This window comes from Streptomyces sp. enrichment culture, assembly GCF_964272895.1.
Taxonomy (GTDB): domain Bacteria; phylum Actinomycetota; class Actinomycetes; order Streptomycetales; family Streptomycetaceae; genus Streptomyces.
Genome location: NZ_OZ186832.1, coordinates 4,661,239 through 4,717,606 on the forward strand (window position 1 = coordinate 4,661,239; position 56,368 = coordinate 4,717,606).

Genomic DNA, 56,368 nt, shown 5'->3' on the forward strand with positions numbered 1-56,368 from the left:
TGGAGATAGCCGCGGATGGCGGCGAGCGGTGTGCGCAGCTCATGGGAGGCGTCGGCGACGAACCGGCGCAGCTGGGCCGCGCTGCGCTCCCGGGTGCGATGCGCCGACTCCACCTGCTGGAGCATGGCGTTGAGGGACAGCCGCAGCTGCTCGACCTCCTGCGTGGGATGCCGGCTGGAGGGCACCCGCGCGGTCAGGTCGCCCTCGGCGATCGCCGACGACGTCTCCACCATGTCCTCCAGCGGCCGCATCCGGCGCCGCACGCTGAACAGCGTCACACACGCCAGCACGGCCAGCAGCAGCGTGCCGAAGGCCAGATCGAGCCGCAGCGCCTTGCCCATGCCCTCGTGCAGCGCCCGGGTGGAGGTGCCGATCAGCACGACCGTGCCGTCCGACAGCCGGGCTCCCACCAGCCGGTACGGCTCGCTTCCCACCCGCACGTCCTGCGGCTCGTCCTCGGCGGCCACCGCGACCGGGTCGCCGACGGCGGCGGCCAGGGCCCGCTGCCGGGCGGTCGGGTTCAGCGCCCCGAGGTCGACCGCCCGGCCGCCCGGCCCCACGGCGACGTAGAGCACCGAGGGCGCCGGCAGCGCGTCGGCCGGGTCGTCGGCGCCGAACTTGTCCATGGCGACGGCCAGTTCGCTCAGCGACTCGACCTGCTTCAGCGTGAACCCGGACGTCTGCAGCGAGGCGCGGGAAGCCTTCAGTTCGGTGTCGACCTTGTCCAGCAGATAGAACCGCGCCGCCATCAGGCTGACCGCGGTGGCCGCGACGATCCCGAGGGACAGCAGCAGCACGTTCGCGAGGGTCAGCTGCACCCGCAGCGAACGCAGACCGTGCCTGCGCCTCCTCATGCCAGCCCGTAGCCCACGCCGCGCCGGGTGGTGATCACCGGCGCGCCCAGCACATCCAGTTTGCGCCGCAGATAACTGATGTACGTCTCCACGACCGTCGACTCCTGCGGGGCGTGCTCGTACTGCCAGACGTGCCGCAGCAGTTGCTCCTTGGACACGATCCGGCCGCCGTTGCGCACCAGGAAGCGCAGCAGCGCGTACTCGGTGGGGGTCAGCTCGACCGTACGGCCCGCCCGGTGCACCGAGTACGTCGTCTCGTCCAGCTCCAGATCGCCGTAGCGCAGCGGCGGGCGCTGGGGCAGGACGTCGGTGGGGCGGGTGCGGCGCAGCACGGCGCCCACACGGGCGACGACCACGTCGATGTCGAAGGGCTTGGTGATGTAGTCGTCACCGAACCCGAGCGCGCCGACGATCTCCGCGGGCGCGTCCCGTGCGGTGAGGAACACCAGCGCCAGCTCGGGCTGCCGGGCCCGCAGTTCACGGCCGAGCGCCCGCCCGTCGCCGTCCGGGAGCATCACGTCGAGCAGGGCCGCGTCGGGCCGGGTGCGCTCGGCGAGGGCGAGGGCCTCGCGGACGGTGCGCGCGGTCATCACCTCGAAGCGGTGGTAGCGCAGGGCGATGGCGAGGACGTCGGCGATGCTCTCCTCGTCCTCCACGACCAGCACGGTGCCGGGGACGGTCGTCATGCCCCCAGTATCGGCGCCCCGGCGGCGCCCTGGCCCGCCGTCCGCTTTGGAGTTCCTTGAGAGTCGGTCGTACCCGGTGTCCCCGCGCGCGAGGGCCGCCGATGCTGGTGCCCTGGACCTGGGGGGACCGACCGGACCGACATGGAAGGGCTTTGAACGTGACGGCATTGGCACGGTGGTGCTATCGGCACCGGCTGGTGGTCCTGCTGCTGTGGCTGGGGGCGCTGTTCGGCCTGGGGGCGGCCGGCTCGGCGGCCGGCGCGGACTACGCGAACGTCTTCTCGCTGCCGGACACCGACTCCAAGCGGGCTCTGGACCTGATGGAGAAGGCGTTCCCGGAGCGCGCGGGCGACACGGACACGGTGGTGTGGAAGACCGACGAGGGATCGGTGCGGGACGAGGAGGTACGGTCCCGGATCGAGCCCGCCCTTGAGGAGATCGCCCTGATGAAGGGCGTCGGCGAGGTGGTCGGCCCCTACGGCGGTGGCGCGGGCGCCGTGCAGATCAGCCGGGACGGGACGATCGCGTACGCGCAGATCACGTTCACCGAGCAGGCGAACGCCATCCCCAAGGAGCTGATCGAGGACGTCGTCGACACCGCGCAGGCGGCCGAGCGCGACGGGCTGCGGGTGGAGCTGGGCGGTCAGGCGATCACCCGTATCCAGGAGCCGCCGGCCGGCATCGCCGAACTCGTCGGCATCGTCGCCGCGGCGATCGTGCTCTTCCTCGCCTTCGGCTCCCTGTTCGCGATGCTGCTGCCCATCGTCGTGGCGATCTGCGGCGTCGGCATCGGCATGCTCGCCACGACGCTGCTCAGCCATGTCACCAATGTGCCCGAAGTCGCCCCGCTGCTGGGCACGTTGATCGGTCTCGGCGTCGGCATCGACTACGCGCTGTTCATCGTCACCCGGCACCGGCGCGGCATCCTGCGCGGCGACAGCCCGCAGGACTCGGTGGCCACGGCCCTGAACACCTCCGGCCGCGCGGTGCTGTTCGCGGGCGGCACGGTGTGCATCGCGCTGGCCGGCATGCTGGTGATGAACCTGCGCTTCCTGGACGGTGTGGTCATCGCGACCTCGCTGACCGTGGTGCTCAGCGTGCTGGCCGCCGTCACCCTGCTGCCGGCCCTGCTCGGCATGCTCGGCATGCGGGTCCTCAGCCGCCGCCAGCGGGCCCGGCTGGCCGCGAGCGGCCCGGAGCGGGAGGAGGCGAGCGGGCTCGCCGCGCGCTGGTCGGCCGCCGTCGAGAAGCGCCCGCGGGCGATCGCCGTGGTCGCGGTCGTCGTCATGGCGGTGCTCTCGCTGCCGGTGCTCAGCCTGCGGCTCGGCGCCACCGACCAGGGCAACCACCAGGAGTCCCAGACCACCCGGCAGGCATACGACCTGCTCGCCGAGGGCTTCGGCCCCGGCGTGAACGGGCCGCTCCAGGTCGTCGTCGAGGGCAGCGCGCCCGAGTCCCTCGTCCCGGCGATCCGCTCCACCGAGGGAGTCGCCCAGGTGGTCGCGGCGCCCGAGGCCAACGGGGTCACCGTCATCCAGGTGGTGCCGACGACCTCGCCGCAGGACGAGAAGACCGACCAGCTGATCGACCGGCTGCGCGACGACGTGATCGCGCAGTCCGGCGCCGAGGCCCATGTGGGCGGCGTGACGGCGGTGTTCAAGGACTTCGCCGAGGTGACGGGCGAGCGGCTGCCCTACTTCATCGCCACGATCATCGCGCTGGGCTTCCTGCTGCTCCTGGTCGCCTTCCGCTCGCTGGTCGTCCCGCTGACCGCCGCCGTGATGAACCTGATCGCGGCCGCCGCGTCCTTCGGTGTCCTCGTGGCCATCTTCCAGTGGGGCTGGGGCACCGAACTGCTCGGCATCGGCAAGGAGGGCCCGATCACCGCGTTCCTCCCGGTCATCATGCTGTCCCTGCTCTTCGGCCTCTCCATGGACTACCAGGTGTTCCTGGTCAGCCGGATGCACGAGGAGTGGGTGCACACCAAGGACAACGCGCGCGCGGTCCGGGTGGGTCTCGCCGAGACCAGCCGGGTCATCAACTGCGCGGCCCTGATCATGATCTGTGTCTTCGGCGCGTTCGTGCTCAGCGGCGAGATGGAGGCCGCGATGGCCGGCGTCGGCCTGGCGGCAGCGGTGGCGTTGGACGCCTTCATCCTGCGTACGGCCCTGGTCCCGGCGGCGATGCACCTGCTCGGCAAGGCCAACTGGTGGCTGCCGGCGGGGATGGAGAAGCGGCTGCCGCATCTGGCGGTGGAGCCGTCGGAGGCCCCCGCCGAGCCGGTGCCGGCCGAGGGCGGCGCCTCGGTGGTCCACGGCTTCATCCGCGGGGCGGACGGCGACCCGATCGCGGGCGCGGCGGTGACGCTGCTGACCCGTGGCGGCCGTCAGCTGGACCACGTGACCTCCCTGGCCGACGGCTCCTACGTGGTCGCCGTCCCCGGCCCCGGCACGTATCTCCTGGCGGCCACCACGGCCGACCTGGGCGCCCGCGCCCGGCACGTGGTCGTCGGCGAGGGTCCGCTGGTGTACGACGTGGAGCTGGTGGGGGAGGGGGAGGTGGACGCGGTCAACTAGCCTGCGGCTGGCCGGCCTTGATGACCTGTGCTACGTCGAGGGTGACCTCGGCGCCGATCGTGCCGGGCAGTTTGATGGTCTCGCCGGGAGCGTGGACGCGGTGGCTGTTGTACGCGTTCCCGGCCGGCTCGGTGAGCACGTGCAGGCGCTTGTGCTTGCGGTCGACGACGACATAGACGGGGACCTTGGCTTCGGCGTAGGCGCCGACCTTGGTCTTGAGGTCCTCCTCCCAGTTGCTGGAAGTGACCTCCAGGACGAGACGGAAGCAGACCGGGTCGTAGGCGTTGTTCCTGACGTGGTGGTCGTCGATGTCGGCGTCCACCACGGCGAGGTCCGGGATGGCGTAGTCCTCGGCCCCGGTGGGCAGCCAGAGGCCGACGCTCTGGAGGACTGCGGTCTCGCCGTCGTCGAGGCCGGCGGTGATGAAGGGGCGCATGAGCTTGGTCAGAGCGCGGGCGTGCGGGGCATCCGGTGAAGGGGCCACGAGGAGGAGTCCTCCGATGATCTCGACGCGGTAGCCCGGATGGCGCTCCATGATCTCGTCGGCGATGGCCGTGAGGGAGAACGGCTCCTCGTCGTCGAAGGGCTGCTCGACGGATGCAGCGGACATCGCGTGCCTCCTAGGGGCCGGTGTCGAGGCCATCATGGTAGGCAGGCCCCGCCCTCGCTGTCCCCTTCACGCCGCTTCACCCGATCGTGGATCACTCCCCCCGTCCCTTCCCGGCAGGGTCGGGCATCACCCGCGTCATCCCCGGCAGGAAGTCCGTGAACAGCTCGTGCACCTCCCGCACCAGCGGCCGCAGCACCCGGAAGCGGGCCAGGGACACGCCCCGCGCGGTGAGCCGGGCGCCCCGCTCGGCCAGGCGATAGCTCCGCTCGCGCCCCTCCGTGCGGTCGAAGATCCAGTACAGGACGAGGCCCATCTGGGAGAGCCACATCAGCTCGGGGAGGACGTCCCGCAGCTCGTCGGGGACCTTCGTCCTCGTCGCGCCCGCGAGGACCTCCCGGTGCACGCTGATCGCCTCCGCGCGGGCGTGCTCGGACTCGGGGGAGAAGGGGCTGAGCGGGCTGTCGGGGTCGGCGGCGTTCTTGAAGAACTGCACCGCGAACTCGTGGTACGGCGTGGCCACGTCCAGCCACGCCTTCAGCACACCCGCGAGCCTCGTCTCGAGGTCGCTCTCGCGGGCCAGGACCTCCCGGACCGCCGCCCGGTGCTCGGCGGCGATCCGGTCGTAGAAGCCCTGGATCAGATGCTCCTTGCCCTCGAAGTAGTAGTACGCGTTCCCGACGGAGACCCCGGCCTCCTGGGCGATGGCCCGCATGGTCGTCCTGTCGTAGCCCCGCTCCTGGAACAGCCGCATGGCCGTCTCCAGGATCAGCGCGCGGGTCTGCTCGGACTTGCTGGGCTCGGGGCTGTCGTTCTTCGAGGGCACGGAGCGAGACTAACCAGTGCGGTTCAGGAGGACTGCGCCGCCTGGTAGAGGTTCTGCGCGTCGGCGCCGAAGTACGGGCCGTACATCCGGTTGGGCAGGAAGTTGTACTTGAAGCTGTTCACCGAGGACTGCAGGCCGGTGCCGGTCGCCTCGTCGAACCGCGTGAACCAGGGCCCGCCGCTGGAGCCGCCGGTCATGTTGCAGGTCATGCCGTGGTCGTTGGAGAGCAGGAAGTCCCGGCTGGTGTTGCCGCTGCAGTAGATGAACTTCTCGCCGTTGTAGGGGGAGGCGGCCGGGAAGCCGAAGGCGTACATCGGCAGGTTGTAGCCGGTGTTGAAGGCCAGCCCCTGTCCGCCGACGACATCGGTGAGCGCGTGTCCGTCCAGCGGGGCGACGACGGCCGCGCCGACGTCGTAGTTGATGTCCTCGCTCGCCGTCCACTGGGGTGTGGACAGGGTCTTGGTGGCGGTCCAGCGGCCGTAGGGGGCCTGGCCGTCGTGGTAGCCGGGCACGAAGACCCAGTTGGTGTGCCAGGCGCCCTCCAGCTTCACGCAGTGCCCGGCGGTCAGGACCGTGCTCTTGTTGGCACTGGTGACGGCGTTGCCGGAGCAGGACGCGGTGCGGCCCTGGTAGGTGAAGAAGACCCGGCCGGCCGTGGCGACCACCTTGCCGCCGCCGGTCCAGGCGCCGCCGCTGTGCGGGAAGGCCAGCACACCGGCGTCGGGGGCGGTGGGTGCGACCGTGGCCGGGGCGCCGCGGCGCAGCTGCTTGTGGACGGCCGTGCGGTCGACGCTCAGCAGGTCCAGCGGCCGTGCCTCGCGCATCCGCTGGGGGGTCCAGAAGTCACGTGCCTTCTCCTGCGCGGCGGCCGAGACCTGCCGTACGCCCGGATCGGGCTGGGGGGCGGCGGCGCCCGCGGGGGTGGCGAGGGCGCCGGTGGCGAGCAGGGCGGCGACGCCGGCCAGGGCGCCGAGGAAGGTGCCGGAGATGCGGGGTGTGCCTCTCACGCGAACTCCTTCTGTGTGGGGGCGAGCTGCTGGGCAGGGTGCCAACCCGGCGGCGATTTTGGAAGGGTGCATGTCAAAATCGCGCGCCGGAGGTGGCCGTCCGGCCCCCGCGGGCCTCGCCCCCGCGGGCCTCGCCTCCGCGGGCCTCGCCCCCGCGCCCGACCGGGCGACGACTTCCCGCCCGGCCGAGCGGTGGCTCCTCACCCGGCCGCCCCCTGGCCGCCGGCCCTGCCGCCGCGCCCGCCGCTACCCCCTGACGCCCCGGAGCCGCGTCACGGCCTGCGGCCCAGCTCCGGACGCTTGGTGTAGTCGGTGAACCCGATGACGTTGCCCCAGGGGTCGGCGATCTCCGCCGCCCACCCCGTGGCCACCGGGAAGGGCTCGTCGAGCAGGGCGATCCCGGCGTTTCCGAGCGCCCGCGCCGCCACCCGCGCGTCCGGCACCTCCAGCCAGATCCGCGCGCTGTGCCACGGCGGCGGCCGGTGCCCCAGCAGGTCCTCCTGGCGCAGCAGGATCCCCGGCGTCTCGCCGCCGACCTTCAGCAGCGCGATCCCGGCCTCGTCGAGCCGGAACCCCACGGTGAACCCGGCCCGCTGGTAGAAGCCCACGGCCTCGCCCAGGTCGCCGACCGGAAGCAGCACGTTGTCGAACCCGAGCAGTTCGTACGACTCGTCATCTGACATGCCATCAGATTAGGTGGCGACCGGTCCGGAACCCGGCATTGTCAGTGCCGCCTCGTACTGTCGGCGGCATGGGAATCGTGACGTTCGTCGACGAGACGACCAGCGGGAGCCGCGGCGGCGGCCGGGCGCTGGAGTTCACCGAAGAGAGGGTGAGCCTCGCGGAGTTGATCCGGCGCCGGGTCTTCCAGGAGGTCGCCGACCACCACGCGCGCCCGCCCGCCGTCTTCCGGGGCCTGGTGCTGCCCGAGGAGGCGGAGCACGTGCCGGACGGCCAGCCGCTGCGCACGCCCCGGCGGATCGACCCCGAGAGACAGACCGAGCTGGCGCTGGCGGCCTTCGCCCGCAACGGCTTCCTGGTGTTCGTCGGGGACCGCCAGGTGACCGGGCTCGACGAGGAGATCGAGCTGGGGCCCGGCGTCGAGGTCACATTCCTCAAGCTCGTCCCGCTGGTGGGCGGCTGACCGGGCGGCGATGCCGGAGCCGGCGTTCGGGCCGTACGCCGAGGGCCCCGGCCCCCGGTGCCGAACCGGGAGACGGGGCCCTCGCCCACTGGTCGCGGGGATCAGTAGCGACGCGTGATCAGCGCGCGCTTGACCTCCTGGATCGCCTTGGTGACCTCGATGCCACGCGGGCAGGCGTCCGTGCAGTTGAACGTGGTGCGGCAGCGCCACACGCCGTCCTTGTCGTTGAGGATCTCCAGGCGCTGCTCGCCGGCCTCGTCACGCGAGTCGAAGATGAAGCGGTGCGCGTTGACGATGGCCGCCGGGCCGAAGTACTGCCCGTCGTTCCAGAAGACCGGGCAGGACGACGTGCACGCGGCGCACAGGATGCACTTGGTGGTGTCGTCGAAGCGCTCGCGGTCCTCGGCGGACTGCAGCCGCTCGCGGGTCGGCTCGTTGGTGTCCTTCGTGATCAGGAAGGGCATCACGTCCCGGTACGCCTGGAAGAACGGCTCCATGTCGACCACGAGGTCCTTCAGGACCGTCAGGCCCTTGATGGGCTCGACCGTGATCGGCTTCTCGGGGTTGATGTCCTTGATCAGCGTCTTGCAGGCCAGACGGTTCTTGCCGTTGATCCGCATGGCGTCGGAGCCGCAGATGCCGTGGGCGCAGGAGCGGCGGAACGTCAGCGTGCCGTCCATGTCCCACTTGATCTTGTGCAGACCGTCGAGGACACGCTCCTTGGGGTCGATCTCCAGCTGGAAGTCTTCCCAGGTCGCCTCCGCCGAGACCTCCGGGTTGAACCGGCGGATCCGGAAGGTGACCGTGATGTACGGGGACGCGGCCTGGGCGTCCGCCTCCACCTTGTCCAGAACAGGGGTAGCCATCAGTACTTACGCTCCATCGGCTGGTAGCGGGTCTGGACGACCGGCTTGTAGTCGAGACGGACGGTTTCCGACCCGTCGGCGCCGACCTCGCGGTACGCCATGGTGTGACGCATGAAGTTGACGTCGTCGCGGTTGGGGTAGTCCTCGCGGTAGTGACCGCCGCGGGACTCCTTGCGGGCCAGCGCGGAGACGGCCATGACCTCGGCCAGGTCGAGCAGGTTGCCCAGCTCGATGGCCTCCAGCAGGTCGGTGTTGAACCGCTTGCCCTTGTCCTGGATCGCCACGTTCTTGTAGCGCTCGCGCAGCTCGGCGATCTTCTCGACCGCCGTCTTGATCGTCTGCTCGGTGCGGAACACCATGACGTTGGCGTCCATGGTCTCCTGCAGCTCCTTGCGGAGCTGGGCCACCCGCTCGGTGCCGGTGGAGTTGCGCAGCCGCTCGATCTGCTCGACGACGAAGGACTCCGGGTTCTCCGGCAGTTCGACGAAGTCGGCCTTCTGCGAGTAGTCGGCGGCGGCGATGCCCGCGCGCTTGCCGAAGACGTTGATGTCCAGCAGCGAGTTGGTGCCGAGGCGGTTGGCGCCGTGCACGGAGACGCAGGCGACCTCACCGGCGGCGTACAGACCCGGCACGACGGTGGTGTTGTCCGCCAGGACCTCACCCTCGACGTTGGTCGGGATACCGCCCATCGCGTAGTGCGCGGTCGGCTGGATCGGGATCGGGTCCGTGTACGGCTCGATGCCGAGGTACGTCCGGGCGAACTCGGTGATGTCCGGGAGCTTGGCGTCCAGCTGCTCCGGCGGCAGGTGGGTCAGGTCCAGGTAGACGTGGTCGCCCTCGGGACCGCAGCCGCGGCCCTCGCGGATCTCCGTGTAGATGGAGCGGGAGACGACGTCACGCGAGGCGAGGTCCTTCATGACGGGCGCGTACTTCTCCATGAAGCGCTCGCCGTCCTTGTTGCGCAGGATGCCGCCCTCACCGCGGGCACCCTCGGTGAGCAGGATGCCCATGCGCCAGATGCCGGTCGGGTGGAACTGGAAGAACTCCATGTCCTCCAGCGGGATGCCCCGCCGGTACACGGCCGCCTGGCCGTCACCGGTCAGCGTGTGCGCGTTGGAGGTCACCTTGAAGAACTTGCCGCAGCCGCCGGAGGCGTAGATGACGGCCTTCGCCTGGAAGACGTGGATCTCACCGGTGGCCAGCTCGTAGGCGACCACACCGGCGGACTTCTTGACGCCGTCGACCTCGGTGATCAGCTGGTCCAGGACGTAGAACTCGTTGAAGAACTCCACGCCGTGCTTGACGCAGTTCTGGTACAGCGTCTGGAGGATCATGTGGCCGGTGCGGTCCGCGGCGTAGCAGGACCGGCGGACCGGGGCCTCGCCGTGGTTGCGGGAGTGACCGCCGAAGCGGCGCTGGTCGATGGTGCCGTTCGGGGTGCGGTTGAACGGCAGGCCCATCTTCTCCAGGTCGAGGACGGAGTCGATGGCCTCCTTCGCCAGGATCTCGGCGGCGTCCTGGTCGACCAGGTAGTCACCGCCCTTGACCGTGTCGAAGGTGTGCCACTCCCAGTTGTCCTCCTCCACGTTGGCCAGCGCGGCGGCCATGCCGCCCTGCGCGGCGCCCGTGTGGGAGCGGGTGGGGTAGAGCTTGGTCAGCACGGCGGTGCGGCTGCGCTTCGTCGCCTCGATGGCGGCGCGCATGCCCGCGCCGCCGGCGCCGACGATGACGGTGTCGTACTTGTGGATCTTCATGATTCTCGCAGCCCCGTGCCTAGCCGATGTTCGGGTCGAAGGTGAAGATCACCAGCGTGCCCAGCAGGATGGTGAACACCGTGGCGGTGTAGAGCAGGCCCTTGAGCCACAGCCGGGTGTTCGCGCGCTCCGCGTAGTCGTTGATGACCGTGCGCAGGCCGTTGGCGCCGTGCAGCATCGCGAGCCAGAGCATCAGCAGGTCCCAGACCTGCCAGAAGGGGCTCGCCCAGCGGCCGGCCACGAAGGCGAAGCCGATCTTGGAGACACCGCCGTCCAGCACGAGCTGGATCAGCAGGTGCGTGATGACCAGGACGACCAGCAGCACGCCGGACAGGCGCATGAACAGCCACGCGGCCATCTCGAAGTTGCCGCGGGTGGACCGGGGCGTCTTCTTGGTGCGCTTGCGGGGGGCCTCGATGTACGGCGCCGGGTTGTCGGCGCTGTAGAGGGACGCGCCCTCGACCGGGCCGATGCCGGAGGGCTTGGTTTCAGTCGTGGACATGGGCGTCAGCTCCCGAAGAGTTCACGAGCGGCGTGGCCGAGGACCGGGTAGACGGCACCGGCCATCAGGACGACCCAGAGGCCCACGACGGTCCAGAGCATCTGCTTCTGGTAGCGCGGGCCCTTCGACCAGAAGTCGACGGCGATGACGCGCAGACCGTTGAGCGCGTGGAAGAGGATGGCGGCGACGAGGCCGTATTCCAGCAGCGCGACGATCGGCGTCTTGTACGTGGCTACGACCTCGTCGTATGCCTCGGGGGAGACACGCACGAGAGCGGTGTCGAGGACGTGTACGAACAGGAAGAAGAAGATGAGGACGCCGGTGACTCGGTGAGCCACCCAGGACCACATTCCTTCCCGGCCGCGGTACAGCGTTCCAGCCGGCACGGAAGAACCCTCCGGGAGCGGGGACTAGGGCCGCGCCGGCTTCTCTGTCGGTCGGGCCCGGCCGGGTACGGTCCACCGGCCCCCAGCATGGTAGCCATGCGCTGCCGCTCGGCTGAGCCGGGGTCTTGCGGTGTGATCAATGTGGCACGCGGATGGGTGAGTGTTTCGGGATTTGTGGGGGGTTCTTCTGTTATTTGCCGGATGCGGGCTGTTTGTGGTTTATCGCACGGTTTCCCGCGCCTCTCAGGGCGTTGCTCAGCCGTTCTCCCGCCAGTCGGCGGAGTTCTTCCGCTGCCACCTGGCGTTCGTCCTCCGGGTCGTTCGCCAGTCGTGACCGGATGGCTTCCAGGGTGCGGTCAAGGGTCTCCGGCGGGGGTGTGTCACCCAGATAGATGACGAAAGCGTGTCCGAATTTCGCCTCGTAGGCCGCGTGGGCCGCGCTCAGGGCCATGTGGGCCGCGCCGTACGTGTCCTCGGGGAGGGCCGGCAGGGTCTCGGCCGCCAGGGCCTCGGCCAGATCGGTCGGGGTCAGGTCGTAGGCCGCCTCGTCCGCCGCCGCCAGGAGGGAGTCCAGGTCGGGGTAGGGGCGGTGGGCGGTGATGCGGTCCGCCCAGCGCAGGCTGCGTAGACAGGCCAGGAGGGTGCGGCGGGCCTCGGGGGCGGGGGTCGTGTTGAAGCGCTGCAGCGGGGACGGGGCGGCGCGCGTCTGCTCGGGAAGGAGGCGAGTCACGTTTCGGCAGGGGAAGGTGTGAGAGATGTGCGGCCACGTTATAAGAGCGTGCTCATGTCGTGTCGGCGGATGGTCGAAATTCACCCGGACGGGAGAGTTTCGGAACGTCTGGTGGACGAAGGTCGGGCCGGACGGTCGTAGGTTGGCGATGTGAGCCAGCACAGGCGCCCGCCGTCGCGACGGTCAGGGCGAGTGGAGCGGAACCTGCGGCGGCGTGCGCTGATGATCGGCGCGGCGGTCGTCGCCCTCGGTGTGATCCTCGGGCTGTGGGCGTCCGGGAACGACGGCGGCGGATCCACCGCGGCCTCCCCGGGCACCGGCTCGCGGACCGGCGCGCGGCCGAGCCCTAGCCCGACGCCGAGTCCCAGCCGTACGTATCCGCTGTCCGAGGCACCGCTCACCATCCCCGCCGTACGGGCGCACACCCCGGCGCGCGGGCCGGGCTGGAGCCCACGGCAGGCGTACCGGGTGGTGGTCAGCGACGGGGACCTCGCCGACGAGGGGCGGCTGCTCGCCGGTGAGCTCGGGATGACGTACGGCGGGCAGAAGGCGGACGTGCGCGCCGGGGACGTACGGCTGGCGCTCAACGACGACGAGGGCGCGGACCCGGAGTCGTACACCATGACCGTGCGCGGCGGGCGGGTCGCCATCAGCGGGCCGGCCGAGGCGGGCGTCTTCTACGGGACGCGGACGCTGAAGCAGGCGGTCCGCGGCGGGCGGGCGGCGCCGGAGGGCGTGGTGCGGGACGAGCCGGCCAAGCCGGTGCGCGGGTTCATGCTGGACATCGCCCGCAAGCACTTCACGGCCGGCTGGATCGAGGACCGGGTGCGCGAGCTGGGCGACCTGAAGTTCAACCAGCTCCAGCTGCACTTCTCCGACGACCAGGCCTTCCGCATCGCGTCGGACACCCACCCGGAGGTCGTCTCCGAGCCGCATCTGACCAAGGCGCAGGTCCGGCGGATCGTCTCCCTCGCCGCGAGCCGGCACATCACCGTCGTCCCCGAGATCGACTCGCCCGGCCATCTGGGCGCGGTCCTCGCCGCCCACCCCGGACTGCAGCTGCGCAACGCGCGGGGCGAGGCACCGCAGGGCACGATCGACATCTCCGAGCCGGACGCCGGCGAACTGATCGACGACCTGCTCACCGAGTACGCGGAGCTGTTCCCCGGCGACGACTGGCACCTGGGCGGCGACGAGTACCGGGCCCTGATGGCGTCCGACCCCGAGGCGTCCTACCCGCAGCTGGCCGCCGCCGCGCGCGAGGCGTACGGCTCCGGGGCGAACGTCGCCGACCTCGCCACGGGGTGGCTCAACGACCGCGCCGACACCGTACGGGCCCTGGGCCGCACCCCGCGCGCCTGGAACGACGGCTTCTACCGCGACGCGTCCGTGAAGGCCGACGCCGACATCCAGGTCGCCTACTGGACCGGCAAGGAGATCGGCGCCCGCCCGCCCCTCGACTATCTGAGCGCCGGCCGCCAGGTGATCAACTACAACGACGAGTTCCTGTACTACGTCCTCGGCCAGCCGCAGACCTTCGTCTACCCGACCGGTGAGCGCATCTACGAGCAGTGGACCCCGCGCGTGCTGCGCGGCACCGAGGCCGTCCCGGCCCGCTACGACGGGCAGATCCGCGGCGGCGTCTTCGCCGTCTGGTGCGACCTGGCCGACTCCCAGACCCAGGACCAGGTCGCGGCCGGCATCCGGATGCCGCTGCGGGCCACCGTCCAGAAACTATGGAACCCGGGCAAACCATCCCTCACCTGGACGGAGTTCCGCGAACTGGCCGGACGGCTCGGCTGACACCGCGGATCGGCCGCTCCACCGGGTTGGCCGAAAACCTCTTCCGCCGGCCGCTCGACCTGCCGCTCGTGGTGCCCCTGTGACACAACCGGGCCGTTACGCGCAGAAAGGGGAAGTGCGGGCTCCGTAACGGATGGCGCCCCGTCGAGGGAGGCGTGGGATGAGTCTGGTGGAACTGATCGCGCAGGCCGATGAGCGCGGACTGGCCGCCAGCGGGCTGGCTTGTTTGGATCGGTGCGTGCCCCTGCTGGGCGGCGACGACGAACTGCTGCGGCCGCTGTGGGCGAACCTCGCCGACGGCGCCGACCCGGCCGACTGGGGAGCCCTGCTGGAACAGGCGCGGGGCAAGCTGGACGCCCCGGACCCCGCCGACGCCGACGAGGCCGCGGTCCTCGCCCGGCGGATGCTGGACGCCGCGCCCGCGGAGCGCTCGGCCGCCGACGTGCGCGTGTGGGCGGACGCCTGCTCGGTCGCCGCGCTCCAGATACACCGGCTGCTGGACCCCGCGGAGGACACCACCGAGGTCGACTCCCGCCGGGCCGACCGCACCGAGGGCATGCCGCCGCTGGTCGCGGCCGAACTGCGCCGCCAGGTCATGGTGCTGCAACTGCTCGCCCACCACGGTCCGGCAGGACTGCGCCGCGCCCTGGACGTCTCCACGGTCGGCCGCCGGATCCTGCGGGCGGTCGTGTCGCGCCGCACCCGGCAGCAGGGCTGAAACCTCTTGCGGGGGACAGATCCTGTGACCGTGCTGCGAGGGAGCCGGGGCGGTCCTGCGACCGTTGCGGGAACGGGCCGCGAAGCAGTGACAAAAGCGCGCCCGGCCCCGCTTCTGCCTATGTGACGACGACACATCAGGAGACCAGGCCCCAGGCCGCCGCGAAACCCGTCCGCTGGGCGGCGGACGCGGTGGCGACGATGCGGGAGGGCGCGCGACTGCGCCTGGACTACTCGGCGCAGAGCCTGTGGCGCGTCGACCGGATGATCGAGGACCTGCGGCGCGAGAACCCGCCGTACGCCGCCGTGCAGAACGTGCTGCGCGGGCTCGGGGCGTACGCCGGTGAGGTGATCGTCCGCCAGACCGGCGCCGAGTGGTGGGCGACCGGCGGCGACCACTGGGTGCGCACCCCGGACGGCCGCCTCTGGGACCCCATCGAGGAGGCCGGCCGCTGCTTCACCGGCCAGGGGTCACTGCGGCTGCTGTGCCGGGACGCGACGACGGGCACGCGGGTCCCGTAGGGCTGCTCGGGGCCGGGGCCGTCCAGCGCCCCCTCTGAGGGGGGCGCGGGGGACTGCGCGAGGAACGCAGTCCACCCGCACCCCCTGCGGCGCTACGGCGTCAACGTCCGCCCCAGCCCCGCATCGGTCGGCGTCCCCAGCGTCGACTTGCTGTAGATGACGGAGTCGGCCCAGCCGAGGCCCGTGCTGTTGCTCGGCACATGCAGCAGCACCCCGTCCCCGCCGTCCTCGCCGGCCGCACCGAACGTCAGGTCCGCGCGCCCGTAGCCGGACAGGTCGGTCAGCGACACCGCCGTGCCCAGCTGGTCGCCGGTCTCCGGGGCGCCGGGGATCGAGGCGTTGCTGTCCTGGTGGACGAGCACCGCACCGGTACCCGTCAGCCCGGCCGAGGAGCCCCTGATCAGCAGCGCCGCGCCGGCGTTGGCCTGGTTCACGCCCGAGCGGGCGAGGTCCTCGCCGGGGGCGCCGGCCAGGACGTCCGGGTAGCCGTCGGCGTCGTAGTCGCCGATCGCGACCGAGGCGCCGAGCAGGTCACCGGACTCGTTGGTCTCCGGCACGCCCGAGGTGTCCTGGTGGACGACCTTCATCCCGGTGGTGGTGAACCCGGTCGAGGTGCCGTACAGCATGGTGACCTGACCGCCCGAGACCGCCCCCGACTCACCGGCCGACGGCTGGCCGATGACGATGTCGTCGTAGCCGTTGGCGTTGATGTCGCCCGCGGCGATCGCCCGGCCGCCCTTGACCGAGATCACCCCGGCCTTGGTCAGCCCGTTCGCCGAGCCCGCGAACCGCGCCACGCGGCCGACGCCGGAGGAGTCGCGGTAGTTGACGGCGACATCGGCGTAGCCGTCCCGGTTGAAGTCGCCGGTCGCGGCGTCGAGGTACGCCACGGAGGACGTGGACGCGACGAGCGTGCCGTACGTGGTCGTCCTCCCGGTCAGCCGGACGTTGAAGTAGCCGCCCCGGCCGGTGCCCGCGGAGAACACGTCCGCCTTGCCGTCGGCGTCGAAGTCGCCGACCGTGACGGCCGTGCCGAGCTTCACCCCGGAGGCCGTGGTGCCGACGGTGGTGTAGGAGTAGCCGGAGCCCAGGCCGGGCCCGTACAGGACGGTGACCTGGCCGCGGTCGGCGTTGCCGCTGGTGTCGTCCTCGCCGGGGGAGCCGATCGCCAGGTCGGCGTGGCCGTCGCCGTTGACGTCGCCCCAGGCGCTCGCCGCGCCGAAGTTGTCGCCGGTCTCGGTGGTGCCGGGGACGCTCGCGCTGTTCTGGGTGATCGCCAGCTTCTGCGCGGTCACGGGTCCGTCGGTGCCGCCCGGCACGACCGTGACGTGGTTGGCGACCGGCGTACCGGCGACCAGGTCGGTGACGCCGTCGCGGTTGTAGTCGGAGGTGGGCAGGGCGTGCGAGACGCCCGGCGTGCGGGCGAGGGAGCGGATCAGGCCCAGCTTCGGGTAGAGGTTGGCGCCCGGACAGGCGGTGGCGTTGGTGTCCTTGTGCCCGAACACCCGCGGCAGCTCGATGGTCTGCCCCTCCGGCACGTTGTTGCCGCTGTAGCCCTTCGGGGCCTTCGAGGTCAGCGTGACCTTGCCGGCCGGGTCGATGCCGTACATGCCGAACTTCCAGGCGACGACCCGCGCGATGGCGTCCAGCGCGGCCCGGCTGGGCCTGGCCGTCTCGAAGTTGCCGATGTACGAGATGCCGAGCGTGTCGGTGTTGAAGCCCGCGTCGTGCGCGCCGATGACCGGCAGGTCCATGCCGCCGCTGCGGCCCTCGAAGATCTGGCCGCACCGGTCGACGACGAAGTTGTAGCCGATGTCGAACCAGCCCTGCTGGAGGTGCCCCTGCTGGATGGTGCGCATCCGGGCGCGGGACTCGGCGCAGGACAGCTTGTTGTCGGAGTCCACGCCGGTGTGGTGGAGCACGGCCGCCTTGATGTCCTCGCCGTAGCTCGGGGTGCCGTTGTACGCGGTCGACGCACCCCACTGCGCCTGGGTGATGACCGGGGGCTTCACGACCGTGGAGGGCCGCGGCGCGGGCACGGAGGGGGAGGGGGTGCTCGGCGGGGTGGTGGTCGCCGGGGGGCTCGTGGTCGCCGGAGGAGTGGTGCTGGGGGACTCGGTGGCCGACGAGGACGACGGCGAGGACGAGGACGAGGAGGACGGGTCCGGTGACGGGGACTCCGTCGCCGCGGAATCGGTCGTCGTGGAATCGGTCGCCGCCGGGGTCGTGGTCTCCGCGGCGAACGCGGCCGGCTCCAGAGCGGCCGTCGGGGAGCCCTCGGGGTCGGTGCCCGGGTCGAGGAGGCGGACGTCCAGGCCCGCGGGCTGGCCGGCGGCCTCGGTGCCGTCCGGGTTCACCAGGCGGACCTCGATGCCGTCGGAGTCGCCGGTCCACACCGACTCGGTGCCCCCGCGCACGGCGGAGCGCGCGCCCTCGGCGCCGTCGGCCTGGGTCGGCTCCTCGGTGACCTTCAGCCACGCCGACCACTCGCCGGTCTCGGCGTCCCGCGTGCGTATCTCGGGCGTGCCGCGGGTCTGGCGGTCGGGGTCGTCCCAGGTCAGCACGACCGCGCTGAACCGCTCCGTGCCGCGCCGCGCCAGGCCCTTGCGGCCGCCGCCCTTGTCGGCGAGCTTCAGCGTGTGGACGGCCGCCCGGCGGCTGTGGCCCTTGCCGTCGGCCGGTGCGGGCTGTTCCGCGACCGCGTAGGTCACGGCACCCGCACCGCCGAGGACCACGGCACCGATGGTCAGCCATGCTCTCCGCTTCAGACTCAGCGGTCGGTACGCATGGCTCTTGCGAGGACTCAATGTCCCACCCCTAGAGGAAGAGATCGGAAGCAGCCAGGAGAACTCACTGGCATCACCTGTCACACAGGCACCACTCCTCCAGCGCGACGGCCCCCCGAGACGTCACTCGCGCGATGATCTCGGCTCTGGCCGACGGACCGCCCAGGGCGCCGCTGTGACACTTCTGTGCGTCACGGCGCTGTTGAGACAGGGGAGCCAGGACCGCCCAGGCGTGTCCCACGGAGCGAACCCGCAGGCAACCCGGTGCGAACGAGGACGGACTTGGGCCAGGGAGGGGAACCCCGGCGCGTGCATGCGTACGACGGGGAGCTGGGCGCGGCGGTCGCGCGGGCCCAGGAGGGCGACGAGGCCGCCTTCGCGGTCGCCTACCGGCTGGTTCAGCCGGGTCTGCTCGGATACCTGCGCGGTCTCGTCGGCGACGACGCCGAGGACGTGGCGTCCGACGCCTGGCTGGAGATCGCCCGGGACCTCGGGCGCTTCAAGGGCGACGGGGCGGGGTTCCGGGGCTGGACGGCCACCATCGCCCGGCACCGGGCGCTGGACCATCTGCGCCGGCTGCGGGTACGGCCCCGGGGCAGCGCCCTGGAGCAGGACGTGCTGGAGCTGCCCGGACCGCACAGCACCCATGAGCAGGCGCTGGAGACGCTCTCCACGGAGCGGGCTCTGGAACTGGTCCGCTCGCTGCCGCGCGACCAGGCCGAGGCCGTCCTGCTGCGCGTCGTGGTGGGCCTCGACGGGCCCGCGGCCGCGCGGGTCCTCGGCAAACGGCCGGGCGCGGTGCGCACCGCGGCGCACCGGGGGCTGAAACGGCTGGCCCGGCAGCTGGGTGTGACGGATGGGACTCCCCGGACGCTGGGGGAGTCGACATGAACGACGACGGCGGCAGACCGGCGGACAGACTGACAGACCCGACGGACCCGGTGGACCGGGCAGGCGGGACGGAAACGGATGCGGACATGGGCGAGCGGCTGAACGGCGACGCGACCCCTGACCACGCCCGCGCGGACGCCCGCACCGGGCCGCGCACGGACGCCTGCGCCGATGCCCGCGCCGACGCCCGCGCGGACCGGACCGGCCTCAAGGACAGCCGGCCGGGCAGCGCCCTCGGCCGGCAGGCACCCGACGACGCCCCGGCCGCGGCCGGGCCGCGCGCTCTCGGGGCTCCACAGGCACTCGAGGACGCCGGGACCGCGGCGCTGGAGGACTTTCTCGCCGTCGCCCTGTGCCGTACCGCCCCCGGCTCCGAGGGGGAGCGGCGGGCGCTGGACGCCTACCGGGCGGCTCGGGACGCCGGGACGCACCGGGCTCGGACGCGGCGCAGGGACGACTGGCGGCCCCGTCGGGCACGGGCCGGGAAGTCGCTGCGGACCACGCTGGCGGTGCTGTTCGGCGGCCTCGCCCTGGGCGGCGTCGCCTTCGCCGCCGTCGGCGGCACGGACTTTGGGTCCCGCGGCGAGGGCAGGGAGCCCGCCGCCCCCACGGCCGGCGCCACCGACCGGCCCGGCACCCCCGGTGATGCCCGCCCCGGCGACGCCACGCCCGGCGACCCCGCCTCCGGCGGCGCCCCGTCCGCCGGACCCGACGCACGCCCGTCCGCCGCGCAGGACACCGAGGCCCAGTGCCGGGCCTACGCCGAGGTCGAGAACCGGGGCCGTGCCCTGGACTCCGCCGCCTGGCAGCGCCTGGTGCGCGCGGCCGGCGGCGAGGACCGCGTCGAGGCGTACTGCGCCGATCGCACCGCCGCCGCGGACGCGCCGGGTGCCTCGGACCGCACCGCCCGCCCCCAGGACCCGGCCGCGGGCGCGGCGGCAGGCGCCGGCGGCGAGGCCGCCGAGGACCGGGTCCCGGAGCAGGCGGAGCAACCGGAGCAGCCGGATCAGCCCGAACAGCCGGACCGGGCCCCGCAGCCCGAGCAACCGGACCAGGCGGAGCAGCCGCGGGATCCGGCCCGGCCCGAGCCGTCGGGACAGGCGGATCCGCGCGACCCGTAGACAGCGCCCGGTGGCCGGGACGGGCAGAGATTCCGGTGGCCCGGACGGACAGAGATTCCGGTGGCCCGGACGGGACAGAGGTGCCATCGGCCCGGACGGGCAGAGGCGATATCGGAACGCGTGCAGCGAACGGCCCCGGCGTCTCGTCAGGGGCCGTTCGTCGTACCCAGGGCGACCTCGCCCTCGGACGTCGGCGACGCGGAACCAAGGCAACGGCCGGGGCCGCCACCCCCCACAGGAGAGGCCCCGGCCGTCGCGCGGACGGGCCGCGCGGCGGCCCGTACTTCCTTCAGCGCCGCGGTCGCGATTTCTGTCACACCCCGCAGCCGATCGGAGCGTCACGAGTTAGTTGCATCTTCCACCGTCCCCCGGCGCGCATGGACGGGGAGCGGTTTCACGCCGTAACGTGCCTTTCGCGCCGGACTGCCAGGACCACGGAGCTCCTGTCACGGCGTACGACCGGATCGGTGCGCAAGAGGGGCGCGGTGCTGGGGGACGACGCGGAGCTGACGGCCGCCGTGCTTGCGGCACAGGACGGGGACGAGACCGCGTTCCGTACTGTGTACCGCGCGGTGCACCCGCGGCTGCTCGGATACGTCCGCACACTGGTCGGCGAGCCCGACGCCGAGGACGTGGCGTCCGAGGCGTGGCTGCAGATAGCCCGCGATCTCGAACGGTTCAGCGGCGACGCCGACCGCTTCCGCGGCTGGGCCGCCCGCATCGCCCGCAACCGCGCCCTGGACCACATACGCATGCGCGGCCGCCGCCCCGCCGTCGGCGGCGACGAGACCGAGCTGACCGGGAAGCCCGCCGAGTCCGACACCGCGGGCGAGGCCATCGAGGCCCTGACCACCGATCGCACCCTCTCCCTGATCGCCCGGCTCCCGCAGGACCAGGCCGAGGCCGTCGTGCTGCGCGTCGTCGTCGGCCTCGACGCCAAGACCGCCGCCGAGACGCTCGGCAAGCGCGCGGGCGCCGTCCGCACGGCCGCGCACCGCGGACTGAAACGGCTCGCCGAACTCCTCGGCGACGATCCGGAATCCGCGGGCGTGCTCGACGCGCTGCCCGCCCAGCGAGAACCGCGCGCCCGGCCCGTGACGTCCGCGAGTGTGACGCATACGCGAGCGCGGACGCAGAAGGACATGTGATGGCCGACGAGCAGTACAGCTGGCTGAACCGCGAAACGGCGGAGCGATTGCTGCGCGGAGAGTCACTGGACGCTGTCGACGCCGACGCCCGCGAGCAGGCCGAACGGCTCGCCGAGGCCCTGGGCGCGCTGTCCGCGACACCCGCTCCGACCAGCGACGAACTCCCCGGAGAGGCCGCCGCGCTGGCCGCCTTCCGCAGCGCCCGCGCCGAGCGCCCCGCGCTGCGCGGTGCCGCCGCCCGCACCGGCTCCTCCGACGCCGGGCTGGTCCGGCTGAGCGGTGCCGCGGGCGCCGCGCGCCACCCGCGCTGGGCCCGTCCGCTGCGCTACGGCCTCGCCGCCGCGCTGGCCGCCGGCATGGTCGGCGGGGTCGCCGTCGCCGCCGGAACCGGAGTCCTGCCGACCCCGTTCGACGACGCCGAACCCGCCCCCGCCGCCTCGGTCTCCGCGGTCGCGACCCCCCGCCACCCGCTCACCACGCCCTCGCCCGACGCCACCGGCGGCGCGCCCTCGCCCGACGGGTTCGTCGGCACGGGAGACGCCGGACGCGACATCGCCGGCGGCAGCGCGGGCAGCCGCGGGAGCGGCGGCAGCGGAACCCTGCGCCGCGACGGCTCCACGCCCCGCCCGGACACCGGCCGGGACACCGGCCCCACCCGGAGCGAGACCACCGCCTCCTGCCGGCTCCTGCGCGACGGCCGCACCCTCGACGCCGACCGCAAGCGCGCCCTGGAGGGTGCGGCGGGCGGCTCCGCGCGCGTGTGGACGTACTGCAAGGGCCTGCTCGCCGAGGCCGACTCCCGCGGCCGGGGCGACGGCGTGCTGGACACCCTGCCCGACACCGGCGGACTCGGCGAGGGCGGCAGCGGCCAGGACGACAAGGGCGACACCGACGACAAGGACGAGCCCGGCGACGGCGGCAACGGGGGCGGTGACGGCGGCGGCTCCGGCACGGGCCGGGACAACCGCGACCGAGACCGCGACCGGGTGGGCGGCGGACAGGGCGGCCGCGACCGGGACGGCGGCGACACCCACCGGCGGCGCGAGCGCACCGCGGGCCTGCCCCCGGTCTTCTCCCCGGCCCTGCCGGCCCAGCCCTCCGCCCCTGCTCCCGAGCAGTCCGGCGAGCCCTCCCGGCCGTCCCCCGACCCCTCCCGGCCGTCCCCCAGCCCCGCGGATTCAGCCCTCTGACCTGCGGCTTCGTGGAAACCTGAAGTTTTTTCCGCGGAGGTGTGACGTTTTCCGAGGCTCCGGCGCAGTAGTAGGTGAGCCGACTGGTCATCGGCCCTCGCACAGAGCCGGGGTTCCCCCCGTACCCGTGGCTCGTGCATCGGCGCGGGTGGGACACGTTCCCCCGGTCCCACCCGCGCCCCACTCCTCACGCCGGTGCCGTCCCCTGGGATCACCAGTGGACGACGACCTTGTCGCCGGTCTCGACCTGGGCGAAGAGATCCGCGATCGCCGCCTCGTCCCGCACGTTCACACAGCCGTGCGAGGCCCCCGCGTAGCCGCGGGCCGCGAAGTCGGCCGAGTAGTGCACCGCTTGACCGCCGCTGAAGAACATCGCGTACGGCATCGGAGTGTCGTAGAGCGTGGACACATGGTCGCGTGACTTCCAGTAGACCTGGAACACACCCTCGCGGGTGGGGGTGTACTGCGAGCCGAAGCGCACCGGGACCGTCAGCAGCGTCCGCCCGTCGACCATCCAGCGCAGTGTCCGGCTCTCCTTGCTGACGCACAGCACCCGGCCGGTCAGACAGCGCGCGTCCGGGGCGTCGGCGGGCTGGCCGCCCATCAGATACAGCTCCCAGCGCCCCGGTTCCCGGGTCATGCCCAGCAGCCGCCGCCAGGTGACGGTGTCCAGCCTCCCGGTGCGCGGCAGCCCGCGCCTGCCCTGGAAGCCCTTCACCGCCTCCTCGGTCGTCGCGTCGTACGTCCCGGTCGGACCGTCGAAGAGCCAGGCGACCTGCCGCAGCCGCGCCTGGAGCTCGCGTACGTCCCGGCCCTCGTCGCCGCGCGACCACAACACGCGCGGCGGACTCGGCGGCTGCGTCCGCCGTGTCCGCTCCGGCCTCTCGGGGCTCCGCGGCTCGTGCGCCGGTGCGGCCGGCCGGTCGTCCGTGCCGCCCGCCGGCGGCGGGGCCGGCGCCGTCCGGGTGGCCTCCACGGGCCCCGGCGACCGGCCCGCACCCTGGTCGACCGCCTGCGCGGTGCAGCCGCTCAGCGCCACCAGAGCCGCCGTCACCGCGACCGCCCGCCCCCTGCCCCTACCGCGCATCCCGCACCCCCGTCGTCCGCCGGCCGACACCCGTGTCCCCTGAGATGTCTCCCCGTACGTGACTGGTTGCGAACGGCACGGCATCGTGGGGGACAAGGTTGCGCATGACGAGGCCACGTGGAGGCACACCATGGCACGCGAGTCGGAGTCCGGACTGCCCATCGAGCCCGTGTACGGGCCGGACGCGCTCCAGGGCTGGGACCCGGCCGGGAAACTGGGTGAGCCGGGCGCCTACCCGTTCACGCGCGGTGTCTACCCGTCCATGTACACGGGCCGCCCCTGGACGATGCGCCAGTACGCCGGTTTCGGCACGGCCACGGAGTCCAACGCCCGGTACCGGCAGCTGATCGCCCACGGCACGACCGGACTGTCCGTGGCCTTCGACCTGCCGACCCAGATGGGCCACGACTCCGACGCCCCGATCGCGCACGGCGAGGTCGGCAAGGTCGGCGTGGCCGTCGACTCGATCGACGACATGCGGGTGCTGTTCGACGGGATCCCGCTGGACCAGGTCTCGACGTCGATGACGATCAACGCCCCCGCCGCGCTGCTGCTCCTGCTGTACCAACTGGTCGCCGAGGAGCAGGGGGTGAGCGCGGACCGGCTGACCGGCACCATCCAGAACGACGTGCTGAAGGAGTACATCGCGCGCGGGACGTACATCTTCCCGCCCAAGCCGTCCCTCCGCCTGACCGCGGACATCTTCCAGTACTGCAAGGCCGAGATCCCCCGGTGGAACACCATCTCGATCTCCGGCTACCACATGGCCGAGGCCGGCGCCTCCCCCGCGCAGGAGATCGCCTTCACCCTCGCCGACGGCATCGAGTACGTCCGCACCGCCGTCGCCGCGGGCATGGACGTCGACGACTTCGCCCCGCGCCTGTCCTTCTTCTTCGTCGCCCGTACGACGATCCTGGAGGAGGTCGCCAAGTTCCGTGCCGCGCGCCGCATCTGGGCCCGGGTGATGAGGGACGAGTTCGGCGCGCGCAACCCGAAGTCGATGATGCTGCGGTTCCACACCCAGACCGCGGGCGTGCAGCTGACCGCGCAGCAGCCCGAGGTGAACCTGGTCCGGGTCGCCGTCCAGGGCCTGGCCGCGGTGCTCGGCGGCACCCAGTCGCTGCACACCAACTCCTTCGACGAGGCGATCGCCCTGCCGACGGACAAGTCGGCCCGGCTCGCCCTGCGCACCCAGCAGGTGCTGGCCCACGAGACGGACGTGACCGCGACCGTGGACCCCTTCGCGGGCTCCTACGCCGTGGAGCGGATGACCGACGACATCGAGGCGGCGGTCCTGGACCTGATGCGCAAGGTCGAGGACCTCGGCGGCGCGGTCGCCGCCATCGAACGCGGCTTCCAGAAGAACGAGATCGAGCGCAACGCCTACCGCATCGCCCAGGAGACCGACTCCGGCGAGCGGGTCGTGGTCGGCGTCAACCGCTTCCAGCTCGACGAGGAGGAGCCCTACGAGCCGCTGCGTGTCGACCCCGCCATCGAGGCCCAGCAGGCCGAACGCCTCGCCAGGCTGCGCGCCGAACGCGACGGGCGGGCCGTCGACTCCGCCCTCGCCGCGCTGCGGAAGGCCGCCGAGGGCGAGGACAACGTCCTGCCCCCGATGAAGGACGCCCTGCGCGCCCGCGCCACCGTCGGCGAGGTCTGCGACGCGCTGCGCGAGGTGTGGGGCACCTACGTCCCGTCGGACGCGTTCTGAGCGGTCGTCTCGCGTTCCGGAATGCGGAAGGGAGTGTCGTACCGTCGTGCGACACTCCCTTTCATGTTCGGCGTCACCGATCTCCCCACCTATCTGGCCGGCCTGGTCCTGATCGTCCTCCTGCCCGGCCCCAACTCGCTGTACGTGCTCTCGGTCGCCGCCCGCAAGGGTGTGCGCACCGGCTACGCGGCCGCGGCCGGTGTGTTCACCGGCGACGCCGTCCTGATGACGCTGGCGGCCCTCGGCGCGGCCTCGGTGCTGACCACGACCCCGCTGCTGTTCCTGATCGTGAAGTACGCAGGCGCCGCGTATCTGGCCTGGATGGCCTACGGGATGCTGCGCTCGGCGTGGGCCATGTGGAAGGGGAAGGGGCACGGCGAGCGGTCCGACGCGCGGGCGGCCGAGGCCGCCGAGCCCGTCGGGGAGCGGGAGCGCCCCTACCGGCGGGCGCTGGTGGTCTCGCTGCTCAACCCCAAGGCGATCCTGTTCCTGATCTCCTTCTTCGTGCAGTTCGTCGACCCGGACTACGCCTACCCCGCCCTGTCCTTCGTCGTCCTGGGGGCCCTGCTCCAGACCGCCAGCTTCCTCTACCTGTCGCTGCTGATATTCGGCGGCACCCGCCTCGCCGACGCCTTCCGGCGCCGCAGGCGGCTGGCGGCGGGGGCCACCTCGGCGGCCGGGACGCTGTTCCTGGGCTTCGCCGTGAAGCTGTCCCTGGCGAGCGCGTAGCCCGAGGGGCCTGACGAGCGCGTAGCCCAGGGTCCCCGGCGAGCGCCGGCTCAGGTCCGAGGCGGGTCGGTCAGGGCCCGCCGCAGCAGCGGTGCGGCCCGGCGCTCCACGTACCGGTGCAGCAGCCAGGCCAGGGTCAGCATCAGCGCGACCGTGGCCGCGAAGGTGAGCGCGGACGGCAGGCCGAGGCCCTGGTGCAGGCCCTCGATCGCCACCCAGCCCAGGTGCTCGTGGAGCAGGTAGAAGGGGTAGGTCAGGGCCCCGGCCGTCGTCAGCCAGCGCCAGTCGGCCCGGCGCAGCCAGCCCAGGGCGACGGCCAGCACGGCGAGGAAGCCCAGGGTGACGACGGCGATGATGACGGAGGCCGAGCGGTAGGAGAACTGGCCCGGCGTGGCGGGGTGCCACAGGTCGGCCACCGCGTAGTGCTGTCCGGTCAGCCAGCTCACCGCCACGATGCCCCAGGCGGTGACGTCCCGCCGGTCGCGGTGCAGGAGGTAGATGCCGATGCCGCCGATGAAGTAGGGCGCGTACTCGGGCATCAGGACCAGGTCGAGCAGCGGCTCGTCGGCCGCGTCCGCGACGGCCGCCGCCAGCGTCCACACCGCGCAGAACAGCACCACCCGGCGTCTGCTCGCACCGGGCAGTACCACGCACAGGGCGAACAGCGCGTAGAAGCGGACCTCCACCCACAGCGTCCAGCACACCCCGAGCACCCGGTCGGCGCCCAGCGGCTGCTGGAGCAGCGTCATGTTCACCAGCGCGTCGCTCGGCGAGACCGCCTCGAACGCCACCACCGGCAGCGCGAACACGGCCGTGGTGAGGACGACGGCCACCCAGTAGGCGGGCATCAGCCGCGACACACGGGAGGCGAAGAAGGAACGCAGCGGCCGCCCCCATCCGCTCATACAGATGACGAACCCGCTGATCACGAAGAAGATCTCGACGCCGAGGCAGCCGTAGGCGAACCAGGAGTGCAGGGTCGGGAACTGGGTCTTCGGCGAGGAGCCCCACGCCTCGGCGACCTCGCCGCCCCGGCCGCCGTAGTGGTACGCCGCCACCATCAGCGCGGCCACCAGCCGCAGCCCGTCCAGGGCCCGCAGCCGGCCCCCGCCGGCCCCGCCCTTGCCCGGTGCCGGGCGCTCCGGCACCGGGGGCTGCTCGGGCAGGGCGTTCAGCCGCGTGTCCGTGCCGGACCGCTCCGTCGTCGTGCTCACGGCCGCTGCGGCCAACACGCTGTCCTTCATCGCGGATGTCAGGCGGCGCGCAGGAACGCCGAGTGGGATGCCTTGCCCAGATAGGTGAAGCGCGTCTCACCGGCCAGGTGCTTGTCCAGCGCCTCCTTGATCCCCGGCCACTTGGGGTCGCCGAAGTCGTCCAGGACGATCACGGCGCCGGGCGCGGCGATCTCCTCGCACCACTCCAGGTCGGCGAGGACACCCTCGGCCGAGTGGTCGCCGTCGACCACGATCACGCCGTAGGAGCGGTCGGAGACGGCCGCGCGGGTCTGCGGGTCCTCGGAGTAGCCGCGCTGGATGCGGGCGGCGGCGCCCGCCGGGCCGGCCAGCGCGAGGTTGGTGCGCACGGCCCGCTCGTCGACCGGGGCGCCGGTGGGGTCGGGGCGCTGCGGGGTGCCGGGCTGGAGCTGCACACCGGCGAACGGGTCGACGATGGTCACGCTCGGGGCGCGCCCGTCCCGCTCCATCATCCGCACCAGACCGGCGGAGAACATGCCGTACAGGGTGCCGATCTCCAGGATCTCGTCCTGGTCCTTCGGCGCGAGCAGCGGGATGCAGGCGAGCTTGCCGCAGATGTTCATGGTGCCGCCGGCGATCCGGCCGACCCCGAGCGACTCCAGCGCGACCAGCAGCCGGTAGGCGGTGGCGACGTTGCGGACGGCGGCGTCCTTGTCGCCGGTCACCTCCGCCACCTCGGTGTGCAGCCGGTTCAGCGGGCCGTGGCTCAGGATCCGCGACAGACCGCGGGCCCGGGAGCCGAGCAGCAGGTCGAGGGTGAGCTGGTGCTGCTTCATCAGCTCCACCGCGTCCCGCAGCTGTTCCTTCTCGGCCGCGCTCCGGGCCGCGGTCTCCGCCTGGCTCTTCTGCGTGGCCGTGCGGATCCGGCGATCGATGCGCTGGTCGATCAGCTCCGCGACGGGGCGCAGCAGGCGCCGGGAGGCCGAACTGGTGAGCAGGGAGCGGCTGTTCATGGATCCGTAAACCTCAATCGTCGTCGGTCGAGTCGGGTTCTGCGGCTCGCGGACTGGACAGGCTAGGCGCGCCCCACCGTGGTGAAGGGGCAGCGAGTTGAGCGGGCTGTGAACAAGTGACGAACTCGGCATGGCCGTATCGGGCGCCGGGATCCGGCGGGCGGTCAGCCGAGCAGCCGCCGCAGGTTGAGCCTCCCCCACAGCAGACTGGCGGTGAACGACAGCGTCAGCACCGTGGCCAGCAGCGCGACCAGCAGACCGGCCGCCGCCGGAGCGCTCAGGTCCGGCGACACCAGGGGCCGCACGATCTCCTCGACGAACAGCACATGCACCATGTACGCGCCGAGCGCGGCCCCGGCCAGCCGCTTCAGCCGCGGCCGCCACCGCTCCGGCACCCGGACCCTGCTGACCAGCAGCAGCACGCACACGCTCATCACGGCGACGAACAGATGCGCGTTGGGCATCACATAGTGGATCTGCGTGTTGTACCAGAGGCTTCCGGCCCAGGTCAGCGGCAGCAGCACCATCAGCAGCCCGCGCCACCGCACGGGCGTGCGCGGCAGGGCGAACAGCAGCGCGCCGCCGACCGCGTACACCAGCGAATACGTGCCGAATCCCCAGGCCACGTCCGGCATCTCGCGATCGGTGACCTCGGCGGCGGTGTCCATCACGCTCGGCAGCACGGCGATGCCGGAACAGCACCGCGCCCAGCCGCCACGGCCGCTGCCCCGCCCTGATCAGCATCGCGAACGCCAGCAGCACGATGAGCGGGATGTAGGTGTACATGAACCACAGGTGGTACGCGGGCTGCACGGAGGCGAAGAGGGAGTCCGTCGCCAGTTCCGTCATCGGTTCGTCGTTGCGGTCCCGCAGCCAGGCCCAGACCAGGTAGATCGCCGTCCACGCGAACATCGGAACGATGTTGCGCACGATCCGCTTCCACATCCTGCCGCTGTGGCTCGGCGGCGCCCCGACCAGCACGGCCCAGCCGGCGATCGCGAAGTACATCGGGACGGCGAACGGGTTCACCGCCTCGGCCGCGTGGCCGACCCAGTACGAACCCGACCCGTTGTCCGGGTCGTTGCCGGTCGCCACGATGAACTGGGCGCCGGTGTGGCCCAGCATCACGGTGGCGGAGCACAGCAGGCGCATCAGGTCGACGTCGAAGCGGTGCTCGCGCTTCCCGGCGGACTGCTCGGAGGGACCGTGCTCGACCGGGCTCTGTCTCGGATGCGGCAGGGGTACGGCTGTCGTGTTCGGCACCGCGCGCCTTTCGGGGTGGGAGAGCGGAGAGGAGTGGGGCCCGCGCGGGCGGGTCATTTCCGGCGCACGACCTTGCGCACGGCCCGCCTGGCGTAGCGGACCTTGACCTTGGCGCGCACCTGCGGGCTGCTGCCGGGCAGGCCGAGCTCGGCCAGCCGCAGCTCGGGGAAGTAGTGGCCCGGAGTGCTCGCCAGGTGCCGCTCCAGCCAGGCGACCGTCGGCTCCCGCAGCTGCGGGTACCGCTCGGGCTGCATGCAGAAGCCGACCGCCCGCACCAGCGGCGACAGCGACGCGGGCGCCGCGCCGAGCACGGCCGGCGTCTCGCCGCGCTCCAGGTCGGGCACCAGATGGTCGACGACGGCCAGCGGCACCCGGTTGCTGTTGGCGTACGGCGTGAGCCGCTCCATCACCAGGGCGGTGCCCACCCGGCCGACCGGTACGTCGTAGTAGGCGCAGGCGGTCACCAGGGCCGTGGAGAAGCAGCCCACGACCAGCTCGGGAGCGGCGTGCCGGTACAGCGTCTCGGCCAGCAGCGGGGCGTCCAGCACGGTCAGCCGTACGCCCGCGTCCGCCGCCGCCTTGCTCAGCGCCGACGAATAGCTCGCGGGGGCCGTGGGGTGCGGCTTGAACACCACCGACCGGTGCCCGGCCCGCGCGGCCGCGGTGAGCATACGGATGTGGAGGTCCTGCTCCTCCTCGTCGCTGAGGATGTTGATCGCGGCCAGGTACTGGCCGAGCAGCACCGCCGTCGGCTTCTCCCGCAGCACGGGCGCGAGACGCGGATCGCCCGCGGAGTCCTCGGCGATCTCGTCGAGCACCCGGCGGAACGCCTCGTCCGGGACGACCTCGGACTCCACGCCGTACTCGGACAGCAGCATCGGCTTCAGACCGGGGATCAGATCGAGGTGGAGCAGCCGCCGGATGCGGACCGCCATGGTCAGCGGCAGCCGGTCGCGGGTCGGCCCGTAGCTCATCAGGCCGTCGGCGTACACATGGACGGCGGCCTCGGAGAAGATCGCCGCCAGCGCGCGGCCGGGGCTGACCTGGATCGACTCGACGGCGAGGTCGACGGCGTCCCGCTCGCCGATGCCCCAGGCGAGGCGGAACGCCTTCTGCCAGATCACCGTGTCGTTGGCGCGCGGCCCCCAACTGCTGGGATGGTACGGGCGGATCGTCTCGTTCCAGCTGACGACCGAGTCGAAGCGGGCGGCGATGCGCCGGTAGCCGTGCATCTCGTCCAGGCGCAGCGCGGTCTCGGGGACGGCGGCGTTGTTGGAGACCAGCAGGATCCGCCGGACCCCGGCGCGGGGCCCGAACCGGCCCGCGTCGAGCGCCGCCGCGAGCGTGGCCGCCCCGTACAGCGTCGAAACCTGGAATATCTGGGTCTTGTGCGGCATGGGTCAGGCAGCCTTCCGCCCGTCACGCAGGCGTCTGAGGAGCCTGCCGCGCGTGGTGTCGATGGTCCGGAGGGTCTCGTCGAGCGCGGCCTCGGGCATGCGCCGCAGCGCGCCGGTCGCCTCCGTCCGCAGCCGCTTGGCGGCCGAGGGCTCGTAGTCGTTCATCTTGCCGATGTGGAAGGCGATCATGGCGCAGTAGGTGCGCACGGCCTTCAGCAGGAAGCGGTCGGACTCCGGGTCCGCCAGCACGTCCCGCAGCAGGGCGTCGTAGGCCGGGATGAAGTCCAGCTGGCGGGAGTCCTTGACCTGGGTGAGGGAGGTGGCGACACCGCGCCGGTAGTAGACGCCGTGCAGGCCGAGGGACGCGTACGTCCTCGCCGTCAGGTGCAGGCGCCAGATCCACAGCCGGTCCTCGGCCGTGCGCAGATGCGTCTCGAAGCGCATCCGGCCGTCGTCGAAGAGGTGGCGGCGGTAGATACCGGCCCAGACGAAGGGGTAGTCGACCATCGTCTCCACGTCGGCGGGCGCTATCCCGTCGCGCGGATCCATCACGGCGTTGCGCACCCGGGCCGGGGGCCGCTTGACGACCCGGTCCCTGCCGGTGACCCGGACGTGGTCGGTGCGGGCGAAGTCGCAGTCCAACTCCTCCATCGCCGCCAGCAGTTCCGCGAGGTGTCCGGGGCCGTACCAGTCGTCGCCGTCGAGAAAGGTGAGGAACTCACCGCGGGCGGCGTCGATTCCGCTGTTGCGGGCCTGGGCGATGCCCATGTTCCGCTCGTGCCGAATCAGCCGGGCATTCGGCAGTTTCTCCGCCCAGCGGTCGACGATCTCCGAAGTGGAGTCCGTCGAACAGTCGTCGACGAGCAGGAACTCGATATCGCCGGCCGCGTTGTTGGCGAGACTCCGCAGCGTGCTCTCGGCGAAAGGCGCCACATTGTGCATGGGCACGACAACGGACAGCTTCGGCACAGAGCCCTCTCATGTTTGAAGGATTGTTGGAAATCAGGCTAACTGCGGTGCCGAGGGGACTGGTGTCGCCCGAGGCGCGGAGAGGTGAATTCCGCCCTTGGTAAACGTGAATTCTCGGTGTCCCGTGGCTGGCTGAAGTCTCCGGCGGCCTCCGGGAGTTCGACTCGGTGTCGCGACGAGTCCACCGCGACGAGCCCGTCCCGGTGGCTCGGCGGGGTGGACCCGTCGCGGTGGCGCCGAAGGACGGCGGTGGCCCGACGGCGTACGGCTCGACGGAGTACGGCGCCGTATGCCCCGACGGTGCACGGCTCGACGTAGGGATCGACGGCGCACGCCCCCACCCTCAGCGGCGTGACGGCCACCCTCGGCGGCGTGACGGCCGTCCTCAGCGGCGCACGGCCCGCAGAAGCACCTTCCCGCGCCGCGCCACCCGGCGGGCGGCGGAGTTGCGCGGCAGGAACGCCAGCCGCTGCGGCAGCCCGCCCGGCAGGCCCAGCGCGGTCAGCCGGCGGCGCTTGAAGTACGGCTCCACCCGCGGACCCCAGTGCGCGGCCAGGAACCTCTCCGCCGCGGGCCGCAATCCGGGATGGATCTTGGGCTGCATGGCGAAACCCAGCGCGGTGACCAGCCCGCCGAGCAGCTCGGCCGGCAGCGCGGGGGCCTGCCGGCCGGCGTCCTCCAGATCCGGCAGCAGCGCGTGCGCGAGGGCGACCGGCACGCGGTTGCTGTTCTGGAACGGGGCCAGCCGGTCCAGCAGCAGGTCGGTCCCGATCCGGGCCACCGGCAGGTCGTAGAACGCGGACGCCGTGAACAGCGCCGTGGAGAAGCAGCCGACCACCAGCGCGGGCCGCGCCTGCTCGTAGAGCACCTCGGCGAGCACCGGCGTGTCCACGACCACCAGGTCCACCCCGAGCCGCGCGGCCTCCTTCCGCAGCGCCACGCCGTACCCGGCGGGGGCGGTGGGGTGCGGCTTGAACACCACGTGGCGGTGCCCGCGCGCCACGGCTCCGCGCACCATCCGCACATGCAGCTCCTCCTCCTCGGCGGGAGTGAGGATGTCCAGCGCGGACAGGTACTGGCCGAGCAGCAGCGCCGCCCCGTCGGCGAGTCCGGGCAGCCCGCAGACCGCGCCGGTCAGTCCGCCCAGCACCTTCAGGAACCGCTCGGCGGGCACCACCTCGGCCGGCACGTCGAACTCGGTCAGCAGCAGCGGCGCCAGACCGGGGACGAGGTCCAGGTGCAGCAGCCGCCGCACCCGCGTGCCGACCAGCGGATCGAGCTTGTTGCGGGTGGGCCCGTAGCTCATCAGGCCGTCGGCGTAGACATGGATCGGGGCGTCCGTGAAGATCTGCGCCAGCCCGAGCGCCGGGTCCACCTGAAGGGACTCCAGGACCAGCTCCACCCGGTCCTCGCCCAGCCCCCACAGCTGCCGCAGATACCGCTCGAACAGCGGCAGATCCTCGCCGCGCGGACGCCAGGCGCCGGGGTGGAAGGGCCGGATCGCCTCGTTGTACGACAGTACGTCGTCGAAGTGGCCGCGCAGCGTCTCGAAGCCCGGCATCTCGTCGACGGACGGGGTGGTCTCGGGGTTCGCGGCGTTGTTGAACACCAGCAGCACCCGCCGGTCCGGCTCCTCGAAGTAGCCGGAGTCCAGCGCGGCGGCGAGGGTGGCCGCCCCGTACAGCGTGGACGCGCAGAAGATCTGGGTACGAGGCATCAGGCGGCCGCCTTCGCGGTGGGGACCCGGCGCCGCAGCCGCCGCAGCCTGGTCGAGCGTGTGACGTCCATGGAGTCGAGGACCTCCTCCAGCGCGTCCTGCGGCATCCTCCGCAGCGCCGCCGCGCTCATCACCCGCAGCTGCCGGGCCACGGGCGGCTCGAACTTCTCGATCTCCGACAGATGGTGGGCGATGATCGCGCAGTAGGTGCGCACCGCCTTCGGCAGCAGCCGGCCGGCCTCGGGGTCCGCGGCGGTCTCCGCCACCACCTGGTCGAAGGCGCGGATGAAGTCCAGCTGGCGCACATCGCCGATCTGGGTGAGCGAGCCGGCCACCCCGCGCCGGTAGAAGACGCCCAGCAGGCTCACCACGGCGAAGGACTCCGCCTCCCGGTGCAGCCGCCAGATCCACGGCCGGTCCTCGGCGGTGCGCAGCCCGTCGGTGAAGTGCAGCAGCCCCCGGTCCAGCAGCCGCCGGTGGAAGGCCCCGGCCCATGCGTAGGGGTAGTCCACCGACGTGGTCCGGTCGGCCGGCAGGATCGCCTCGCGCGGGTCCAGCACCTCCCAGCGCCGCCCGACCGGCACCCGGTGCACCGAGCGGGCCCGCGCCGTCGCCTTCACATGGTCGGTGCGCACGAAATCGCAGCCCAGCTTCTCGATGGCCGCGACCAGCTCGCCCAGATAGCCCGGGGCGAGCCAGTCGTCACCGTCCAGGAAGACGAGATACTCCCCTCTCGCCTCGTCGAGCCCCGTGTTGCGCGCGGTGGCGAGCCCCCCGTTCTCCTCGCGGGCCAGAAAACGCACCTGAGCGACCTTCGAGAGGTCCTCGGCCGCCCGCTGGAGGATGTTCGGCGTCTCGTCCTTCGACTTGTCGTCGACCAGGATGAACTCGAAGTCCTCCCGCGCATTCGCGCGAAGACTTCTGAGGATGTCCTGCGCATATTGCTGAACGTTGTAGAACGGCACGATCACAGAAAGCTTTGGCACCTGCGAAAGCCTAGAAGGCGGCCCGGCTGCGGAACTTTCCGGTGAGCAGACCTACGGTGAACTGAATGTGGCGGAACGGTGCACCCCCTGTACTTCGCACCGCCCCACGGGCCAGTTCGGCTTCAGGTGGACTGCTGTTAACTCTTTGTTGATTCGCGGTTGGGCCACAACTAGGAATTGATTCCTAGCTTCTTGGGCGTGCCACCAAGTACAACGAACCCCACGCGGATCGCCGTGCTCGCGGATTCGGACACCCGATGGAAATGGGGTGCGCTGACCGCGCACCGCATCGCTCCGGGCGCCCCCGTCCTCGACGGCTTCCTGCTGCGCGGCCGTGCCACACCCACGGCCCGCCAGCTGGCCGAGGTGGGCGTGCGCGCCGACTCCCTGACGGAGGTCACGGCCGTCGAGTTCCTGCACACCATGGCACGGGAGCCCTACGACGTCCTCGTGCTCTCCCTCGTCGGCGGCGGGGTGCAGGCCATGCTGCACGGCCTCAAGCGCGTGTGGGAGGACCTCCCCCACAAGGGGCACCGCCAGCAGCGGCCGGTCGTCGTCACCGGCTATGTCGGCGTCGTCTACGAGAAGCTCACCGACGGCCTGCTGCTGCGGCACGGCGCGGACCTCGTCCTCGCCAACTCCCGCCAGGACGCCGAGCGGTTCCGCGCGGTGTACGACGGGGTCGGCGCCGACTCCGGATCGGTGACCGAGGTGGCGCTGCCGTTCCTCGGCGGCGACCCGTACCAGGGCGAACACGACCCCTACACGGTCGTGTTCGCCGCCCAGCCGTCCGTCCCGGACAGCCGCAAGGACCGTACGTACCTGCTGGAGCGCCTGGTCCGGCACGCACGGCTGCACCCCGAGCGCGAGGTGCTGCTCAAGCTGCGCTCCAAGCCCGGCGAGCACACCACCCACCTGGAGGAACTGCCCTACCAGAAGCTCGCCCAGCGGCTCGACCTCCCGGCCAACCTCCGCCTGGTCTACGGCAACATGGGCGAGGTACTCGACCGCACCGACCTGCTGGTCACCGTCAGCTCGACGGCCGCACTGGAGTCCCTGCACCGCCGGATCCCCACCGTCGTCCTGACCGACCTCGGCGTACGGGAGCCGCTCGGCAACCACCACTTCGTCGGCTCCGGCTGCCTCGCCTCCTGGGACCAGCTCGACGCGGGGTACCTGCCGGTGGCGGACGAGGCGTGGGTGGCGCGGCAGGGCGTCGCCGTCGAGGGCGCCTTCGACGCCGCGCGGGAGCGGATCGCCCGGCTGCTCGCCGGTGCGCTGCCGCCGCTCACGCCGTACTACACGCCGGCCACGGCGCCCGGGTACCTGCCCGGCATCCTCGCCCGCCATCACCTGGGGCCTGACGGAACACCGCTGCCCGGTGCCCCGGCCCATGACAAGGAGCCCGGACCTGTCCGGCAGATCGTGCGGCGTGCCGCGCGCGGTGCCTACCGGCACGGGGTGCAGCGGGTCGCTCCGGTCATCCGGCGGATGGGGGAGCTGTGAGGTCCTCGTCCGCCGCGCCGTCGTGGCTGGTCGCGCCCCGCGGCCGAACCGCAGATCGACACAGCCCCGCGCCCCCGGAGGGCGCTGCCATCACCCGAGGAGTCCCCTCCATGTCCGACTCGCCGGCCGACACGGGCGCCTCGGTGCGCCGCGTACTCGCCGTCATCCCCGCTCGCGGTGGCTCCAAGGGCGTACCCGCCAAGAACCTCGCCCCCGTCGGCGGCGTCCCGCTGGTCGCCCGCGCGGTACGGGAGTGCCTGGGGGCGAGGCGCGTCACCGACGTGGTCGTCTCCACCGACGACCAGGCCATCGCCGCCGCCGCCCGCGAGGCCGGCGCCGAGGTCGTGCTGCGGCCCGCCGCCATCGCCGGGGACACCGCCACCTCCGAGGCCGCCGTGCTGCACGCCATGGAGACCCATGAGGCGCTGCACGGCTCGCCGGTCGACGTGGTGCTGCTCGTGCAGTGCACCAGCCCCTTCGTGGTCCGCGAGGACATCGACGGGGTCGCCGCGGCGGTCGCCGAGAACGGCGCCGACACCGCGGTCACCGTCGCCCCCTTCCACGGCTTCGTCTGGCGCGACGCCGAGGAGGAGACCGAGGGCGGCGTGGGCGTCAACCACGACAAGGCGTACCGCCCGCGCCGCCAGGACCGCCCCCAGGACTACCTGGAGACCGGCGCCGCCTACGCCATGGACGCCGCCGGCTTCCGGCAGCACGGCCACCGCTTCTTCGGCCGCACCGAACTCGTGCGCACCGACCCGGCCCGCGTGCTGGAGATCGACGACCCGCACGACCTCGCGCGGGCCCGCGCCCTGGCCGGCCTCTTCGACGCGGACCGCGCCGGCTCCCTTCCCTCCTCCGACGACATCGACGCCGTCGTCCTCGACTTCGACGGCACCCAGACCGACGACCGGGTGCTGATCGACTCCGAGGGACGGGAGTTCGTCTCCGTGCACCGCGGCGACGGACTCGGCATCGCGGCCCTGCGCAGGAGCGGGCTGAAGATGCTGATCCTGTCCACGGAACAGAACCCTGTGGTCGCCGCCCGCGCCCGGAAGCTGAAGCTCCCGGTGCTGCACGGCATCGACCGCAAGGACCTCGCGCTGAAGCAGTGGTGCGAGGAGCAGGGCATCGCGCCGGAGCGCGTGCTCTACGTCGGCAACGACGTCAACGACCTCCCGTGCTTCGCCCTCGTCGGCTGGCCCGTGGCGGTCGCGAGCGCCCACGACGTCGTACGCGGCGCCGCACGCGCGGTCACCACCGTCCCCGGCGGTGACGGCGCGATCCGAGAGATCGCCAGCTGGATCCTCGGCCCCTCTCTCGATTCCCTCCCCGAGTAAGGACACCCCCAGTCATGAGCACCAACTCCCGTCTGCGCACGTTCGGTTCGCGCGAGGTCGGCCCCGGCCGCCCCGTCTACATCTGCGGCGAGATCGGCATCAACCACAACGGTGAGCTGGAGAACGCCTTCAAGCTCATCGACGTGGCCGCCGAGGCCGGCTGCGACGCGGTCAAGTTCCAGAAGCGCACCCCCGAGATCTGCACCCCGCGCGACCAGTGGGACATCGAGCGCGACACCCCCTGGGGCCGCATGACCTACATCGACTACCGCCACCGCGTGGAGTTCGGCGAGGACGAGTACCGCCAGATCGACGAGTACTGCAAGGAGAAGGGAATCGACTGGTTCGCCTCCCCGTGGGACACCGAGGCCGTCGCCTTCCTGGAGAAGTTCGACCTGCCCGCCCACAAGGTCGCGAGCGCGTCCCTGACCGACGACGAGCTCCTGCGCGCCCTGCGCGGCACGGGCCGTACGGTCATCCTCTCCACCGGCATGTCCACGCCCAAGCAGATCCGCCACGCGGTCGAGGTCCTCGGCTCGGACAACATCCTCATGTGCCACGCCACCTCGACCTACCCGGCCAAGGCCGAGGAGCTGAACCTCCGCGTGATCAACACGCTGGAGAAGGAGTACCCGAACGTCCCGATCGGCTACTCCGGCCACGAGACCGGCCTGCAGACCACCCTCGCCGCGGTCGCGCTGGGCGCGGTGTTCGTCGAGCGCCACATCACCCTCGACCGCGCCATGTGGGGCTCCGACCAGGCCGCCTCGGTGGAGCCCCAGGGCCTCACCCGCCTCGTCCGCGACATCCGCACCATCGAGGCGTCCCTCGGCGACGGAGTGAAGAAGGTCTACGAGTCCGAGCTCGGCCCCATGAAGAAGCTGCGCCGCGTCACCGGTGTCGTCGCCGAGGCGGAGATCGCGGCCGCCGCGGGCGAGCCGGTCGCCGTCTGAGCAGCGGCTCGAACCCACCGGATCAGGAACCTCCTACGACGGGACGGTCGTACCGCCGATGAGCCCCCGCGCCGGGAATGCCGGCCCCCGCACTCTCGCCTTCGTCGAGAGTCCGGTACAGCTGCTGAACGTACTGGAGTGGGCGCACGCGCATGCGCCCGGCGCGGGGCTCACGCTCGTGGTCCTCTCGCCCGTCGACCCGATGACCCGCGGCCAGCTCCGCCGGATGGCCGAGCTCGCCCGTGAGGAGGGCTACGAGGTCCGCTGGGAGGAGGCGCGGGGCGGCACCACGGCCCCGTTCCGGACCATCGGCGGGCTGGCGGGCCCGCTGCGCCGGGCCGAGCGGATCGTCATGGGCGATCCGTTCTCCCGCTATGTGCAGTTGCTGCTCACCATCACCCGCGCGGCCGAACTGGTCGTCGTCGACGACGGCACGGCCACCATGGAGTTCGTCGGCCAGCTCGCCCGCGGCGAGCGCCTGGTCCGCTGGCACCGCAAGGGCAGCCGCCCCGGCCCCCGCGACCTGCTCTTCGCCCCGGTGTCGTCCGCGGCCCGGCGCCGTCTGACGCCGGTCGAGGGCCGGCGGGTGTCGGTCTTCTCCTCCATGCCGATCGAGGAGGCCCCGCAAGGGGTGACGGTGACCGCGAACGCCTTCGCCTGGACCCGCGCGCGCTTCGGCCCGCCCCGCATCACCCGCGGTGCCGACATGGTGGGCACCTCGCTGGTCGAGACGGGGGTCGTGGACGGGGACCGGTACGTGGAGGCGGTGTCGGGCCTGGCCAGGGCGCACGGCGCCGCCCGTTACTTCGCCCACCGCCGTGAGAGCGCCGAGAAGCTGCACCGGCTCGCGGTGGAGACCGGTCTGGAGGTCGTGCGTCCGGAACTGCCGCTGGAGCTCATCGCCCGCCGTGGTCCGATCGGCCGTACGATCCTGAGTTTTCCCTCGACGGTCGTGCACACCCTGCCGCTGGCCCTGGCGGGTACGGAGGTGAAGGTCGCCGTCTGCGACATCGACCCGCGCTGGCTGACGGAGAACGCCTCGCCCCGGGCGCAGGGGTTTCTGTCGGGGGTCACGGGGTCGGCACGGGATGTGCACCGGCTGGCGGCGATCGCGGCGGTCTGACCGTACTCACCCGCTCTTGTCCCGATAGATGAACAGTCCCGTGGCGCTCTAGCGATGCGTGGTATCCGTGGAAGGAGTGGGGTCGCTCGCCGCGGGTTTCATGATCGAGAGAGGTGGAGTCGGGCGAGTTTACCCATCTGAAACGACGGCTATGCCTCGGGCGGTCAGATTTTCTTCCCCTAACGGGCTGAACTTTTGTTGATCGCGGGTCAGTTGACTGTCCGGGCGTCCTACCCTTCAGAGGGTGAAGCAACCGATGTTCGTAGAGTCCGAGGTCGACCTTCCGGGGGAAGCGATGCTTCCCGGCACGCTGTCCGACGCGCTGCGTGCCGAGCTCGTCGCGTTCCGTCGCGACCTGCACATGCACCCGGAGCTGGGCAACCAGGAGTTCCGTACCACCGCCGCGATCAAGGAGCGGCTGGAGAAGGCGGGGCTGAAGCCGCGGGTGCTCGCCGTGGGGACCGGGCTCGTGTGCGACATCGGTGTGGAGGGCGGTGTCTGGAGCGGCGGGCCGCGGATGCTGGCGCTGCGGGCCGACATCGACGCGCTGCCGATTCCGGACGCGAAGACGGAGTGCGCGTACCGGTCGACGGTGCCTGACCGGGCGCACGCCTGCGGGCATGACGTGCACACCGCCGTCGTGCTGGGGGCCGGGCTGGTGCTCGCCGAGCTGCATGAGCGGGGGCTGCTCGCGCGGCCGGTGCGGCTGATCTTCCAGCCGGCGGAGGAGGTGCTGCCCGGGGGTGCGGCCGACGCCATCGAGTGCGGGGCGCTGGACGGGGTCGAGCGGATTCTCGCCGTGCACTGCGACCCTCGGGTGGACGCGGGGCGCATCGGGCTGCGGCACGGGGCGATCACGTCGGCGTGCGACCGGCTGGAGATCTCGCTGGACGGGCCCGGTGGGCACACGGCGCGTCCGCATCTGACGACCGACCTGGTCACCGCCGCGGCGCGGGTCGTCACCGACGTCCCCGCCCTCGTCGGCCGCCGGGTCGACACGCGTGCCGGTCTTGCCGTGACCTGGGGGCGGATCGAGACCGGGCACGCGCCGAATGTGATTCCGCAGCATGCCGAGCTGTCCGGGACCGTGCGGTGCCTGGACATCGACGCGTGGCGGCAGGCGCCGGACATCGTGGTCGCCGCGATCGACGAGGTGGCGAATCTGCATCGGGCGAAGTCCGAGATCACGTATGTGCGGGGGGTGCCGCCGGTCGTGAACGACCCGGTGGTCACCGAGCTGCTGCGGGACGCGATGGTCGCTCGGCGGGGGGTGGACTCCGTCGAGGACACCGAGCAGAGCCTCGGGGGTGAGGACTTCTCCTGGTACCTGGAGCATGTGCCGGGCGCGATGGCGCGGCTGGGGGTGCGGCCGCCGGGGGAGCGGGTGGTGCGGGATCTGCATCAGGGGGACTTCGATGTGGACGAGTCCGCGATCACGGTGGGGGTCGAGCTGTTCACGGCGGCTGCGTTGATGTAGCGGCCGGGCTTCGTGTCCGGGTGCGGGCTTCGTGTTCGGGTGCGGGTGGGTGGGGGGGATGCCTGCGGCGGCCTGCTGGTGTCCGGTGGGGGCGTGCGTAGCGCTGCCGGGTGGTGGGTGGGTCGGGGCCGCGCCGGGGGGTGTCCGTCCTCGGTCCGGCGGTTCTGTCGGGACTTAGGGTGACTGGAGATGGACGCCGGCCGCTGCGGGCGGACACCCCCCGCCACGTCCCCTTCCCGCCGTCGGCGGCTGACCGACGCCCACCGTGCTTGGCAGCTTCTCGCCGTGGGCGGCTGACCGGCGCCCGTGGTCGTGGGTGGGGGCGGCGGGGTCTTCCTGGGGCCGGGCGGCTGTACGTAGCTGAGGGGCGCGGGGAACTGCGCGACCGGCCCGCGACGGGCCGCAGCCGCCTACGTGCCCCATCCGCCCCGCTCCGGTTGCGACCCTCTCTCCGCCGAGGAAACGTGGGCCATGAATGCGGGCGGCCTGCGTGCTCTCGTCCCTTTCGAACCAGTCGTTTACGGCGGCGTAACGGCCATCGGCACGAATGGATAACGGCCGCGCGGTACCCCGTTCCCAGGAGTGTCTACGCGCGTTAATCTGCGCCGAACCCAGCGCCCACTGCGGGGCTTGGAGAATGGGGAACTTCAGATGCGACGGATATCCAAACTGACTCGCGTCGCGGTGGGGGTCGCGTCGATCGCGCTCGCCGCCACGGCCTGCGGTGGCACCAGCGACAGTGGCGACGGCGGGGACAAGGAGAACCTCGGTCTCGCCATCGCCTACGACATCGGTGGCAAGGGTGACCAGTCCTTCAACGACGCCGCCTTCGCGGGTCTGAGCAAGGCGAAGGACGAGTTCGGCTACAAGACCGCCGACGTCGAGCCGACCGAGGGTGAGACGGACGCGGACAAGGAGCAGCGTCTGGCGTCGCTGGCCCGCCAGGGCTACAACCCGGTGATCGGTGTCGGCTTCGCCTACGGCCCCGCGATGCAGGCCGTGGCCAAGGACTTCCCGGACACCACCTTCGGCATCGTCGACTCGGTGGTCGAGGGCAAGAACGTGGCGTCGCTGGTGTTCGCCGAGGAGCAGGCGTCGTACCTGGCCGGTGTGGCCGCGGCCAAGGCGACCAAGAGCAATGTGGTCGGTTTCGTGGGCGGTGTGGACATCCCGCTGATCCACAAGTTCGAGGCCGGTTACAAGCAGGGCGTCCAGGACACCAACCCGAAGGTCCGGGTCATCTCGCAGTACCTGACCCAGACCGCGGAGGAGGGCGGCTTCTCCAGCCCGGACAAGGGCAAGGCCGCCGCCGAGGGTCAGATCGAGAAGAAGGCCGACGTGGTGTACCAGGCCGCCGGTCTGTCCGGGCAGGGCGTCATCGAGGCGGCCGCCAAGGCGAAGGTCTGGGCGATCGGTGTCGACTCGGACCAGTACAAGCAGGAGGCCCTGGCCTCGTACAAGAACTACATCCTCACCTCCGCGCTGAAGGACGTCGGCGGCGCCGTGTACGCGCTGGCGAAGTCGGTGGAGGACGGCAAGCCGCTGAGCGGCGTGCAGACCTTCGACCTGAAGGTGAACGGCGTGGGGCTGTCGGAGTCCAACCCGGAGTTCGCCAAGATCGCGGGCCTGACCGACGCCGTGAACAAGGCGAAGGAAGGCATCATCGGCGGTTCCATCAAGGTCAAGACGGAGTAGTCCTCCTCGATCGGACCAACGGTCGGCGGGACGCGGGAGCGGGCGGGTGCCAGAGGGCGCCCGCCCGCTCCGCCGTTTCCGGTACGTCACTCACCGCCACCCTCCCTTTGCGTTCGGCAAGCCCCCGGCGGACCGTGGAGTTACCTTGGCCACGGGCGCATAACAAGGTGGACAGAAGGGGTTTTCAGGTAGGTCTACGCGCGTTAATCTGCGGCGAAGCCAGCGCCGAAGCTGAACCGTCCTCCGGCGCTTGTACGACAGGAGCACCAAGACATGCGCCGGATTTCCCGGATCACGGTCGCAGGCGCAGCGACCGCCTCCCTGGCCCTCGCGCTCTCCGCTTGCGGCGGGACCTCGACGTCCAGCTCGAAGGAGTCGGGCGAGGACAAGGGCCTGGCCATCGCGTACGACGTCGGCGGCAAGGGCGACCAGTCCTTCAACGACGCCGCCTACGCGGGCCTGGAGCAGGCGAAGAAGGAGTTCGGCTACGAGACGGCCGACATCGAGCCCACCGAGGGCGAGACCGACGCCGACAAGCAGCAGCGCCTGGAGTCGCTGGCCAAGCAGGGCTACAACCCGGTGATCGGCGTCGGCTACGCCTACGCGTCGGCCGTCAAGGGTGCCGCCGAGCGCTTCCCGGACACCACCTTCGGCATCGTGGACGACTCCACGGTCGAGGCGAAGAACGTGGCCGACCTGGTCTTCTCCGAGGAGGAGGCGTCCTACCTCGCCGGTGTCGCGGCCGCCAAGGCCACGAAGAGCGACGTGGTGGGCTTCGTGGGCGGTGTGGACATCCCGCTGATCCACAAGTTCCAGGCCGGCTTCGAGCAGGGCGTCAAGGACACCGACCCGAAGGTGAAGGTGCTCTCGCAGTACCTGACCCAGACGGCCGAGGAGGGCGGCTTCTCGAGCCCCGACAAGGGCAAGTCGGCCGCCGAGGGCCAGATCGAGAAGAAGGCCGACGTCGTCTACGCGGCCGCCGGTCTCTCCGGCCAGGGTGTCATCGAGGCCGCCGCCGCCAACAAGGTGTGGGCGATCGGTGTCGACTCCGACCAGTACAAGCAGGCGGCCCTGGCGAAGTACAAGGACGCGATCCTGACCTCCGCCATGAAGGACGTCGCCAAGGCGGTCTACAACCTGGCGAAGTCGGTCGAGGCAGGCAAGCCCGAGACCGGTATCGTTCGTGGCGATCTGAAGAGCGGCGAGGTCTCCCTGTCGAACTCCAACCCGAAGTTCGCGGGCGACGCCGAGATCCAGAAGGCTGTCAAGACTGCCAAGGAGAAGATCATCAGCGGCGAGATCAAGGTCAAGTCCAGCTGAGGAACCACACCCTGAGCAGTGTGTAACCGAGGGGTTACGTCCGCTCACCGGGGTAAGGGGAGTCGCTCCCCTCACCCCGGTGGCAGCGGTGCGTCACCCCCTTGTATGCCGTAGGGGCGCTACGCGCGTAGACGACCCCCGTCCCCAGGAGAGTGCGCCATCAACGCGTCCAGCAGCCCTCCGGCCGGAGCGGCGGTCAACGAATCGGTGACCGCCGTCGAGCTCGCCGGGATCACGAAGCGATTCCCGGGTGTCGTGGCCAACCACGACATCCACCTCACGGTCCGCAAGGGCACCGTTCACGCCCTCGTCGGCGAGAACGGCGCCGGCAAGTCGACCCTGATGAAGATCCTCTACGGCATGCAGAAGCCGGACGAGGGGACGATCGCGATCGACGGCGAGCAGGTCTCCTTCTCGTCCCCGGCCGACGCCATCGCCCGTGGCATCGGCATGGTGCACCAGCACTTCATGCTCGCCGACAATCTGACGGTCCTGGAGAACGTCGTCCTCGGCAGCGAGAAGCTCTACGGCATCGGCGCCAAGGCCCGCCGCAAGATCAAGGAGATCTCCGAGCGCTACGGCCTCGGCGTCGAGCCCGACCGGCTGGTCGAGGAGCTCGGTGTCGCCGCCCGCCAGCGCGTGGAGATCCTCAAGGTCCTCTACCGCGGCGCCACCACGCTCATCCTCGACGAGCCGACGGCCGTGCTCGTGCCGCAGGAGGTCGACGCGCTCTTCGACAACCTGCGCGAGCTGAAGTCCGAGGGCCTGTCGGTCATCTTCATCTCCCACAAGCTGGGCGAGGTGCTGTCCGTCGCCGACGACATCACCGTCATCCGCCGCGGCACGACCGTCGGTACGGCTGTGCCCTCCGAGACCACGCCGCGTCAGCTCGCCGAGATGATGGTCGGCAGCGAGCTGCCCACGCCGGAGACCGCGGAGTCCACGGTCACCGACCGTCCCGTCATCACGGTGGACAAGCTGCGCATGGCCGCCCCGGGCGGCAAGGCGCTGCTGGACGACATCAGCTTCACCATCCACGCCGGCGAGGTCCTGGGCATCGCCGGTGTCGAGGGCAACGGCCAGACCGAGCTCGTCGACGCGCTCATCGGTCTGCGCCACGCCGACTCCGGCACGATCACCCTCGCCGACGAGGAGATCACCGGCTGGGCCACCCGCAAGCGCCGCGAGCAGGGCATCGGCTACATCCCCGAGGACCGCCACCGCCACGGCCTGCTCCTGGAGGCCCCCCTCTGGGAGAACCGCATCCTCGGCCACGTCACCGAGAAGCCCAACGCCAAGGGTGTCTGGCTGGACCCCAAGGCCGCGCAGGAGGACACGCGCCGGATCGTGACGGAGTACGACGTCCGCACCCCGGGCATCGACGTCACCGCGGCCTCCCTGTCCGGCGGCAACCAGCAGAAGCTGATCGTCGGCCGCGAGATGAGCCACAAGCCGCGCTTCCTGATCGCCGCCCACCCCACCCGCGGTGTGGACGTCGGCGCGCAGGCCGCGATCTGGGACCACATCCGTGAGGCCCGCCGCGAGGGCCTGGCCGTGCTGCTGATCTCCGCCGACCTGGACGAGCTGATCGGCCTGTCCGACACGCTCCGGGTGATCTACAACGGCAAGCTGGTCGCGGACGCCGACCCGGCCACCATCACCCCCGAGGAGCTCGGTTCGGCCATGACCGGTGCCGCCACCGGACACCTTGAGCACGAAGAGACGCCGGAAGCCCCCGAAGACGAGGCCCGCTGATGAAGAAGTTCGACAAGGAGCGCGTGCTCCTCGCGGTGGCCGGACCGGTCATCGCGCTCGCCGTGGCCTTCGCGCTGAGTGCGATCGTGCTGATCGCCTCGGGCAAGAACCCGATCGAACCGTTCACGATCATGTTCGAGCAGGCCGGTTTCTCCGACGTCCAGGTCCGCATCATCAACCAGGCATCGATGTACTACATCGCCGCCCTGGCGGTCGCCGTCGGCTTCCGGATGAACCTGTTCAACATCGGTGTCGACGGCCAGTACCAGCTCGGCGCCATGCTCGCCGCGATCGTGGGCGCGCACGCCAACCTGCCGGCCGCGCTCCAGATCCCGCTGCTGCTGCTGACCGCCATGTTCACCGGCGCCTTCTGGGCCGGCGTCGCCGGTGTCCTGAAGGTCACCCGCGGGGTCAGCGAGGTCGTCGCGACGATCATGCTCAACGCGATCGCCACCTCCGTCATCGCCTACCTGTGGCTGCCCGACGTCTTCGGTGTGAAGGTCGGCAACAACAACACCACCGGTGAGATGCACGAGTCCGGCTGGGTGCCCGGCATCGACCTCGGCGAGTCCGGCGAGATCTACGGCCTCGTGATCCTCGCCGCCCTGCTCGGCGTCGGCTACTGGGTCGTCCTCAACCGCACCCGCTTCGGCTTCGACCTGCGCGCTTCCGGCGCCTCCGAGTCGGCCGCCGCGGCCAGCGGTGTCGACCCCAAGCGGATGACGCTGACCGCGATGCTGATCTCCGGTGCCGTCGCCGGTCTCGCGGGCCTGCCGATCCTCATGGGCGACGCCCACACCTACAACCTGAACTTCCCCACCGGCATCGGCTTCCTCGGCATCGGCATCGCCCTGCTCGGCCGCAACAGCCCGGTCGGCATCGCCTTCGCCGCCCTGCTGTGGGCCTGGCTCGACAAGGCATCCCCGGAGCTGGACTTCCACGGCTACGACAAGGAGATCGCGGTCATCATGCAGGGCATCATCGTCCTCGCGGTGGTCGTCTCCTACGAGGCCGTCCGCGAGTGGGGCCTGCGCCGCCAGCAGCGCCGCGTGGGCGCCGAGCTCGCCGCCGGTCATGTCCTCGGGGCCACCAACAACGTGAACAAGGAGGTGGCTGGCCGATGACCACCGCGACCGATGTCAACCAGCCCACGCTGCAGCCCGCGGCGCCGGCCGGCCGCCGCATGTCGCTGCCGATGCTGATGCTCGTCATCGCCGGCGGCCTGGCGCTGACCTCGCTCGTCCGCCTGATCACCGGCGCGGACGGCATCACCAACGTCAGCCAGATGTCCACCGCCCTCCAGCTCGCCGTGCCCATCGGCCTCGCCGGTCTCGGCGGTCTGTGGGCCGAGCGCGCGGGCGTCGTCAACATCGGCCTCGAAGGCATGATGATCCTCGGCACCTGGTTCGGTGCCTGGGCCGGCTTCCAGTGGGGGCCGTGGACCGGTGTCCTCGTCGGCATCATCGGCGGCTGCCTCGGCGGTCTGCTGCACGCCTTCGTCACCGTGACGTTCAACGTCAACCACATCGTCTCCGGTGTGGCGATCAACATCCTCGCCCTCGGCGCCACCCGCTACCTGGCCCCCCTCGCCTTCGAGGGCCACCAGGGCGGCTCGGCCAAGCAGTCCCCGCCGGTGGAGTCCCTGGGCCACTTCACGGTGCCCGGGCTGTCCGACTGGCTCCGGGAACTCAACCAGGACGGCCTGCTGAAGAACCAGGACGGCTGGGTCCACGACCTGGGCACGTTCTTCGTCTCCGACGTCGCCGGTCTGCTCGGCGGCCTGGTCACCAACGTGTCCTGGCTGACCCTGGTCGCCGTCGCCCTGATCCCCGCCACCTGGTGGATCCTGTGGCGCACCGCGTTCGGCCTGCGCCTGCGCTCCTGCGGCGAGAACCCGGTCGCGGCCGAGTCCCTCGGCGTGAACGTCTACAAGTACAAGTACCTCGCCGTGATCATCTCCGGCGGCCTCGCCGGTCTCGGCGGCGCCTTCCTGTCGATCGTGGCCAACCCCTTCTACCTGGAGGGCCAGGTCTCCGGCCGCGGCTTCATCGGCCTCGCCGCCATGATCTTCGGCAACTGGATGCCGGGCGGCCTCGCCCTCGGCGCCGGCCTCTTCGGCTACACCGACAGCCTCAACCTGCGCGGCGGCTCGGAGAACGTCCACGCCCTGCTGCTGCTCGGCGCGCTGCTGCTGATCATCGGGGCGATCTGGATGGCCGTCCGCAAGAAGTGGATCCCGGCCGTGATCACGCTGGTCGTCGGCGGCCTGGTCTTCGCCTGGTACGCGGGCACCAACGAGGTCCCGAACCAGGTCGTCTCCGCCACGCCGTACGTCATCACCCTGGTCGTCCTGGCCCTGTCCGCCCAGCGTCTGCGGATGCCCAAGGCGGACGGCATGCCGTACCGGAAGGGACAGGGCAAGTGACCTTCGACTGGGACGCCCTGCGGGCGGTGGCGCGGGAGGCCATGTCCCACGCCTACGCGCCCTACTCGGGCTACCCGGTCGGGGTCGCGGCCCGCGTGGACGACGGCCGCACCGTCTCCGGCTGCAACGTCGAGAACGCCTCCTACGGGCTCGGCCTGTGCGCCGAGTGCGGGCTGGTCTCGGAGCTCCAGCGCACCGGGGGCGGCCGGCTGACCCACTTCACCTGCGTGGACGGCAAGGGCGAGATCCTCGTCCCGTGCGGCCGCTGCCGGCAGCTGCTGTACGAGTTCGGCGGGCCGGACCTCCTGCTGGAGACACCGGCGGGGATCCTGCCGCTGTCTCAGATGCTGCCCCAGGCGTTCGGCCCGGACCATCTCACCAAGTAAGTCCCCGCGGCCCCTCTGAGAACCCCTGCTCAGAGGGGCCGCCCCTTTCTCCGGAGATTCCTCGTATCCAGAGATCTCTCGGGAACTTTCTTCAGTACGTCGGAAGGAAAGCCATGGCCATGGACGCCATCTCCGTCATCCGCACCAAGCGGGACCGCGGCGAGCTCAGCGACGAGCAGATCGACTGGGTCATCGACGCGTACACCCGCGGCGAGGTCGCCGACGAGCAGATGTCCTCGCTCGCCATGGCGATCCTGCTCAACGGCATGAACCGGCGCGAGATCGCCCGCTGGACCGCCGCGATGATCGCGTCCGGCGAGCGCATGGACTTCTCGTCCCTGTCCCGCCCGACCGCCGACAAGCACTCCACCGGCGGCGTCGGCGACAAGATCACCCTCCCGCTGGCCCCGCTGGTCGCCGCCTGCGGCGCGGCCGTCCCGCAGCTGTCGGGCCGCGGCCTCGGCCACACCGGTGGCACGCTGGACAAGCTGGAGTCGATCCCCGGCTGGCGCGCGCTGCTGTCGAACGAGGAGATGCTGAACGTCCTCGACACCACCGGTGCCGTGATCTGCGCGGCGGGCGACGGCCTGGCCCCGGCGGACAAGAAGCTCTATGCCCTGCGTGACGTCACCGGCACGGTCGAGGCGATCCCCCTGATCGCCTCCTCGATCATGTCGAAGAAGATCGCCGAGGGCACGGGCTCCCTGGTCCTGGACGTCAAGGTCGGCTCCGGCGCCTTCATGAAGACGATCGAGGACGCGCGCGAGCTGGCCTCCACGATGGTCGGCCTCGGCACCGACCACGGCGTGAAGACGGTCGCGCTCCTGACGGACATGTCGACCCCGCTGGGCCTCACCGCCGGCAACGCCCTTGAGGTCCGCGAGTCGGTCGAGGTCCTGGCCGGCGGCGGCCCCGCGGACGTCGTGGAACTGACCATCGCCCTGGCCCGCGAGATGCTGGACGCGGCCGGCGTGAAGGACGCCGACCCTGCCAAGGCCCTCGCCGACGGCTCCGCCATGGACGTCTGGCGTCGCATGATCGCCGCCCAGGGCGGCGACCCGGACGCCGCGCTGCCGGTGGCCCGCGAGCAGCACGTGGTGAAGGCGGGCGCCTCGGGCGTCCTGACCCGCCTCGACGCCTACGACATCGGCGTCGCCGCCTGGCGCCTGGGCGCCGGCCGCGCCCGCAAGGAGGACCCGGTCCAGGCCGGCGCCGGCATCGAGATGCACGCCAAGCCCGGCGACACCGTGACCGAGGGCCAGCCCCTGCTCACCCTCCACACCGACACCCCCGAGCGCTTCGACTACGCCCTCCGGGCGATCGAGGGCTCGTACGACATCGCGGCCCCGGGCACGGCCTTCACGGCACAGCCGGTCGTGCTGGAACGTATCGCCTGACCTGCGGTTTCATCGTTCGGGTGAACGGGATCGGTGGACCTGCACCGGTCCCGTTCGGCCGGGCGGGCTCTTCATGCCCGACCTGTGCGTGGTGCCGAGGGCTGCCCTGCGCCGCGGAACACGCGTGCACGCGGGCGAGGCCGAACTCGTCGTCGAGGTCACGTCCACGAGCAACGCGAACCACGACCGCATCAAGAAGGCCCATGGCTGCGCTGTCGCGGGCGTACCGCTCTACCTCCTGCTGGACGCCTGTCGGTCGGGACGTCCCACGGCGACGCTCTACGGGGAACCGCAGAACGGCACCTACCGTGTGCTCGCTTCGGTCGAGTACGGCGAGGAACTGACGCTGCCCGAGCCGTTCGAGTTGGTCCTGGACACGGGGATCTTCCCGCTGGGCTGATCCCGCGGGCACCGCCTCCCTCCGCGTGGCGGGCAGCGCCGGGACGGCGTCCGCGATGAGTTCCGGGCGTCCGCGCGGTCTACCGCACGTGGACGCCAAGACACCCGCCGTACTCGTGATCACAGGCCCCGTCACCCGGGACGAGGTGACGGGATGGTGCGACGCCCTGCGGGCGCTGCTGGGCACGCCCGGCGCCGAGGTGGTGGAGTGCGACGTGGCCGGGATCGGGCCACCGGGACTGGCGGCCGTCGATCTGCTCGCGCGGCTTCAGCTCACCGCGCGCCGGACCGGCGGCCGGATACGGCTGCGCGAGCCCGCGCCCGAGCTATGCGCCCTGCTCGATCTGGTCGGCCTCCGCTTCGAGGTGGTCCGGCAGCCCGAACAGCGGGAACCACCGCTGGACGTCCAGGAAGCAGTGGAAACCGGTGATGCGGCCGTCTGAGATCTCCAGCACCTGGACCGCCCACGGCGAGAAGCCGCCCTTCTCCGGGTCCGGCTTGTAGTGCGCGAAGCCGGGCAGGCCGTTGACCTCCACGGGGCGCAGCCGGGAACCGGCGCACGCGGAGCCGATCGTCGTCATGAAGCCGGTGATGTCGGCCGGGCCCAGCAGCCACAGGTCGAACGGCGGCATCGTCATGACGGCGTCCTCGTGCAGCAGCGCCGTCAGCGCGGTCATGTCGTAGCCCTCGAAGGCCGCGACATAGCGCTCCAGGAGCTTTCTCTGCTCCTCGTCCAGCGGGTTCGACACCTCCGCCTCGGCGCCCGTGTCGGACCGCTCCGCGAGCGTGGCCCTGGCCCGCTGCAGCGCGCTGTTCACCGAGGCGACCGACGTCTCCAGCAGCTCGGCCACCTCGCTCGCCTTCCAGGCCAGCACCTCGCGCAGGATCAGCACCGCGCGCTGCTTGGGCGGCAGCTGCTGGAGCGCGGCCATGAACGCCAGCCGCACCGACTCCTTCGCCACCGCCGCCTCCGCCGGGTCGGCGGTCGTCGGCAGCACGCGCGCGTCGGGCATCGGCTCCAGCCAGGTGTGATCCGGGCGGGGGGACAGCGCCGCCTGGGCCAGCGGGGTCGCCTCGGACAGGTCCATCGGCCGTGCGCGCTTGTTGCCGGCCGTCAGCATGTCCAGGCAGACGTTCGTCGCGATCCGGTAGAGCCAGGAGCGCAGGCTGGAGCGGCCCTCGAACTTCTCGTAGCTCCGCCATGCGCGCACGAGGGTGTCCTGGACCGCGTCCTCGGCCTCGAAGGAAGAGCCGAGCATGCGGTAGCAGTAGCCCGTCAGTTCGACGCGGTGCTTCTCCAGTGCGAGGTCGAGATCTGTCGTCGTCGCGGTGTTGCTCATCGTCCACCCACCCCTGTGGCCGGTCCTGTGTCGTACGCCACTTGGGAAGCTACCGCAGGGCACTGACAATGGCCCGGCGGATGGGGAAAGGGGCAGGTCAGGGGGTTTGAGGTGCGTTGCGGGTGCAGGCCGTGGGGAACCGCGCGAGCACCCCGCCACCCCGCACCCGGCAGCGTTCCGGACCGCCCCCTACACCGCCCGCGCCACCCGCAGCGCAGCCCTGGTGCCGGCCAGCGTGATCCCGACGACGCCCAGCACGGCCGCCACTCCCACGGCCACCGTGCCGCCCCAGCCTCCCGCGTGGAACGCCACCGCGCCCGCCGTGCTGCCCACACTGGACCCGACGTAATAGGCGGACTGATACAGGGCCGACGCCTGCGCCCGTCCCTTCGTCGCCGTCTTGCTCACCGCCGAGGACGCCACCGCGTGCCCCGCGAAGAACCCGGCCGTGATGAGCACCAGCCCCAGCAGGACCAGCGCCAGGGAATCCGCCAGGGACAGCAGCAGACCCGCCGCCGTCGTGCCGCCGGACAGGTACAGCGCGCCACGGCGGCCCAGCCGGCCCACCAGGCGCCCGGCGGTCGACGCGGACACCGTGCCGACCAGGTAGACCAGGAAGATCGAGCCGACGATGCCCTGGGGGAGGGAGAACGGCTCGTCGGTCAGGCGGTAGCCGATCACCGTGTAGACGCCGCCGAACACCGTCATGAACAGCGCGCCGATGGCGTACAGCCGTCGCAGCAGCGGATCGGCGAGGTGGCCGCGGACCGTGTCCACCAGCACCCGCGGCCGCAGCGAACCCGGCGTGAAGTGCCGCGGGGCGGGCAGCAGCAGCCGGAAGGCGACCGCGCAGGCGACCGCGAGGGCGCCGATCACCCCGAGCGCGACCCGCCAGCCCCACTCCTGGGCCACCCAGCCGGTGATGACCCGGCCGCTCATCCCGCCGACGCTGTTGCCCGCGACGAACAGACCGATCGCGGTGATCAGCGCCCGCGGCCGCACCTCCTCGGCGAGATACGCCGTCGCCGACGCCGGCAGCCCCGCCAGGGCCGCGCCCTGCACCGCGCGCAGCGCCACCAGGGCGGGCAGCGAGGGCGCGAGGGGGACGAGCACCGCCACGGTCACCGCGACGGCGAGGGACGCCGTCATGACCGTACGCCGTCCGAACCGCTCGGACAGGGCGCTCATCGGGAGGACGAACACCGCCAGGCCGCCGGTCGCGGCCGCCACCGTCCAGCTCGCCTCGCTCGCGCTCACCCCGAACTCGCCGGAGATCAGCGGCAGCAGCGCCTGGGTGGAGTACAGCAGGGCGAAGGTCGCGACACCGGCGAGGAAGAGCGCGAGGCTCATCCGCCGGTAGCCGGGCCCGCCCGGGGCCATACGGGAGTCGGCTGGGGCAGGGGACGGGACAGCGGCGCCCACGACGGTGGACGCCCCGGTATCGGCGGGATTCATGCCTAGACGGTAAGGAGACCTTCACTCATCCGTCCAATGCATGGAATCGGCATAATCGTTCCTGTGATGCATCAACACAGGTCAGGAGAGCGGCTGTCACCGAGCGGTGACACAGAAGACATCGTCGCGCTGCTCGCGCCCCGCCTCGCGCACTTCGCCGGAGTGGCCCGCACCGAGCATGTGACGCGCGCCGCGCAGGAGATGGGCGTCCCGCAGTCGACGCTGTCGCGGGCGATGGTCCGGCTGGAACAGGACCTCGGCGTCGATCTGTTCGCCCGCCGCGGCCGCACGGTGTCCCTCACGCCCGCCGGCCGCACCTTCCTCGGCTCCGTCGAACGCGCCCTCGCCGAGATCGAACGCGCCGCCGAGGAGGTGCGCGCCGACGCCGACCCCGCGACCGGCAAGGTGGCCTTCGGCTTCCTGCACACCATGGGCGCCGAGACCGTGCCCGGACTGATCCACGCCTTCCGCGCCGACCACCCCCGCGTCCGCTTCAGCCTCGTCCAGAACTACGGCGAGGCCATGCTGGAACGCCTGCGCGCCGGCGAGCTCGACCTCTGCCTCACCTCCCCGGTCCCGGACGCCCCCGACCTGGTCGGCCGCCGCCTGGACGAACAGAAGCTCCGCCTCGTCGTCCCCGCCGACCACCGCCTCGCCGGCCGCCGGCGCATCCGCCTCGCCGAGGCCGCCGACGAGATGTTCGTGACCCTGGAGCCCGGCTACGGCATGCGCCGCATCACCGACGACCTCTGCAAGGAGGCCGGCTTCAAACCCCGTATCGCCTTCGAGGGCGAGGAGGCGGAGACGCTACGGGGCCTGGTGGCCGCGGGACTGGGCGTGGCCCTGCTGCCCCCACCGGCCGTACCGCGCCCCGGCGTCGTGGAACTCACGGTCACGGCCCCACGCGCCGTGCGCGAGATCGGCGTGGCCTGGCTGGAGGGCCGCCCGGACACCCCGCCGGTGGCCGCCTTCAAGAAGTTCCTCCTGTCGAGACGAGGCCGCCTGCTCCATGAGTGACGCTCGGCGCAGCGCCCCGAAAGGGGCGCGGGGCACCGCGCGACAGGCCACAGCGAACCCGCACCCGGCAGAGGACCGGGACAGGAACCTCACCGCCTCCGCAGCGACCTCCCGAACCCAGAAGCCAGCGGCATCCGCAGCCCCAGCGGCGGCGGAGCCGCCAACGCATCCTCCACCGGCCGCGAGAAGGCCCGCCCGAACAACGACCCCATCACGAAGTCCTCGGCCAGACACATCACTTCGTCCCGATGCTGCTGCAACCCGTGCCGGTCCGAGTGCACTTCGAACCGGCACACCTCCCGATTCGCCTTCTTCGCCCGAGCGGCCAGCCGGAACGACAACTCCGGATCGGTCCGCTCGTCGTTCGTGCCGTGCACGATCAGCACCTGCCGCCCCGCGAGCTGCCTCACCGGCTCGGGCGGTGCGGCCACATCGTCCTCCGGCAGCCAAGGAGCCAGCGCCAGCACGGTGTTGACGGCCTCATGGCCCCCCGCGTGCAGCGCCGCCCGCGCGCCCATGTCGAAGCCGGCCAGGCAGACGGGCACGTCGCCGTAGCGCCGTACGACCTCGTCCGCCGCCCAGGAGGCGTCGCGCGCCAGATGCGCCTCGCTGCCGTTCCAGCCGCGGTAGCGGTAGTGCACCACGTGGACGGCCAGCCCCTCCTCCCGTCCCGCACGCGCCAGCCGGCGGCCCAACGGCCGTACGGAGGCGGTCGCGAGCAGGGGAGAGGGGCGGCGCGCGGAGTTCTCGTCGCCCGCGGGGAGCAGCAGCACCACCCCGCTCACCGCCGTCGGCTCCGGCCCGAACGCCCGTCCCAGCCGGGCCTCACGAACCGGCGTCGCTTGCTGTGCCATGACAGAACACTCTCAGAAGCACGGGTGTACGCCACCCGTCCGTGCGGTCACCGTTACGTATCGGCCCCGGCGGTACGGCCGGTGCGGCGGACCTTGTCATAAGGCACGCCATCTACGCGCGTAGGCGTTAGAGTGCGGAAATGACGAGCCAGACTGACCGGATGAGGACCATCCCGAGCCCGGACCAGATCCGCCGGGCACCCAAGGTTCTGCTGCACGATCATCTCGACGGCGGGCTGCGCCCCGGCACGATCGTCGAACTGGCCCAGGAACAGGGCTACTCCGCGCTCCCCGCGACCGACCCGGCCGAGCTGGGCGTGTGGTTCCGCGAGGCCGCCGACTCGGGCTCCCTCGAACGCTACCTGGAGACCTTCTCCCACACCGTCGGCGTCATGCAGACCCGTGACGCCCTGGTGCGCGTCGCCCGCGAGTGCGCCGAGGACCTCGCCGAGGACGGGGTCGTCTACGCCGAGGTGCGCTACGCCCCCGAACAGCATCTTGAGGGCGGCCTCACCCTCGAACAGGTCGTGGAGGCCGTCAACGAGGGCTTCCGCCAGGGCGAGCGCACCGCACGGGAGAACGGCCACCGCATCCGCGTCGGCGCGCTGCTCACCGCGATGCGGCACGCCGCCCGCGCCCTGGAGATCGCCGAGCTCGCCAACCGCCACCGCGATCTGGGCGTCGTCGGCTTCGACATCGCCGGCGCCGAGGCCGGCTACCCGCCCACCCGGCACCTGGACGCGTTCGAGTACCTCAAGCGCGAGAACAACCACTTCACCATCCACGCCGGTGAGGCATTCGGCCTGCCCTCCATCTGGCAGGCCCTCCAGTGGTGCGGCGCCGACCGGCTCGGACACGGGGTGCGCATCATCGACGACATCGAGGTCAAGGACGACGGCAGCGTCCACCTCGGGCGGCTCGCCGCCTACGTCCGCGACAAGCGCATCCCGCTGGAGCTGTGCCCCAGCTCCAACCTGCAGACCGGCGCCGCCGCCTCCTACGCCGAGCACCCCATCGGACTGCTGCGCAGGCTGCACTTCCGGGCCACCGTCAACACCGACAACCGGCTCATGTCCGGCACCAGCATGAGCCGGGAATTCGAGCATCTCGTCGAGGCGTTCGGTTACACGCTCGACGACATGCAGTGGTTCTCCGTCAATGCGATGAAATCAGCGTTCATTCCTTTCGATGAACGACTCGCGATGATCAATGACGTCATCAAGCCCGGTTACGCCGAGCTGAAGTCCGAATGGCTGTTCCAGCAGACCGCCTCCACCAGCGACTCTGCGGACTGACCGGAGTGGCCGGGGGCAGCGAATGCGGACGGGTATTCACCACCCGTCCGCATTTCGATGTTTGCGACGGGCGCCGGGGCGTGTTTACGTTCGTGGACCGCTCCCCTTCCCCGTCATCCCATTTCGAGTCAGTCTTCGAATTCAGTCAAGGACGCATTCACGATGAAGCAGTCTGCTGCCAAGACCCTCGGTGTCGCCGCTCTCGGTGCCGCCTTCGCCGCCGCCGGCGCGGGTGCCGCGAACGCCGCCCCGGCCGCCCCCGACGCCACGCAGGCGCTCGGCACCGTCAGCCAGGCCCTGCCCGCCGAGAACGTCTCCAAGGCGCTGCCGGGTGCCGGCGAGGCGCTCGCCCAGGCGCAGCCGGCGCTGGGCACCGGTCTGACCGCCGTACAGCCCGTCGCGGAGCGGGCGCTCGCCGACGGCCCGACCAAGCCGGTCGCCGGCCTGCTC

50 protein-coding genes and 2 pseudogenes (2 of these 52 running past the window's edge) are annotated in these 56,368 nt (G+C 71.7%); 28 read left to right on the top strand and 24 right to left on the bottom strand.

Going from position 1 to position 56,368, the window contains the following annotated elements; genetic code table 11:
* Both ACSU6M_RS21205 and ACSU6M_RS21210 read right to left on the bottom strand, forming a co-directional pair.
* Nucleotides 1-854 carry the 5' portion of an ATP-binding protein gene (locus tag ACSU6M_RS21205; RefSeq protein WP_437071381.1) on the bottom strand. 622 nt of this gene lie to the left of the window's left edge, so only the first 854 of its 1,476 coding nucleotides appear in the window; it begins with the start codon at nucleotides 852-854; its stop codon lies off the left edge, out of view.
* Nucleotides 851-1,540, bottom strand: a complete 690-nt coding sequence (locus tag ACSU6M_RS21210) for a response regulator transcription factor (RefSeq protein ID WP_437071382.1) — start codon at nucleotides 1,538-1,540, stop codon at nucleotides 851-853. Before ACSU6M_RS21210 ends, ACSU6M_RS21205 begins: the two co-directional genes overlap by 4 nt.
* A 167-nt stretch (nucleotides 1,541-1,707) precedes the next feature.
* Between ACSU6M_RS21210 and ACSU6M_RS21215 the strand changes: the two genes are divergently transcribed.
* The gene (locus ACSU6M_RS21215) at nucleotides 1,708-4,116 is read left to right on the top strand and encodes an MMPL family transporter (RefSeq protein ID WP_437075274.1); all 2,409 of its coding nucleotides are present in this window, start codon (nucleotides 1,708-1,710) and stop codon (nucleotides 4,114-4,116) included.
* Here ACSU6M_RS21215 and ACSU6M_RS21220 read toward each other — a convergent pair.
* From ACSU6M_RS21220 to ACSU6M_RS21235, 4 genes are all read right to left on the bottom strand, one after another.
* Nucleotides 4,109-4,726, bottom strand: coding sequence for a Uma2 family endonuclease (locus tag ACSU6M_RS21220; protein ID WP_437071383.1), 618 nt, complete (start codon nucleotides 4,724-4,726; stop codon nucleotides 4,109-4,111). The genes ACSU6M_RS21215 and ACSU6M_RS21220 overlap by 8 nt on opposite strands.
* A gap of 91 nt (nucleotides 4,727-4,817) precedes the next feature.
* Nucleotides 4,818-5,549: a TetR family transcriptional regulator gene (locus ACSU6M_RS21225; protein WP_437071385.1), complete on the bottom strand. Its 732-nt coding sequence runs from the start codon at nucleotides 5,547-5,549 to the stop codon at nucleotides 4,818-4,820.
* 23 nt (nucleotides 5,550-5,572) lie between these two features.
* The gene (locus ACSU6M_RS21230) at nucleotides 5,573-6,556 is read right to left on the bottom strand and encodes a trypsin-like serine peptidase (RefSeq protein WP_437071386.1); all 984 of its coding nucleotides are present in this window, start codon (nucleotides 6,554-6,556) and stop codon (nucleotides 5,573-5,575) included.
* Between the two features lie 272 nt (nucleotides 6,557-6,828).
* Nucleotides 6,829-7,239, bottom strand: a complete 411-nt coding sequence (locus tag ACSU6M_RS21235) for a VOC family protein (protein WP_437071387.1) — start codon at nucleotides 7,237-7,239, stop codon at nucleotides 6,829-6,831.
* 68 nt (nucleotides 7,240-7,307) lie between these two features.
* On the opposite strand from ACSU6M_RS21235, the gene ACSU6M_RS21240 reads away from it, so the two are divergent.
* Complete coding sequence (locus tag ACSU6M_RS21240; protein ID WP_437071389.1) at nucleotides 7,308-7,700, top strand: hypothetical protein; 393 nt, start codon at nucleotides 7,308-7,310, stop codon at nucleotides 7,698-7,700.
* Between the two features lie 101 nt (nucleotides 7,701-7,801).
* Here ACSU6M_RS21240 and ACSU6M_RS21245 read toward each other — a convergent pair whose 3' ends face one another.
* The 5 genes from ACSU6M_RS21245 to ACSU6M_RS21265 form a co-directional block, all read right to left on the bottom strand.
* Nucleotides 7,802-8,566, bottom strand: coding sequence for a succinate dehydrogenase iron-sulfur subunit (locus tag ACSU6M_RS21245; RefSeq protein WP_437071391.1), 765 nt, complete (start codon nucleotides 8,564-8,566; stop codon nucleotides 7,802-7,804).
* Nucleotides 8,566-10,320 carry a succinate dehydrogenase flavoprotein subunit gene (gene sdhA, locus ACSU6M_RS21250; RefSeq protein WP_437071393.1) on the bottom strand — a complete coding sequence of 585 codons (1,755 nt, stop codon included), beginning with the start codon at nucleotides 10,318-10,320 and terminating at the stop codon, nucleotides 8,566-8,568. Before sdhA ends, ACSU6M_RS21245 begins: the two co-directional genes overlap by 1 nt.
* A gap of 19 nt (nucleotides 10,321-10,339) precedes the next feature.
* Nucleotides 10,340-10,822: a succinate dehydrogenase hydrophobic membrane anchor subunit gene (locus tag ACSU6M_RS21255; protein ID WP_437071394.1), complete on the bottom strand. Its 483-nt coding sequence runs from the start codon at nucleotides 10,820-10,822 to the stop codon at nucleotides 10,340-10,342.
* Between the two features lie 5 nt (nucleotides 10,823-10,827).
* Complete coding sequence (sdhC, locus tag ACSU6M_RS21260; RefSeq protein WP_437071395.1) at nucleotides 10,828-11,208, bottom strand: succinate dehydrogenase, cytochrome b556 subunit; 381 nt, start codon at nucleotides 11,206-11,208, stop codon at nucleotides 10,828-10,830.
* A 190-nt stretch (nucleotides 11,209-11,398) separates the two neighbouring features.
* A complete protein-coding gene (locus ACSU6M_RS21265) occupies nucleotides 11,399-11,938 on the bottom strand; it encodes a 2-oxo-4-hydroxy-4-carboxy-5-ureidoimidazoline decarboxylase (RefSeq protein WP_437071397.1) in 540 nt (179 codons plus the stop codon).
* Between the two features lie 222 nt (nucleotides 11,939-12,160).
* Here ACSU6M_RS21265 and ACSU6M_RS21270 point away from each other — a divergent pair, with 222 nt between their 5' ends.
* The 3 genes from ACSU6M_RS21270 to ACSU6M_RS21280 all read left to right on the top strand — a co-directional run bounded on the left by ACSU6M_RS21270 (nucleotide 12,161) and on the right by ACSU6M_RS21280 (nucleotide 14,980).
* Nucleotides 12,161-13,741, top strand: a complete 1,581-nt coding sequence (locus tag ACSU6M_RS21270; RefSeq protein ID WP_437075277.1) for a beta-N-acetylhexosaminidase — start codon at nucleotides 12,161-12,163, stop codon at nucleotides 13,739-13,741.
* 160 nt (nucleotides 13,742-13,901) lie between these two features.
* Complete coding sequence (locus tag ACSU6M_RS21275) at nucleotides 13,902-14,459, top strand: hypothetical protein (protein ID WP_437071399.1); 558 nt, start codon at nucleotides 13,902-13,904, stop codon at nucleotides 14,457-14,459.
* A gap of 122 nt (nucleotides 14,460-14,581) precedes the next feature.
* The gene (locus tag ACSU6M_RS21280; RefSeq protein ID WP_437071401.1) at nucleotides 14,582-14,980 is read left to right on the top strand and encodes a hypothetical protein; all 399 of its coding nucleotides are present in this window, start codon (nucleotides 14,582-14,584) and stop codon (nucleotides 14,978-14,980) included.
* 92 nt (nucleotides 14,981-15,072) lie between these two features.
* On the opposite strand, the gene ACSU6M_RS21285 is transcribed toward ACSU6M_RS21280, so the two are convergent.
* Entirely contained in the window at nucleotides 15,073-17,715 is a 2,643-nt protein-coding gene (locus ACSU6M_RS21285) for an FG-GAP-like repeat-containing protein (RefSeq protein WP_437071402.1), read from the bottom strand.
* A 333-nt stretch (nucleotides 17,716-18,048) separates the two neighbouring features.
* Between ACSU6M_RS21285 and ACSU6M_RS21290 the strand changes: the two genes are divergently transcribed.
* The 4 genes from ACSU6M_RS21290 to ACSU6M_RS21305 all read left to right on the top strand — a co-directional run bounded on the left by ACSU6M_RS21290 (nucleotide 18,049) and on the right by ACSU6M_RS21305 (nucleotide 22,116).
* A complete protein-coding gene (locus tag ACSU6M_RS21290) occupies nucleotides 18,049-18,657 on the top strand; it encodes an RNA polymerase sigma factor (RefSeq protein ID WP_437071404.1) in 609 nt (202 codons plus the stop codon).
* An 86-nt stretch (nucleotides 18,658-18,743) separates the two neighbouring features.
* Nucleotides 18,744-19,778, top strand: coding sequence for a hypothetical protein (locus ACSU6M_RS21295; protein WP_437071406.1), 1,035 nt, complete (start codon nucleotides 18,744-18,746; stop codon nucleotides 19,776-19,778).
* 485 nt (nucleotides 19,779-20,263) lie between these two features.
* Nucleotides 20,264-20,926 (top strand): RNA polymerase sigma factor, encoded by a 663-nt coding sequence (locus tag ACSU6M_RS21300; protein WP_437075279.1) that lies wholly within the window; start codon nucleotides 20,264-20,266, stop codon nucleotides 20,924-20,926.
* Entirely contained in the window at nucleotides 20,926-22,116 is a 1,191-nt protein-coding gene (locus tag ACSU6M_RS21305; RefSeq protein ID WP_437071407.1) for a hypothetical protein, read from the top strand. The genes ACSU6M_RS21300 and ACSU6M_RS21305 overlap by 1 nt, the downstream gene beginning before the upstream one ends.
* 211 nt (nucleotides 22,117-22,327) lie before the next feature.
* Here ACSU6M_RS21305 and ACSU6M_RS21310 read toward each other — a convergent pair whose 3' ends face one another.
* Nucleotides 22,328-23,203, bottom strand: a complete 876-nt coding sequence (locus ACSU6M_RS21310; protein ID WP_437071408.1) for a L,D-transpeptidase family protein — start codon at nucleotides 23,201-23,203, stop codon at nucleotides 22,328-22,330.
* A 130-nt stretch (nucleotides 23,204-23,333) separates the two neighbouring features.
* Here ACSU6M_RS21310 and ACSU6M_RS21315 point away from each other — a divergent pair, with 130 nt between their 5' ends.
* The gene (locus ACSU6M_RS21315; protein ID WP_437071410.1) at nucleotides 23,334-24,914 is read left to right on the top strand and encodes an acyl-CoA mutase large subunit family protein; all 1,581 of its coding nucleotides are present in this window, start codon (nucleotides 23,334-23,336) and stop codon (nucleotides 24,912-24,914) included.
* A gap of 63 nt (nucleotides 24,915-24,977) precedes the next feature.
* On the top strand, nucleotides 24,978-25,643 hold the full coding sequence (gene leuE / locus ACSU6M_RS21320) for a leucine efflux protein LeuE (protein ID WP_437071411.1): 666 nt from the start codon (nucleotides 24,978-24,980) through the stop codon (nucleotides 25,641-25,643).
* Between the two features lie 50 nt (nucleotides 25,644-25,693).
* Here leuE and ACSU6M_RS21325 read toward each other — a convergent pair whose 3' ends face one another.
* From ACSU6M_RS21325 to ACSU6M_RS21360, 8 genes and pseudogenes are all read right to left on the bottom strand, one after another.
* Complete coding sequence (locus ACSU6M_RS21325; RefSeq protein ID WP_437075281.1) at nucleotides 25,694-26,809, bottom strand: acyltransferase family protein; 1,116 nt, start codon at nucleotides 26,807-26,809, stop codon at nucleotides 25,694-25,696.
* Nucleotides 26,810-26,895: 86 nt separating this feature from the next.
* Nucleotides 26,896-27,849, bottom strand: a complete 954-nt coding sequence (locus ACSU6M_RS21330) for a class I SAM-dependent methyltransferase (RefSeq protein WP_437075283.1) — start codon at nucleotides 27,847-27,849, stop codon at nucleotides 26,896-26,898.
* A gap of 164 nt (nucleotides 27,850-28,013) precedes the next feature.
* Nucleotides 28,014-28,532 (bottom strand): hypothetical protein, encoded by a 519-nt coding sequence (locus ACSU6M_RS21335; RefSeq protein WP_437075285.1) that lies wholly within the window; start codon nucleotides 28,530-28,532, stop codon nucleotides 28,014-28,016.
* A gap of 73 nt (nucleotides 28,533-28,605) precedes the next feature.
* Nucleotides 28,606-29,169: pseudogene (locus ACSU6M_RS21340) on the bottom strand (acyltransferase family protein); the annotation flags it as partial.
* Entirely contained in the window at nucleotides 29,166-30,509 is a 1,344-nt protein-coding gene (locus tag ACSU6M_RS21345; protein WP_437071412.1) for a polysialyltransferase family glycosyltransferase, read from the bottom strand. The pseudogene ACSU6M_RS21340 and the gene ACSU6M_RS21345, both read right to left, overlap by 4 nt.
* 3 nt (nucleotides 30,510-30,512) lie before the next feature.
* The gene (locus tag ACSU6M_RS21350; protein WP_437071413.1) at nucleotides 30,513-31,478 is read right to left on the bottom strand and encodes a glycosyltransferase family 2 protein; all 966 of its coding nucleotides are present in this window, start codon (nucleotides 31,476-31,478) and stop codon (nucleotides 30,513-30,515) included.
* A gap of 385 nt (nucleotides 31,479-31,863) precedes the next feature.
* Nucleotides 31,864-33,195 carry an alpha-2,8-polysialyltransferase family protein gene (locus ACSU6M_RS21355; protein WP_437071415.1) on the bottom strand — a complete coding sequence of 444 codons (1,332 nt, stop codon included), beginning with the start codon at nucleotides 33,193-33,195 and terminating at the stop codon, nucleotides 31,864-31,866.
* The gene (locus tag ACSU6M_RS21360) at nucleotides 33,195-34,181 is read right to left on the bottom strand and encodes a glycosyltransferase family 2 protein (RefSeq protein WP_437071417.1); all 987 of its coding nucleotides are present in this window, start codon (nucleotides 34,179-34,181) and stop codon (nucleotides 33,195-33,197) included. The genes ACSU6M_RS21355 and ACSU6M_RS21360 overlap by 1 nt, the downstream gene beginning before the upstream one ends.
* Before the next feature lie 198 nt (nucleotides 34,182-34,379).
* On the opposite strand from ACSU6M_RS21360, the gene ACSU6M_RS21365 reads away from it, so the two are divergent.
* From ACSU6M_RS21365 to ACSU6M_RS21430, 14 genes and pseudogenes are all read left to right on the top strand, one after another.
* Nucleotides 34,380-35,687 carry a DUF6716 putative glycosyltransferase gene (locus tag ACSU6M_RS21365; RefSeq protein WP_437071419.1) on the top strand — a complete coding sequence of 436 codons (1,308 nt, stop codon included), beginning with the start codon at nucleotides 34,380-34,382 and terminating at the stop codon, nucleotides 35,685-35,687.
* 110 nt (nucleotides 35,688-35,797) lie between these two features.
* Nucleotides 35,798-37,027, top strand: coding sequence for a cytidylyltransferase domain-containing protein (locus ACSU6M_RS21370; protein ID WP_437071420.1), 1,230 nt, complete (start codon nucleotides 35,798-35,800; stop codon nucleotides 37,025-37,027).
* Between the two features lie 14 nt (nucleotides 37,028-37,041).
* Nucleotides 37,042-37,980, top strand: a complete 939-nt coding sequence (locus ACSU6M_RS21375) for an N-acetylneuraminate synthase family protein (RefSeq protein ID WP_437071421.1) — start codon at nucleotides 37,042-37,044, stop codon at nucleotides 37,978-37,980.
* Nucleotides 37,981-38,038: 58 nt separating this feature from the next.
* Complete coding sequence (locus tag ACSU6M_RS21380; protein ID WP_437071423.1) at nucleotides 38,039-39,103, top strand: hypothetical protein; 1,065 nt, start codon at nucleotides 38,039-38,041, stop codon at nucleotides 39,101-39,103.
* A gap of 256 nt (nucleotides 39,104-39,359) precedes the next feature.
* Nucleotides 39,360-40,580, top strand: a complete 1,221-nt coding sequence (locus tag ACSU6M_RS21385; protein WP_437071425.1) for an amidohydrolase — start codon at nucleotides 39,360-39,362, stop codon at nucleotides 40,578-40,580.
* 651 nt (nucleotides 40,581-41,231) lie between these two features.
* Entirely contained in the window at nucleotides 41,232-42,275 is a 1,044-nt protein-coding gene (locus ACSU6M_RS21390; RefSeq protein ID WP_437071426.1) for a BMP family lipoprotein, read from the top strand.
* 273 nt (nucleotides 42,276-42,548) lie between these two features.
* A complete protein-coding gene (locus ACSU6M_RS21395) occupies nucleotides 42,549-43,595 on the top strand; it encodes a BMP family lipoprotein (protein WP_437071428.1) in 1,047 nt (348 codons plus the stop codon).
* Between the two features lie 207 nt (nucleotides 43,596-43,802).
* Nucleotides 43,803-45,350 (top strand): ABC transporter ATP-binding protein, encoded by a 1,548-nt coding sequence (locus ACSU6M_RS21400; protein WP_437071429.1) that lies wholly within the window; start codon nucleotides 43,803-43,805, stop codon nucleotides 45,348-45,350.
* Nucleotides 45,350-46,474: an ABC transporter permease gene (locus ACSU6M_RS21405; RefSeq protein WP_437071430.1), complete on the top strand. Its 1,125-nt coding sequence runs from the start codon at nucleotides 45,350-45,352 to the stop codon at nucleotides 46,472-46,474. The genes ACSU6M_RS21400 and ACSU6M_RS21405 overlap by 1 nt, the downstream gene beginning before the upstream one ends.
* Nucleotides 46,471-47,775 (top strand): ABC transporter permease, encoded by a 1,305-nt coding sequence (locus ACSU6M_RS21410; RefSeq protein WP_437071432.1) that lies wholly within the window; start codon nucleotides 46,471-46,473, stop codon nucleotides 47,773-47,775. Before ACSU6M_RS21405 ends, ACSU6M_RS21410 begins: the two co-directional genes overlap by 4 nt.
* A complete protein-coding gene (locus tag ACSU6M_RS21415; protein ID WP_437071434.1) occupies nucleotides 47,772-48,161 on the top strand; it encodes a cytidine deaminase in 390 nt (129 codons plus the stop codon). The genes ACSU6M_RS21410 and ACSU6M_RS21415 overlap by 4 nt, the downstream gene beginning before the upstream one ends.
* Before the next feature lie 119 nt (nucleotides 48,162-48,280).
* The gene (locus tag ACSU6M_RS21420) at nucleotides 48,281-49,558 is read left to right on the top strand and encodes a thymidine phosphorylase (RefSeq protein ID WP_437071435.1); all 1,278 of its coding nucleotides are present in this window, start codon (nucleotides 48,281-48,283) and stop codon (nucleotides 49,556-49,558) included.
* Nucleotides 49,512-49,958 (top strand): annotated as a pseudogene (locus ACSU6M_RS21425) (Uma2 family endonuclease); the annotation flags it as partial. The gene ACSU6M_RS21420 and the pseudogene ACSU6M_RS21425, both read left to right, overlap by 47 nt.
* Before the next feature lie 55 nt (nucleotides 49,959-50,013).
* On the top strand, nucleotides 50,014-50,400 hold the full coding sequence (locus tag ACSU6M_RS21430) for an STAS domain-containing protein (protein ID WP_437071436.1): 387 nt from the start codon (nucleotides 50,014-50,016) through the stop codon (nucleotides 50,398-50,400).
* Here ACSU6M_RS21430 and ACSU6M_RS21435 read toward each other — a convergent pair.
* On the bottom strand, nucleotides 50,284-51,297 hold the full coding sequence (locus ACSU6M_RS21435; protein ID WP_437071438.1) for a sigma-70 family RNA polymerase sigma factor: 1,014 nt from the start codon (nucleotides 51,295-51,297) through the stop codon (nucleotides 50,284-50,286). The genes ACSU6M_RS21430 and ACSU6M_RS21435 overlap by 117 nt on opposite strands.
* 189 nt (nucleotides 51,298-51,486) lie before the next feature.
* Nucleotides 51,487-52,752: an MFS transporter gene (locus ACSU6M_RS21440; protein WP_437071440.1), complete on the bottom strand. Its 1,266-nt coding sequence runs from the start codon at nucleotides 52,750-52,752 to the stop codon at nucleotides 51,487-51,489.
* A gap of 63 nt (nucleotides 52,753-52,815) precedes the next feature.
* Between ACSU6M_RS21440 and ACSU6M_RS21445 the strand changes: the two genes are divergently transcribed.
* Nucleotides 52,816-53,769: a LysR substrate-binding domain-containing protein gene (locus tag ACSU6M_RS21445; protein ID WP_437071441.1), complete on the top strand. Its 954-nt coding sequence runs from the start codon at nucleotides 52,816-52,818 to the stop codon at nucleotides 53,767-53,769.
* Nucleotides 53,770-53,858: 89 nt separating this feature from the next.
* Here the strand turns inward: ACSU6M_RS21445 and ACSU6M_RS21450 are convergent, their stop codons facing one another.
* The gene (locus ACSU6M_RS21450) at nucleotides 53,859-54,623 is read right to left on the bottom strand and encodes an alpha/beta hydrolase (protein WP_437071443.1); all 765 of its coding nucleotides are present in this window, start codon (nucleotides 54,621-54,623) and stop codon (nucleotides 53,859-53,861) included.
* A 140-nt stretch (nucleotides 54,624-54,763) separates the two neighbouring features.
* Between ACSU6M_RS21450 and ACSU6M_RS21455 the strand changes: the two genes are divergently transcribed.
* The gene (locus tag ACSU6M_RS21455) at nucleotides 54,764-55,918 is read left to right on the top strand and encodes an adenosine deaminase (protein WP_437071444.1); all 1,155 of its coding nucleotides are present in this window, start codon (nucleotides 54,764-54,766) and stop codon (nucleotides 55,916-55,918) included.
* Between the two features lie 162 nt (nucleotides 55,919-56,080).
* Nucleotides 56,081-56,368: the 5' portion of an ATP-binding protein gene (locus tag ACSU6M_RS21460; RefSeq protein WP_437071446.1), read on the top strand. The gene runs 72 nt beyond the window's last position; 288 of the gene's 360 nt are visible here — the first part of the coding sequence; the start codon lies at nucleotides 56,081-56,083; the stop codon falls past the right edge of the window.

Excerpts from the sequence above, each read along its gene's own strand:
- ACSU6M_RS21455 (WP_437071444.1), top strand. The coding sequence starts at position 54,764 with ATGACGAGCCAGACTGACCGGATGAGGACCATCCCGAGCCCGGACCAG.
- ACSU6M_RS21370 (WP_437071420.1), top strand. The coding sequence starts at position 35,798 with ATGTCCGACTCGCCGGCCGACACGGGCGCCTCGGTGCGCCGCGTACTC.
- ACSU6M_RS21305 (WP_437071407.1), top strand. The coding sequence starts at position 20,926 with ATGGCCGACGAGCAGTACAGCTGGCTGAACCGCGAAACGGCGGAGCGA.
- ACSU6M_RS21315 (WP_437071410.1), top strand. The coding sequence starts at position 23,334 with ATGGCACGCGAGTCGGAGTCCGGACTGCCCATCGAGCCCGTGTACGGG.
- leuE (WP_437071411.1), top strand. The coding sequence starts at position 24,978 with ATGTTCGGCGTCACCGATCTCCCCACCTATCTGGCCGGCCTGGTCCTG.
- ACSU6M_RS21380 (WP_437071423.1), top strand. The coding sequence starts at position 38,039 with ATGAGCCCCCGCGCCGGGAATGCCGGCCCCCGCACTCTCGCCTTCGTC.
- ACSU6M_RS21440 (WP_437071440.1), bottom strand. The coding sequence starts at position 52,752 with ATGAATCCCGCCGATACCGGGGCGTCCACCGTCGTGGGCGCCGCTGTC.
- ACSU6M_RS21240 (WP_437071389.1), top strand. The coding sequence starts at position 7,308 with ATGGGAATCGTGACGTTCGTCGACGAGACGACCAGCGGGAGCCGCGGC.
- ACSU6M_RS21430 (WP_437071436.1), top strand. The coding sequence starts at position 50,014 with ATGAGTTCCGGGCGTCCGCGCGGTCTACCGCACGTGGACGCCAAGACA.
- ACSU6M_RS21210 (WP_437071382.1), bottom strand. The coding sequence starts at position 1,540 with ATGACGACCGTCCCCGGCACCGTGCTGGTCGTGGAGGACGAGGAGAGC.
- ACSU6M_RS21330 (WP_437075283.1), bottom strand. The coding sequence starts at position 27,849 with ATGAACAGCCGCTCCCTGCTCACCAGTTCGGCCTCCCGGCGCCTGCTG.
- ACSU6M_RS21385 (WP_437071425.1), top strand. The coding sequence starts at position 39,360 with ATGTTCGTAGAGTCCGAGGTCGACCTTCCGGGGGAAGCGATGCTTCCC.
- ACSU6M_RS21410 (WP_437071432.1), top strand. The coding sequence starts at position 46,471 with ATGACCACCGCGACCGATGTCAACCAGCCCACGCTGCAGCCCGCGGCG.
- ACSU6M_RS21235 (WP_437071387.1), bottom strand. The coding sequence starts at position 7,239 with ATGTCAGATGACGAGTCGTACGAACTGCTCGGGTTCGACAACGTGCTG.
- ACSU6M_RS21295 (WP_437071406.1), top strand. The coding sequence starts at position 18,744 with ATGGGCGAGCGGCTGAACGGCGACGCGACCCCTGACCACGCCCGCGCG.
- ACSU6M_RS21275 (WP_437071399.1), top strand. The coding sequence starts at position 13,902 with ATGAGTCTGGTGGAACTGATCGCGCAGGCCGATGAGCGCGGACTGGCC.
- ACSU6M_RS21345 (WP_437071412.1), bottom strand. The coding sequence starts at position 30,509 with ATGCCGCACAAGACCCAGATATTCCAGGTTTCGACGCTGTACGGGGCG.
- ACSU6M_RS21245 (WP_437071391.1), bottom strand. The coding sequence starts at position 8,566 with ATGGCTACCCCTGTTCTGGACAAGGTGGAGGCGGACGCCCAGGCCGCG.
- ACSU6M_RS21375 (WP_437071421.1), top strand. The coding sequence starts at position 37,042 with ATGAGCACCAACTCCCGTCTGCGCACGTTCGGTTCGCGCGAGGTCGGC.
- sdhA (WP_437071393.1), bottom strand. The coding sequence starts at position 10,320 with ATGAAGATCCACAAGTACGACACCGTCATCGTCGGCGCCGGCGGCGCG.
- ACSU6M_RS21270 (WP_437075277.1), top strand. The coding sequence starts at position 12,161 with ATGATCGGCGCGGCGGTCGTCGCCCTCGGTGTGATCCTCGGGCTGTGG.
- ACSU6M_RS21405 (WP_437071430.1), top strand. The coding sequence starts at position 45,350 with ATGAAGAAGTTCGACAAGGAGCGCGTGCTCCTCGCGGTGGCCGGACCG.
- ACSU6M_RS21435 (WP_437071438.1), bottom strand. The coding sequence starts at position 51,297 with ATGAGCAACACCGCGACGACGACAGATCTCGACCTCGCACTGGAGAAG.
- ACSU6M_RS21395 (WP_437071428.1), top strand. The coding sequence starts at position 42,549 with ATGCGCCGGATTTCCCGGATCACGGTCGCAGGCGCAGCGACCGCCTCC.
- ACSU6M_RS21310 (WP_437071408.1), bottom strand. The coding sequence starts at position 23,203 with ATGCGCGGTAGGGGCAGGGGGCGGGCGGTCGCGGTGACGGCGGCTCTG.
- ACSU6M_RS21450 (WP_437071443.1), bottom strand. The coding sequence starts at position 54,623 with ATGGCACAGCAAGCGACGCCGGTTCGTGAGGCCCGGCTGGGACGGGCG.
- ACSU6M_RS21355 (WP_437071415.1), bottom strand. The coding sequence starts at position 33,195 with ATGCCTCGTACCCAGATCTTCTGCGCGTCCACGCTGTACGGGGCGGCC.
- ACSU6M_RS21220 (WP_437071383.1), bottom strand. The coding sequence starts at position 4,726 with ATGTCCGCTGCATCCGTCGAGCAGCCCTTCGACGACGAGGAGCCGTTC.
- ACSU6M_RS21420 (WP_437071435.1), top strand. The coding sequence starts at position 48,281 with ATGGACGCCATCTCCGTCATCCGCACCAAGCGGGACCGCGGCGAGCTC.
- ACSU6M_RS21390 (WP_437071426.1), top strand. The coding sequence starts at position 41,232 with ATGCGACGGATATCCAAACTGACTCGCGTCGCGGTGGGGGTCGCGTCG.
- ACSU6M_RS21255 (WP_437071394.1), bottom strand. The coding sequence starts at position 10,822 with ATGTCCACGACTGAAACCAAGCCCTCCGGCATCGGCCCGGTCGAGGGC.